The organism is Guptibacillus hwajinpoensis (genome assembly GCF_001039475.1).
Lineage (GTDB): Bacteria > Bacillota > Bacilli > Bacillales > Guptibacillaceae > Guptibacillus > Guptibacillus hwajinpoensis.
The window spans coordinates 1-55969 of the sequence record NZ_LELK01000011.1 but is presented as its reverse complement, the minus strand read 5'-3'; the positions used below and the strand labels follow the sequence as shown (position 1 = coordinate 55969).

Below are 55969 nucleotides of genomic sequence, written 5' to 3'. Positions count from 1 at the left end.
CAGATGCAAGCTTCTCGCCGCCGCCCTGACCGAAGACATATTCCTTTTCACCTGTTACTTTACTTTCAAAATAGGCCATGTTCTCTACAACCCCAAGAACTTCATGCTTGGTTTTCAACGCCATAGCGCCTGCACGTGCTGCTACGAAGGCAGCAGTAGCATGTGGAGTGGTGACAATAATCTCCTTAGAAGCCGGGAGCATTGTATGAACATCAAGTGCTACGTCACCAGTTCCTGGTGGAAGATCAAGTAGCAAGTAATCTAACTCACCCCAATCAACCTCACTGAAGAAGTTGTTAAGCATCTTGCCAAGCATTGGCCCACGCCAGATTACCGGAGCATTATCCTCTACGAAAAATGCCATTGACATCACTTTCACATCAAAACGTTCAACCGGATAGATTTTACCATCTACCACTTTAGGTCTAGTTTCAATTCCCATCATATCCGGAACACTAAATCCGTAAATATCAGCATCGATAATACCTACTTTTTTACCCAATCGAGCAAGCGAAGTTGCCAGGTTGACTGTTACAGTAGATTTCCCTACTCCACCTTTTCCGCTCGCAACCGCAATAAACTGTGTTTTGCTCTCTGGTGATAACAATGGCGGTAAATTCGGATTCGCTGACGTACCTTGAGGAAGTTCTTCATCAGCAAGCTGTTCAAACCGTAGCCCTACTGATTCAGCTCCAGCCTCTTTCAAGATGTTTACTATTTCCTGTTGCACTTTCATCTGCTCAGCAGACTCCGTTTGAGCGAGAGCGGCTTTTACACTAACATAGCCTTCCTTCGTCTTCACATCACGGATGGTGATACTTTTATGTATAATAGGATCTTGCACCTTTTGTAATAATTCAACGACCTGATCTTTCGTTAACATGGAGGCACCACCTTCTCTGAATTCGATTACATTGCTAGTATAACATATCATTCAGAGAACTTTGACTCTTCTGTTTTGATGAAGTTATTGCTCGATCACTAGCCCTTTTGCAAAGGCCTTTTCTAAAACATTGTTGCTTTTAAAACAAAAAAACCACAATTAGCAGATTGGACCGGAAGGATGCTCGCTTTCCGCGGGGTGGGCGGTGAGAGGAAATTAACGCACTCATGTAGCAATACTGTCTACGAATAGAGCCTTTACAAAAAACATACAAAACCAGTGCCTATTCTTCAGGCACTGGCTCGTTAGTGGAATATCGAATAATCCCCTGGTATATGGAAGCTGCAACTTTGTTTTGGTATGCCTCCGTATTCAAGAGCTCCCGCTCCGTAGGATTTGAAAGAAACCCAACTTCTACAAGAGCACCAGGAATTTCAGCTTGCTTGAGTAAATAAACACTATCCAAATTCTTCGCTAACCGATTTGTATTCTCAAGGTTTCGTTTAATCTCTGATTGTATAAATCGCGATAGCGCTTGACTCTGTTCATTTGTCGGATTATAAAACGTTTGGGCACCGCTCCACTTTGATGAAGGAATAGCATTTAAATGAATGCTTATAAACAAATCGTTACTTGAATCATTAATAAGTTTAACGCGTTCTCGTAGATCTTCTGATTTACGGTTGCTAAGCCCCTTTGTATTCTCTGATGCTAAGTCCGTATCGGTCTCCCGAGTCATGATTACAAGTGCCCCAGCTTCTTGAAGATAATCACGCAACTTAAGAGATACCTTTAGAGCGATATCTTTTTCTACTACATTGTTACCTACCGCGCCTCCATCTGGACCACCATGGCCCGGATCAAGTACGATAATTTGTCCTGATAAAGGAAGATGCCAGGCATCCCAGGAAGAATCAATCGCAAATTTGTAATTAATAATAAACAATAATACAAGTACACCAGCTGCTACGCCTAACCGCTTTGACCACTTCTTCATAGCAACACCGCCCTCTATTCTGTCCTATAGTATTTATATGGGACAAGTGAGGGAAATAGTCTTGGAACCTTATCATTTATTGAAGACGAAGACGTCGTCTCATAATCCCTTTTTCACATCCAGCCTTCCACCAGCTTGAAACAAACACATCACAGGTGAGATGAAGGGAATCCTCGAGACCATCAGTAGTCTTCCAGAAAAGCCAATAATCGAACAAAGCATCAATAAGAGCTTTTTCAAGCTTAAAACAGCGCTTGTGCACCACTTCCATTGATTCGCCACGGCACGAGAATTTACTATACTCCGCTCCTAACAAATAGGCTTCAATAGCAATGTCCATACACACATTTTCAACATCACCTTTGTAAAGGATTGCATCAGAGAAAAAAGGAGAGAACATTTCTGTAATGTTATCTGTTAACTCTTTAAGTGATATCTCAATCAGTATTCTCCGCTCGAATTCAAGGCGCTTATGACGCTGGCGTTCTTTAAAAACGGTAATAACGTTGTCCATGTCACCCATCCTCTCGACTTATTATGCTTTAGTCTCTTTCGAGCGTCAGAGAGTATGCGGCAATTGAACTGGTAATTCATTCAGTTCAAACCATGAATAGACAACAAAAAAACCCCCGGCTTTGAAAGCCAGAGGTTTCTGAAAAATAATATTAACGCTTCGAGAACTGAGGTGCACGACGTGCTGCTTTAAGACCGTATTTCTTACGTTCTTTCATACGAGCATCACGAGTTAGGAAGCCAGCGCTCTTAAGAGTAGCGCGTGATTCCGGATCAGCTTGAAGTAGTGCACGAGCGATACCGTGACGGATTGCGCCCGCTTGTCCAGTGAATCCACCACCGTTAACATTTACGAAGATGTCGTAAGTGCCTTCAGTACCAGTTTCAACTAGTGGTTGCTTAGAGATAAGCTTTAGTGTTTCAAGATCGAAATAGTCATCGATTTCACGGTTGTTAATAACCATACGTCCGTTACCAGGAAGTAAACGTACGCGTGCTACAGAGTTTTTACGTCGGCCAGTGCCGTTGTATTGTACTTGTGCCAAGTTGATTCCCTCCTTTTAATTAACCTCTTAGTTCGTATTTTTCAGGCTGTTGAGCCTGGTGATTGTGCTCGCTACCAGCGAATACATGAAGCTTCTTAATCATTTGGCGACCAAGGCTGTTCTTTGGAAGCATACCTTTGATTGCAAGTTCAAGCATTTGCTCAGAACGGTTAGTACGCATTTCTAGAGCATTTCTTGATTTCAAACCACCTGGGTGTCCACTATGACGGTAGTACATCTTGTCATTAAGTTTGTTACCAGTTAGTTCAATTTTCTCAGCGTTAAGGATGATCACATGATCACCAGTGTCCACGTGAGGTGTGAAAGTTACTTTATTTTTACCGCGTAGGATCGCTGCTACTTCACTTGCAAGACGGCCAAGTGTTTGACCTTCAGCGTCAACGATATACCATTTACGTTCTACTTCGTGGCCTTTAGCCATAAATGTTGTACGCATGAGTTTCCCTCCTAAAATCAATCCAATTTATTTTAAAACTAGCACAGAATATTCATTGTCAGTTGTCAGTCAGATTTCTAAATCCGGGGCAAGTGGATGTAGAAATACCAAAGAATATCTTATAATACGTGAGCGGAAATGTCAAGTGTTTGATAACTTTCTATTCCTTCTTAAGAATAAGAGACTTCCCATAAATAGAGTCCGTGGGGAGGCGCAGTCTTACCAGCCTTACTACGATCTTGAGCCTCTAGGATAGAAGGTAATTCATCCGCTTGACGATCTCCTCTACCAACCTCTAGGAACGTCCCCATCAAAATGCGAACCATATTATATAGAAATCCGCTACCTTCAAATGTAAAGATGAGTTCATCATTTTCTTTTTCAATATCAATCCGGTAGATTGTGCGAACTTTATCTTTCACATCTGTTTTGGCAGAACAAAATGATGTGAAATCATGCTCTCCAATAAGATGTGCAGCAGCCATTCTCATATCGTCTATATCCAATTCACGAGCTTCATGCACAGCATAATTTCTACGAAAGACGTCAGAGGCGGCACGATTATTCACACGATAATGATACGTTTTTCGAACAACGTGATACCTAGCATGAAAATCTTCTGGTACTCTCTCGGCTCGAAGCACACGTACATCCGCTGGTAGCTGCGTATTTAACGCTCTAGTCCAATTATCTAAAGGGATAGAAAGCGGCGTGTCAAAATGAATGACCTGTCCTGCAGCGTGCACACGGGCATCTGTTCTGCCTGATCCAGTAACGTGAATCAATTGCCCTTTGTGCATCTGTTTTAAAGCTCGCTGCACCTCTTCTTGGACTGTACGGCCATTGGGCTGTATTTGGTAACCATTAAATGCAGTACCATCATACGATATCGTCATTTTAATCCTTTGCATGATATCCCCCCTTAACTTCTCAACAGAAGTAAACCAATACTTAGTATCAGAAGAATAATAAATAGCGTTGTATCCTTTCCAGACCATTTCAGTAACCGAATGCTCGTTCTACCTTCTCCACCACGGTATCCTCTAGCTTCCATTGCCATCGCAAGATCTTCTGCACGTTTAAACGCACTAACAAAGAGTGGAACCAGGAGAGGAACAATGCTTTTCAAGCGTTCTTTAATTGGTCCTGTGGAGAACTGCGCTCCCCGTGCAGACTGTGCTTTCATGATTTTCTCAGTTTCCTCTAAAAGCGTAGGAATGAACCTAAGTGCAATTGACATCATCAATGCAAATTCATGAACGGGAAGGCCGATTTTCTTCATCGGTCCAAGTAAGGTTTCGATTCCAACCGTAATATCAATTGGTGTTGTCGTTAGAGTTAAGAGAGAAGTAATCATGATTAAGAATAGTAGGCGCAATGAGATAAATACCCCTTGCTTCACTCCGCCTTCATATACTTCAAGGAATCCCAAATTAAACAGTAACGGACCTTCTTTCGTTAAGAATACATGCAGTAGGAATGTGAGTATAATAACGAGAAGAATAGGTTTTAAGCCGTTGTAAATGTATCGTAACGGTAGTCTGGATACAAACACAGCAATTAAAGTAAACGCTCCAAGTAATGCATACGTTAACCAATTGTTAGCTAGAAATACAATAATAACGAATAGAAAGGCAGTTAAAAGCTTTGCTCTTGGGTCAAGCTTATGAATAAAGGACTGCCCGGGAACGTATTGCCCAATAATAATGTTTTGCATCAGGACCTCTCCTCCTTTTGCAAAATGGTTAACGCTGCGTCTACAGCTGCATCCAATGTAAACACACTTTGAGGTAGTGTTCGATTGAAACGCTCTTCGAGACGATGGATAAATTGCACTGTTTCAGGTACGTCCAAGCTTAATGCCTTTAAAGCATCTGAATCTGCAAAAATATGTTCTGCATTTCCCTGCAGAGCAATTCCCCCCTTTTCCATAATCACGATATTATCAGAATAACGCGCTGCATCCTCCATACTGTGCGTGACCAATATTGTAGTCAGCCCCTCTTCTTGATGCAGGCGATGAAATAGCCCCATAATCTCTCGCCTTCCACGTGGATCAAGTCCAGCGGTCGGTTCATCGAGAATCAGGATGGATGGCTTCATAGCAAGTACACCTGCAATAGCCACACGCCTCATCTGACCTCCACTTAAATCAAAAGGCGATCGTTCAAGATAGGACTCATCCAATCCTACCTGCTTTATGAGCTTTGCTGCGCGCTGTTTCGCTTCATCAATAGGAACGCCGAAGTTTAGGGGGCCAAATATGATATCCTTCTCAATCGTTTCCTCAAACAATTGATGTTCAGGATATTGAAACACGATGCCTACGTGCTTTCTTAAAGCCTTTAATCGCTTTTCCTTCTCACCCGCTCGAATAAGAAAATCACCAATCTGAATACTTCCCGCAGTTGGTTTGAGCAAGCCATTCAAGTGTTGAATTAATGTAGACTTTCCAGAACCAGTATGGCCTATTATGCTTTGAAACGTTCCAGATGGTATGGAAAGATTAATGTCCTTAAGTGCATTTCGTTCGAATGGTGTTCCTCGATTATAGGAATGCTCTAACTCTTTAACTGAAATGTCCATAGCTCGTTCACCAGCTCCTCCTGCGATAAAGTAAGCTTTTCAAAATCATACCCTTTTTCACGAAGAGCTCGTTGCACCTGCAATGGAAAAGGCAGGTCTAGGCCAATCTTTTCAAGCATGTCACCTTTTTTAAAAACATCTACAGGAAGACCTTCATCAATGACTTCACCAGCGTTCATAACAATGATACGATCAGCACGAGCCGCCTCCTCAAGATCATGAGTAATCGAGATGACTGTCATACCTTCTTCTTTCTTTAGCTCACGCATCGTTTGTAACACTTCTTTACGCCCTGCAGGGTCAAGCATAGAAGTAGCTTCGTCAAGGATGACGATGGATGGTCTTAACGCAATAATACCTGCTATTGCAACACGCTGCTTCTGTCCACCAGATAAGCGATGTGGTTCTTGATCAAGAAAGTCTTCCATTCTTACTTTTTTAACACTTTCAGAGATACGCTCAAGCATTTTCTCGCGTGGCATGCCACTATTCTCAAGACCGAAGGCTACATCATCCTGAACAGATGTACCAACAAATTGGTTATCAGGATTCTGAAAGACAATCCCTACTCTTCTCCTGATTTCCCAAATACTTTCCTCATCTCTGCTATTAAATCCCTCAACAAGAACATCACCCTTCTCAGGTAGAAGCAGCCCATTAAGAAGTCTCGCAAGCGTTGACTTCCCAGAACCATTATGACCTACAATCGCAAGCCACTCACCTTTTTGAACAGATAGACCAACATCTTTTAAGACGTAAGGATGCTCCTCCTGATAACGAAATGATACATTTTGAACGGAGATCAGTTCTTCCATTCTCTTTCCTCCTGCCTCTGCTAGTTTCATGCTTCTGTCTCTTCAGTACTAGTATGCTGGTGCGAAAAAATGGCGGGGCAATAAGTACAAGCCGCCACTTTTTCCTATCAGCATACGCCTATCGCTACTGTATAGCCGCCTCTTACTTTAATTCGCAAAAAAAGCCTGGCATCTGCCAGGCTTTCAGTAATGGCAAGCAGCATGCGATCACTTGGAACATGCGCTTTAATTTACATAAAATCGCACGAAAAAAGGGCATAGAATCAGTATCCAATATCGAGATCCTGTCCCGCCCTTTTAATCAAGTGCGTCTTATACTAGCTCGATGATAACCATTTCAGCACCGTCACCGCGGCGAGGTCCAAGTTTACGGATACGAGAGTAACCGCCTTGACGCTCAGCATAACGAGGAGCGATGTCGCTGAATAGCTTTTGAACTGCATCTTGACCGCTTTCTGCATCCGCTACTTCGTTACGGATGAAAGAAGCTGCTTGACGACGTGCGTGAAGATCTCCGCGTTTACCAAGCGTAATCATTTTATCGATGAAAGAACGAAGCTCTTTCGCCTTTGATTCTGTCGTTTCAATACGTTCATTGATGATCAAATCTGTAACAAGGTCACGGAATAGCGCTTTACGCGTATCGCTTGTACGACCTAACTTTTGGTATGCCATGAAGTATTCCCTCCTTTGTTGTTTATAAAATCAACAACTACTATATCTATTCTTCGTTACGAAGCCCAAGTCCAAGCTCTTCAAGCTTCTCTTGTACTTCTTCAAGTGACTTACGTCCAAGATTACGAACTTTCATCATGTCTTCCTCAGACTTGTGAGTCAGCTCTTGAACTGTATTAATTCCAGCACGTTTCAGGCAATTATATGAACGAACTGAGAGATCGAGCTCTTCGATTGTCATCTCAAGCACTTTCTCTTTTTGGTCCTCTTCTTTTTCGACCATGATTTCAGCATTTTGAGCCTGATCTGTTAAGCCAACAAAAATGTTTAAATGTTCATTTAAAATCTTTGCACCTAACGATACCGCTTCTTCAGGTCGAATGCTGCCATCTGTCCAAACGTCAAGGGTTAGTTTATCATAGTTTGTTACCTGGCCAACACGTGTGTTTTCAACTTGGTAGTTAACACGGGAAACAGGAGTAAAGATTGAGTCAACCGGAATAACACCGATTGGCTGTTCATCATTCTTGTTTCCTTCCGCTTGTACATAACCTCTTCCACGAATTGCAGTAACTCGCATTTGGAATCGTGCACTTGCAGATAGGGTAGCAATATGAAGGTCAGGGTTTAAGATCTCCACGTCGCTGTCATGAGTAATATCACCAGCTGTTACTGTTCCAGGTCCCTGAACATCTACTACTAGTGTCTTCTCTTCCTCAGAGTAAACTTTCATAGCTAACTTCTTAAGATTGAGAATAATAGTCGTTACATCCTCGTGTACACCTTCAACTGTAGAGAACTCATGGAGAACTCCTTCAATTTGTACAGATGTAACAGCAGCACCAGGTAGTGAAGATAAGAGTATACGACGTAGGGAGTTACCCAAAGTAGTTCCATAACCACGCTCTAGTGGTTCGACAACAAACTTTCCGTATTTAGCATCCTCGTTGATAGCTACCGCTTCAATTTTTGGCTTTTCGATTTCGATCATCCAACAAACCCTCCTTCAAAACGTCGAACTTCGGTTAGACAAGAAGTCTAACCGAATAATCCCTTTAGGTGGTCTAAATACCAACAACCTAATTATGATTCGTCAACCGTCAACAATTTATACATTATCATTATTGACATGTTCATCAATTGTATACCGATAGATTGAATCTTTCCATAAGAGATTGTTCAAAACCAGGCATTCACCCGAAGGGAACATCTACGTTTTTGAACTCTCTACTAAATTAGACTCTACGACGTTTTGGCGGACGGCAGCCGTTATGAGGTACTGGAGTTACGTCACGGATCGCAGTAACCTCTAGACCTACAGCTTGAAGTGCACGAATAGCAGCTTCACGACCAGCTCCAGGGCCTTTAACAGAAACTTCTACAGTTTTCATGCCATGCTCCTGTGCAGTTTTACCTGCAGTTTCGGCAGCCATTTGAGCAGCGAATGGAGTCGACTTACGAGAACCTTTAAAGCCCATGTTTCCGGAAGTTGCCCAAGAAATCGCATTTCCGTGAGTATCAGTAATCGTAATGATTGTATTGTTAAAAGTGGAACGGATGTGAGCTACTCCACTCTCAACATTCTTTTTCACGCGCTTTTTGCGCGTATTTGCTTTACGTTGCTTAGCCATTTGTTAATTACCTCCCTTACTTCTTCTTGTTAGCTACTGTACGGCGAGGGCCTTTACGAGTACGAGAGTTGTTCTTCGTATGTTGACCTCGGACAGGAAGACCACGACGGTGGCGGATACCACGATAAGAACCGATTTCGATTAGACGCTTAATGTTAAGTGAGATTTCACGACGAAGATCACCCTCAACTTTAATTTTGTCTACTACTTCACGGATTTTTCCGAGCTCTTCTTCAGTTAAGTCGCGCACGCGAGTGTCTTCAGAAACACCAGCGTCAACTAGAACTTGTTTCGCAGTTGTTTTACCGATTCCATAAACGTAAGTTAACGCGATTACGATGCGCTTTTCGCGTGGAACATCAATACCAGCAATACGTGCCATTACGTTGCACCTCCTTATATATTAGCCTTGTTTTTGCTTATGCTTTGGATTTTCACAGATAACCATGACTTTACCTTTACGGCGGATAACTTTACATTTTTCACACATTGGTTTTACTGATGGTCTTACTTTCATTGTTTTAACCCTCCTTGTATACGGAGATTAACTGCTTATTTATATCGATACGTGATTCGACCACGTGATAAGTCATATGGAGAAAGCTCAACGGTTACTTTGTCACCTGGTAGAATACGAATGTAATGCATGCGTATCTTTCCGGATACGTGAGCAAGAATCTTATGACCGTTTTCGAGTTCTACTCGAAACATTGCATTCGGCAGAGGTTCGATAACCTTGCCTTCCATTTCAATCACTTCTTCTTTAGCCATCTACTTGCTCTCCCTCCTTTAAATCAATGACATATTCATTCATATATTTTGAGATCGCGAAACGCAGCTTGCCATTTGTGACACGGCCGGTTTCCTCAAGACTTCGCTTTACCTCAGGGGATACATAATCTATCAGCTCAAGGTGCGCGAGGTTCTTCCGCTTTGGTCGATCAAACTTACGCTTGTCACCATCTGCTAAGAAAACATAACGTTTATCAACGATTCCTACAATCACGCTATATTGTTCAGCGTCTCTTCCCCGTCTATTCCGAACGATCTGACCGATCTCGGGAACGGTATCCGACTCTTTCACGAACCATCACCTTCACTTAGGCCTTTGTTAGAATTTCATATCCTTCTTCCGTAACAGCAAAAGTGTGCTCAAAGTGAGCGCAGTTTTTGCCGTCAGTTGTTACTACAGTCCAATTATCCGAAAGTGTTCGAACATAGCGAGAGCCCAGATTCACCATCGGCTCTACTGCAAGGACCATCCCCTGCTTTAGCCTCGGCCCTTTTCCTGGAGGACCATAATGGGGAATTTGAGGATCTTCATGAAGGTCTTGACCTACACCATGACCAACATATTCTCGTACAATCGAAAAACCTTCAGCTTCGGCATATGCTTGAATTGCATGAGAGATATCTGAAAGCCTCTTACCAGCTTTCGCTTCATTCAATCCTTTATATAACGATTCCTCGGTAACTTTTAACAACCGTTCGTCTTCTTCTGAGATAGTGCCAACAGGATAGGTCCAGGCAGAATCGCCATGATAACCTTTATACTTAGCACCAATATCGATGCTAATTATATCTCCCTCCGCCAACACGCGATCCCCTGGAATACCATGTACTAGCTCTTCATTAACTGAAGCGCATATACTTCCAGTAAATCCATTGTAACCCTTAAAGGAAGGAATTGCACCAAGCTGACGAATAAACCGATCGGCAATCGAATCCAGCTCTTTTGTCGTAATTCCAGGCTTGATGTGCTTCTGTAGCTCTTGATGAGTTAATGCGACAATTTTGCCTGCCTCTCGCATAATATCAAGTTCGCGAGGTGTCTTGCAAATAATCATTACGACAACCCTTTGAGGAGTTGATCTACATCTTCAAACACCTCATTGATGTCTTTATTGCCATCAATTGTTTTAAGATAGCCTTTGCCTTCATAAAAGGTCAACAATGGTTGCTGTTGTTGCTTGTTGACTTCGAGGCGAGTGCGTACAGTTTCTTCTTTATCATCATCTCGTTGATAAAGCTCTCCACCGCACTTATCACAAACTCCTTCTTCCTTAGGAGGATTGAAGATTGCATGATAGGTTGCTCCACAGTTACGGCAAACACGGCGTCCAGTCAAACGCTGCATGAGTTGATCTTCCTCAACTGCAATGTTAATTACATAGTCGAGTTTTTTCTCCAAGTCGGATAAGATCTCTTCTAGCGCGTCAGCTTGTGCGACGGTTCTTGGGAAACCATCTAAGAGAAAACCTTTTTCGCAATCATCTTTTCCTAAACGCTCTCGTACTATACCGATTGTTACTTCGTCAGGTACGAGATTTCCGGAATCCATGAACTCTTTTGCTTTAAGACCAAGAGGCGTTCCTTCTTTAATCGCTGCTCGGAACATATCTCCAGTAGAGATATGAGGGATGCCATACTTTTCGACAATCTTTTCTGCCTGGGTTCCTTTTCCGACACCCGGAAGCCCCATTAATACTAGATTCATCTAATCCCTCCGCACGTCACCCAATCGAGGATGAAGGAAGGGAAGAAAGTTCTTCCCGATTTATCCTCAAGATTTAATAAAGCCTTTATAATGACGTTTAATTAATTGACTTTCAATTTGCTTCATCGTATCAAGCGCTACCCCAACAACGATCAGCAAGCTTGTTCCGCCGATTTGCAGCGTTTGCGGCAGTCCTGCTACGGTTGTGAAAAATACCGGAATAATCGATATAACAGCAAGGAAAAGTGCTCCTACAAATGTTAAGCGGTAGAGAATGCGAGTAATGTACGTTTCCGTTGCATTACCCGGACGAATACCAGGAATGTATCCACCCTGCTTTTTAAGATTCTCAGCCATCTTCTCCGGATTAACCTGGACAAACGTATAGAAATACGTAAATCCAATGATGAGTAACGCATACACGACCATACCAATAGGTTGTGTATAATCAAATACCCTTACGATCCACTCCGTTACCGTATTATCTCCGAACAACCTGGCGATTGTTGGTGGAGTAATAATCAGTGATATTGCAAAGATAACTGGAATAACACCTGCTGCATTGACCTTAATTGGTAAGTGTGTGGATTGTCCACCAACTTGTCTGCGGTTTACAGTACGCTTGGCATATTGAATTGGGATTTTTCTAAGACCTTGTTGAACAAAGATAACAGCTACAACAATTGCGAGTGCTGCAAGTGCAAGAATCACAAGTGTAACAATGTTAAGGAACAACTCATCTTGAGAACCCTCAAACATCTGTGCATAGAGCTGATTAAGCCCTGGTGGAATTGCAGCAACAATACCAGCAAAGATGATGATTGAAATTCCATTTCCTACGCCTTTTGCTGTGATCTGTTCGCCTAACCACATCAAAAAAGCCGTTCCGGCTGTTAAAACAAGAGAAATATTAAGATACGTTAGTACGCCTGGATTACTAATCAACTGTCCACCAACAATATTGTTGAACCCGATTGAAAGACCAATACCTTGAATAAGTCCAAGTCCGATCGTTCCATAACGAGTAACCTGCGTTAGCTTCTTGCGTCCGGCTTCCCCTTGTTTAGACCATTCGGTAAACTTAGGAACAACGTCCATTTGCAATAGCTGTACAATAATAGAAGCAGTGATGTAAGGCATAATTCCCATGGCAAAGATGGAGAAGTTTTGCAACGCTCCACCGCCAAAGGTGTTGAGTACTCCGAAGAGACTCATTTGATCTTGAAATTGTAGTACGTCTCTGTTCACACCTGGAACTGGTATGAATGTTCCGATTCGGAACACGACAAGCATGAGTAGGGTGAATATTACTTTATTTCTAATATCACCTACGCGCATAATGTTGGAGATTGCCTGGAACATTAGATCACCTCAGTGTTTCCGCCTGCCGCTTCAATAGCCTCTTTTGCAGAAGCAGAGAACTTGTGGGCTTTGACGGTAAGCTTTTTCTCAAGCTTACCACTACCTAGAATCTTAATTCCAGCTTTTTCTTTGCTTACTACGCCAGTTTCCAAAAGAAGCTCTGGAGAAACTTCAGTTCCATCTTCGAAACGGTTAAGCGAATCAAGATTAACAATCGCGAACTCTTTACGGTTCATGTTTGTAAATCCACGCTTAGGTAGACGTTTGAAGATTGGAAGTTGTCCTCCTTCGAAACCGACGCGTACTCCGCCGCCAGAACGAGCTTTTTGACCTTTTTGACCGCGACCAGATGTCTTACCGTTACCAGTAGCAATACCGCGACCAAGTCTGTTGCGTTCTTTACGAGAACCTTCAGATGGTTTTAGTTCGTGTAGTTTCATTGTGGGCACCTCCTCAATGTATAGATTTTTTACGCATCAATTTCGTTAACAGTTACAAGGTGAGATACCTTGTTGATCATACCGCGAATCGCAGGATTGTCGTTATGAACAACCGTGTGATGCATCTTGTTTAGTCCAAGTGTTTTTACCGTCACGCGTTGGTCTTGAGGGCGACCAATCACACTACGTGTGAGGGTGATTTCTAATTGCTTAGCCATCTATTTTCCCTCCCTTAACCTAGTAGCTCTTCTACAGATTTTCCACGAAGCTTTGCAACGTCTTCCGCACGCTTAAGGTTCTCAAGGCCATTAAGAGTTGCACGCACCATGTTAATCGGATTGTTAGATCCAAGAGACTTAGAAAGAATGTCACCTACACCAGCTAGTTCTAGTACCGCACGAACAGGTCCACCAGCAATAACTCCTGTACCTTCAGAAGCAGGCTTCAATAGTACGTTACCAGCTCCGAAATGACCTGTAATTTGGTGAGGGATTGTTGTTCCTACAACAGGAACAGTAATTAAGTTCTTCTTCGCATCTTCGATAGCTTTACGAATTGCTTCAGGAACTTCCTGCGCTTTACCAGTTCCGAATCCAACGTGACCGTTTTTGTCTCCGACAACTACGATTGCTGCAAAGCGGAAACGACGTCCACCTTTAACAACTTTCGCTACGCGGTTAACGGTAACAACGCGTTCTTCAAGTTCTAGTTTGTTAGCATCAATGCTACGCATGGGTCAACCTCCTTTTTATTAAAATTTCAGTCCTGCTTCACGCGCTGCGTCTGCAAGAGCTTTAATACGTCCGTGATAAAGGTATCCTCCGCGGTCGAAAACCACTGCAGAATATCCAGCTTCAACTGCACGCTTTGCGATTGTTTCTCCGACTTTCACAGCAGCTTCTTTGTTACTTCCGTGCTCAACGTCAATTCCTTGTTCCATGCTTGAAGCTGATACGATTGTAACACCTTTAGTGTCATCGATAAGCTGAGCATAGATGTTCTTGTTAGAACGGAATACGTTTAGACGCGGACGTTCAGTAGTGCCGGTAACTGTGCGGCGAACGCGAGCGTGTCTTTTTTGACGCGCTTTGTTTTTATCGGCTTTAGTGATCATTAAACGTCACTCCTTTCCGCTAGGTTTTTACCTATTTGCCTGTTTTACCTTCTTTACGACGTACATATTCGCCTTCGTAGCGAATTCCTTTACCTTTGTAAGGTTCTGGGGTACGGACAGCGCGGATGTTTGCTGCAACAGCTCCAACGCGTTCTTTGTCAATTCCTTTTACAACCACTTTTGTGTTTGAAGGAACTTCAATATCAATACCTTGTTCAGGGACCATCTCAACTGGGTGAGAGTACCCTACGTTAAGGATAAGTTTTTCACCAGATTTACTTGCACGATAACCAACCCCGATGATTTCAAGACCTTTTTCATAGCCTTTAGTCACACCTTCAACCATGTTAGCGATCAGGCTGCGAGTCGTTCCGTGTAGTGCACGGTGCTCTTTGTGATCTGAAGGACGAGCTACTGTTAGCACGTTCTCTTCAATGTTTACTTTGATATCAGAGCTGAATGTACGAGAAAGTTCCCCTTTAGGTCCTTTAACCGTTACAACGTCTCCTTTGATATCGATTGTTACACCACTTGGGATTTCAACCGGTTTAAGTCCGACACGTGACATAATTACACCTCCATTCTGCTTTAAGAATTACCAAACGTACGCTAGAACTTCTCCGCCTACTTGCTGTTGACGAGCTTCTTTGTCCGTCATAATTCCTTTAGAAGTAGAAACAAGAGCGATTCCTAGACCGCCAAGTACACGTGGTACTTCGTCTGCTTTAGCGTATACGCGAAGACCAGGTTTACTGATTCGCTTTAATCCAGTGATAACGCGTTCGTTATTTGAACCGTACTTTAAGAAGATACGGATGATTCCTTGTTTGCTGTCTTCGATCATTTCAACATCACGTACAAAACCTTCACGTTTGAGGATTTCAGCGATGCTTCTTTTCGAATTAGATGCAGGAAACTCAAGTTTTTCGTGACGAACAGTGTTCGCATTACGAATTCTTGTAAGCATATCTGCGATTGGATCAGTCATGACCATTAGTAATTACCTCCTTCCCTATTTCGGGTTTACCAGCTAGCCTTTTTAACGCCTGGGATTTGACCTTTGTGTGCAAGCTCCCGGAAACAAATACGGCAAAGTTTAAATTTGCGAATAACTGAGTGTGGACGTCCGCAACGCTCACAACGAGTGTACTCTTGTACTTTAAACTTAGCTTGACGCTTTTGTTTCGCGATCATAGATTTTTTCGCCACAATTTTCCCTCCTTACTTACTTTTGAAATGGCATACCTAGGTTAGTCAACATTTCACGGCTCTCTTCGTCCGTATTAGCTGTCGTTACGATAACGATGTCCATTCCGCGTACTTTGTTAACTTTATCGTAATCAATTTCAGGGAAAATCAACTGTTCTTTAACACCAAGTGTATAGTTACCACGGCCATCGAAAGATTTCTTAGAAATACCTCTGAAGTCACGTACACGTGGTAGTGATACAGAAATAAGTTTGTCTAAGAATTCGAACATGCGAGTTCCGCGCAATGTAACTTTTGCACCGATTGGCATATCTTCACGAAGCTTAAAGCCAGCGATTGACTTTTTCGCACGTGTGATTATTGGTTTTTGACCTGAGATTAACTGAAGCTCCTCAACTGCTGTATCTAGAGCTTTAGGGTTCTGAACAGCGTCACCAACACCCATGTTGATTACAATCTTTTCAAGTTTTGGAACTTCCATAACAGAGGAATAATTAAATTTCTCCATTAGTGCAGGTTTAGTTTCATTTTGATACTTTTCTTGGAAACGATTCATCGGATTGACCTCCTTTCGCTACGAACTACTTATCGAGTACTTCACCGGATTTTTTTGAGATACGAACTTTCTTACCGTTGTCTACTTTGTATCCAACGCGAGTAGGTTCACCAGACTTCGGATCTAGCGCCATAACGTTAGAAACGTGGATCGCTGCTTCCTGCTCGATAATTCCACCTTGAGGATTAGCCTGTGATGGTTTCGAGTGTTTCTTAACAAGGTTGACACCTTCAACGATAACTCTATCTTTTTTCGGGTAAGCTTCAAGGATCACACCTTGTTTACCTTTGTCCTTACCAGAAATAACTTTTACTTTATCTCCCTTTTTTACGTGCATAAGGTCGCGCACCTCCTTACAAGGCATCTATTTTCAAATGATTAAAGAACTTCTGGAGCAAGAGAAACGATTTTCATGAATTGGCTGTCGCGTAGTTCACGAGCAACTGGTCCGAAAATACGTGTTCCGCGCGGTCCTTTGTCATCACGGATAACAACCGCTGCGTTTTCGTCAAATTTGATGTATGAACCATCTTGACGACGAACGCCACTTTTACTGCGTACAATAACAGCTCTAACGACTTCACCTTTCTTAACAACGCCGCCAGGTGTTGCTTGTTTCACAGAACAAACAATTACATCACCGATATTAGCAGTTTTACGACCCGAGCCGCCAAGTACTTTGATACAAAGTAATTCACGTGCACCAGAGTTGTCTGCTGTTTTCAAACGAGATTCCTGTTGAATCATCTAGAAAGACCTCCCTTCGGACATTAGTAAATGATCCGAGTTCATTTAGATAATAACTGCTTCTACAACTACTTCTACAAGACGGAAACGTTTGTCTTTAGATACAGGACGAGTTTCCATGATTGTTACAACGTCGTTGATTTTTGCAGTGTTGTTTTCATCATGCGCTTTGAACTTCTTAGAGTACTTAACGCGTTTACCGTATAACGGGTGCATCTTATAAGTCTCAACCATAACAGTAATTGTCTTATCCATTTTGTCAGAGACTACACGCCCAGTGTATTCTTTGCGATTATTGCGTTCGCTCATTTTCGCAAACCTCCCCTCATATTAACCGTTTGTGATTCCTAACTCTCTTTCACGCAAAACAGTGTTTGCGCGAGCGATTGATTTACGGACTTCACGAATGCGGGCTGGGTTTTCCAGTTGACCTGTAGCAAGTTGAAAGCGAAGATTGAAAAGTTCTTCTTTAAAAGATTTCGCTTTCTGCTCGATTTCGGCAGTGGTCAAGTTACGAATTTCCTCAGCTTTCATTTGTGTCACCACCCACTTCTTCGCGTTTTACGAACTTAGTTTTGATAGGTAATTTGTGAGAAGCAAGGCGAAGAGCTTCGCGCGCGACTTCCTCAGAAACACCTGCAATTTCGAAACAGATTTTCCCTGGCTTTACTACAGCTACCCAACCTTCAGGAGCACCTTTACCGGAACCCATTCGTACTTCAAGTGGTTTAGCAGTGTAAGGCTTTGATGGGAAAATTTTAATCCAGACTTTACCGCCACGTTTCATGTAACGAGTCATAGCAATACGAGCTGCCTCGATTTGACGGTTTGTGATCCAACTAGCTTCAAGAGCTTGTAGACCGTATTCACCGAATGCTACTTCAGTGCCACCTTTAGCACGTCCGCGCATTTTTCCGCGATGTTCTCTACGGTATTTAACACGTTTAGGTAACAACATGATTTATTTTCCCCCTTCCTCTTTTTGCGTTCCTTTCGTTGGAAGGACTTCACCACGATAGATCCAAATCTTCACACCAAGCTTACCGTAAGTAGTATCTGCTTCTGCAGTACCATAATCGATGTCAGCACGAAGTGTATGAAGAGGTACAGTACCTTCACTGTATGATTCAGAACGAGCAATATCAGCACCGTTTAGACGGCCAGATACTTGCGTTTTAATTCCTTTTGCGCCTGATCTCATCGCACGTTGAATAGTTTGCTTCATAGCGCGACGGAAAGAAACGCGGTTTTCAAGTTGACGAGCGATGTTGTCTGCAACAAGTGTTGCGTCAACGTCAGCTTGCTTGATTTCAAAGATGTTAACATGAACTTTCTTGCCTGTTAGTTCCGCGAGAGACTTACGAAGAGACTCAACTTCAGAACCACCTTTACCGATCACCATACCAGGCTTAGCAGTTTTCACTGTTACATTCACTCGGTTTGCTGCACGTTCGATTTCAACAGCTGAAACAGATGCATCTTTCAAACGTTTTTCAATATATTCACGAATTTTAATATCTTCGTGTAAAAGGTTAGCGTAATCTTTGTCTGCGTACCATTTAGACTCCCAATCACGAATGACACCAATTCGAAGTCCTACCGGATTAATTTTCTGACCCACTCGTTATCCCTCCTTCTTTTCTGATACCACGACTGTGATGTGGCTAGTGCGCTTGTTGATGCGGCTAGCTCTACCCATAGCACGTGGGCGGAAACGTTTCATTGTTACTCCTTCGTCCACAAACACTTGAGAAACCGTAAGATTGTTCGGTTCTAACTCAAGATTGTGCTCTGCATTAGCGATCGCAGAGTTAAGCACTTTCTCAACTACTGGAGAAGCAGCTTTGTTTGTGTTGCGCAAAATCGCAATAGCTTCACCGACTTGCTTTCCTCGAATGAGATCTACGACTAAGCGTGCTTTACGAGGAGCAATACGCACGTGTTTTGCAACAGCTTTAGCTTGCATTCGTTGTACCTCCCCTCAAATTAACGTCTAGTTTTTTTGTCATCTGCAGCATGCCCGCGATATGTGCGAGTTGGAGCAAATTCGCCAAGCTTGTGTCCGACCATGTCTTCTGTAACATAAACCGGTACGTGCTTGCGTCCATCATATACTGCAAAAGTGTGTCCAATAAACTCTGGGAATACTGTTGAACGACGAGACCAAGTTTTGATAACTTTTTTGTCGCTCTTTTCATTTAAGTCTTCGACCTTTTTCATTAAATGATCGTCGACAAAAGGTCCTTTTTTCAAACTACGACCCATTTGTGAACCTCCCTTTTGTGATTAAGCTACGGTCCCTTGGAACCGTAGGTTAATCCCATTATTTTTTGCGACGACGTACGATGTACTTGTCGGAGTCTTTATTCTTCTTACGAGTCTTAAATCCAAGGGTTGGTTTGCCCCAAGGTGACATTGGTGATTTACGTCCGATCGGCGCACGACCTTCACCACCACCGTGTGGGTGATCGACAGGGTTCATTACTGAACCACGAACTGTAGGGCGGATACCCAACCAACGAGAACGTCCAGCTTTACCAATATTGATAAGCTCGTGCTCAAGGTTACCAACCTGACCAACTGTTGCGCGGCAAGTAGAAAGAATCATACGAGTTTCTCCAGAACGAAGACGTACTAGTACGTATCTACCTTCTTTACCTAGAAGCTGAGCTTCTGCACCAGCAGAACGAACTAATTGTCCGCCGCGGCCTGGCTTAAGTTCAATGTTGTGAATTGTTGTACCAACTGGAATGTTGATCAAAGGAAGAGTGTTTCCTACTTTAATGTCAGCGTCAACGCCAGACATAATTTCAGTTCCTACTTTAAGTCCTTTTGGAGCAAGAATGTAACGCTTCTCTCCATCAGCATAGTTGATAAGAGCGATGTTTGCAGAGCGGTTTGGATCGTATTCGATCGTAGCAACGCGTCCTGGTATTCCATCTTTGTCTCGTTTAAAGTCAATAATACGATATTTACGCTTGTGACCGCCACCTTGGTGACGAACAGTTAAGCGACCTTGGTTGTTACGTCCACCTTTTCTATGAATAGGTGCAAGCAACGACTTTTCCGGCTGGTCTGTAGTGATTTCAGCAAAGTCAGATACTGACATACCACGACGACCGTTTGTGGTCGGTTTATACTTTTTAATCGCCATTCTAATTTCCCTCCTTATCTATTATTTTTTAGACGCCTTCAAAGAAATCTAGATCTTTGCTTTCTGGTGTAAGCGTCACGATAGCTTTTTTACGACGTGGTGTATATCCGCTATGACGGCCAACACGTTTCTTTTTACCCATATAGTTTTGAGTGTTTACTCCAGCAACTTTAACTCCGAAGATTTCTTCTAGAGCACTCTTGATTTGAGTTTTGTTAGCACGAGTATCAACTTCGAACGTATACTTTTTGTCTGCCATTACGTCAGTAGTAGCTTCAGTAATAACGGGGCGCTTGATAATATCACGAGCGTTCATTACGCTAGCACCTCCTCTACTTTTTCCACAGCGTCTTTTGTCATAACCAATTTATCAGCTTTAAGGACATCAAGAATATTAAGTCCAGCTGAAGTTACAACAGTAACACCAGGAATATTGCGTGCAGATAATGCAACAGCTTCGTTATAGTCGCCTGTAACGATAAGCGCCTTGCTTTCTGCGGAAAGGCTTGATAGTACTGATTTCATTTCCTTTGTTTTTGGTGCATCAAAAGAAATGCTGTCGACGATGACCATATCTTCTGTTTGTACTTTAGAAGACAAAGCAGATCTGATAGCCAAACGGCGAACTTTTTTAGGTAGCTTGTAAGAATAGCTTCTTGGTGTCGGACCAAATACTACTCCACCGCCAACCCATTGTGGTGAACGGATTGAGCCCTGACGAGCACGACCTGTTCCTTTTTGGCGCCATGGTTTAGCTCCACCACCGCGTACTTCTGAACGATTTTTCACGTCATGGTTACCTTGACGTAAAGATGCTTGCTGCATGATAACCGCATCATACATAACACTTTCGTTTGGTTCGATCCCGAAGATTGCTTCAGCGAGTTCGATGTCGCCAACTTGTGCTCCGGTTTGGTTGAACATTGTTACTTTAGGCACTTGGATATCCTCCCTTCTTACTTAGCTTCTTTTGCTTTAACCGCGCTTTGTATAGTTACGTAGCTTTTCTTAGCTCCAGGTACGTTACCTTTTACTAGAAGAACATTACGTTCTACATCAACTTTAACGATTTCTAGGTTTTGTACAGTTGTACGTTCGCCACCCATGCGACCAGGTAGAAGTTTACCTTTCATTACGCGCATTGGATCGATAGGTCCCATTGAACCTGGACGACGGTGGTAACGAGAACCGTGAGTCATTGGTCCGCGAGATTGGTTATGGCGCTTTATTGCACCTTGGAAACCTTTCCCTTTAGACGTACCAGTTACATCAACTACGTCACCTTCGTTAAAGATATCAACCTTGACTTCCTGACCAATTTCGTAACTACCTTCTGCGTTACGAATTTCTTTCACGAAGCGCTTAGGTGTTGTGCTCGCTTTTGTAGCATGGCCTTCTTCAGGCTTGTTGAAACGAGATTTCTTCTTGTCAGCAAATCCAACTTGAATTGCTTCGTATCCATCTGTATCAACAACTTTCTTTTGAAGGACAACGTTAGGTTCTGCTTCAATAACAGTTACCGGGATAATATCTCCGTTGTCAGCAAAGACTTGTGTCATGCCTACTTTTCTTCCTAAGATTCCTTTGGTCATTCGTCACACCTCCTAATTGTTTTTAAAATAATTTATTTAGCGTTCTATTAAAGTTTAATTTCAATGTCAACGCCAGACGGTAGGTCTAAACGCATTAACGAGTCAACCGTTTGTGGTGTAGGCTCGATGATGTCAATTAGACGCTTATGCGTACGCATTTCAAACTGCTCACGAGCATCTTTGTACTTGTGTACCGCACGTAGAATTGTGTAAACAGATTTTTCCGTCGGCAACGGGATTGGTCCGGATACTTGCGCACCTGAACGTTTTGCTGTTTCTACAATTTTCTCAGCAGACTGATCTAGAATACGGTGATCATATGCTTTTAAACGAATACGAATCTTTTGCTTTGCCATTATTTCCCCTCCTTTATCGCCCATATTGTTATAGACAGTTCTCCGTGAAAATAAACCCAACACACTCGCCATGGCAAAGGGGCCGGGTGTGTCAGCAACCTTCCACATCATCGCTGTTTATGACCAACATTCTTATTATACTAAACCCAGAGCCTAAATGCAACATCTGGTCCGAGTAAAAAGTATGTCGATCGCACACTTTTAATAGTATAACGGCCTGAGCCATAAAATGCAAGGCCTAAAAGCAATTTCAGACTATTCACTAATCCGTTGGTGGTTACGATCGAACTGATTCGAACTCATTTACCCAATGTAACATAAATTCCAAATAAAAAACACCCGGAAAAATCCGGGTGTTTTGGATAATCATAGAGATTACTCAGTGATTGTTGCTACAACGCCTGCGCCTACAGTACGTCCACCTTCACGGATAGAGAACTTCGTTCCATCTTCGATAGCGATTGGAGCGATTAGTTCAACTGTCATTTCGATGTTGTCTCCAGGCATAACCATTTCAACGCCTTCTGGAAGTGCAATTGTACCAGTTACGTCAGTTGTACGGAAGTAGAACTGAGGACGGTAGTTAGCGAAGAATGGAGTGTGACGTCCACCCTCTTCTTTAGAAAGAACGTAAACTTCAGCTTGGAATTTAGTGTGAGCTTTTACAGTTCCTGGCTTAACAAGAACTTGTCCACGCTGAATGTCGTCGCGGGAAACACCGCGAAGAAGTGCACCAATGTTGTCGCCAGCTTCAGCATAGTCAAGAAGCTTACGGAACATTTCAACACCAGTAACAGTTGTTTTCTTGTTCTCTTCAGCAAGACCAAGGATTTCAACTTCGTCACCGACTTTGATTTGTCCACGCTCAACACGACCAGTTGCTACTGTACCACGACCAGTGATTGAGAATACGTCCTCAACTGGCATCATGAATGGCTTGTCTGTGTCACGTGTTGGAGTTGGGATGAACTCATCAACAGCGTCCATAAGTTCAAAGATTTTAGCTTCGTACTCTTCGTCGCCTTCAAGAGCTTTAAGAGCAGAACCTTTAATTACAGGAACATCGTCGCCATCGAAGTCGTATTCAGAAAGAAGATCACGAACTTCCATTTCAACTAGTTCAAGTAGTTCTTCGTCGTCAACCATGTCACACTTGTTCAAGAATACAACAAGAGTAGGTACACCAACTTGACGAGAAAGAAGGATGTGCTCACGAGTTTGTGGCATTGGACCGTCAGCAGCAGAAACTACTAGGATTCCTCCGTCCATTTGTGCAGCACCAGTGATCATGTTTTTAACATAGTCAGCGTGACCTGGGCAGTCAACGTGTGCATAGTGACGGTTTTCAGTTTCGTACTCAACGTGTGCAGTTGAGATTGTGATTCCACGTTCGCGCTCTTCAGGAGCACCATCGATTTGGTCGTAAGCCATAGCAGTACCGCTACCTGAACGCTTGTGAAGCACTGAAGTGATCGCAGCTGTTAGTGTAGTTTTACCATGGTCAACGTGTCCAACTGTACCAATGTTAACGTGGGGCTTGGAGCGGTCGAATTTTTCTTTAGACATTAGTGTTTCCTCCTTTAATTACGTTGAAATTATCTATGCCAAGATAGGCGTATGAATTTATCAATCTCGCCTATCTTAGATTACAACAAATGTTTCTACGCTACAATTATTCGCCTGTAGCTTTTTTAATGATTTCTTCAGAGATTGATTTAGGAACTTGCTCGTAGTGATCAAATGTCATGGTATAAGTACCACGACCTTGAGTACGTGAGCGAAGTGTAGTCGCATAACCAAACATTTCTGAAAGTGGAACGAATGCATTAACAACTTGAGCGTTACCGCGAGCTGTCATACCTTCAACGCGTCCACGACGACTCGTTACATCACCCATGATGTCGCCCATGTATTCTTCTGGCACTACAACTTCAACTTTCATCATAGGCTCAAGAAGAGCAGGGTCACAAACTGTCTTAGCTTTTTTCAAAGCCATAGATGCAGCGATCTTAAATGCCATTTCGTTTGAGTCAACGTCATGGTAAGATCCATCAACAAGGCGAGCTTTTACGTCGATTAGTGGATAGCCTGCAAGCAGACCATTAGCCATTGAATCGCGTAGTCCAGCTTCAACTGCAGGGATGTATTCACGTGGAACTACACCACCAACAATTTTGTTTTCAAATTCGAATCCAGCGCCTTCTTCGTTCGGCTCGAATTCAACCCATACGTGTCCGAATTGTCCACGACCACCAGACTGACGTACGAATTTACCTTCAACCTTACCAGCTTTACGGATAGATTCACGGTATGCAACCTGAGGTGCACCAACAGTTGCTTCAACTTTAAACTCACGACGCAGGCGGTCTACGATGATATCAAGGTGAAGTTCACCCATTCCTGAGATAATCGTTTGACCAGTCTCTTCGTTTGTTTCAGTTTTGAATGTTGGATCCTCTTCAGCAAGCTTAGCTAGAGCTACAGACATCTTGTCCTGGTCACTCTTAGTTTTAGGCTCGATTGCTACTGAGATAACCGGATCTGGGAAGTCCATAGACTCAAGGATAACAGTATCCTTTTCATCACATAGAGTGTCACCAGTCGATGTATCTTTCAAACCAACTGCCGCTGCGATATCCCCTGCATATACAGTAGAGATTTCTTCACGAGAGTTAGCGTGCATCTGAAGGATACGTCCTACACGTTCACGCTTATCTTTCGTTGAGTTCTTAACATAAGAACCAGCAGAAAGCGTTCCTGAGTAAACACGGAAGAATGTAAGCTTACCAACGTAAGGGTCTGTCATTACTTTAAATGCAAGTGCAGAGAAAGGACCATTATCGTCAGCAGTACGAATTACTTCTTCTTCAGAATCTTTAAGATGACCTTTGATTGCAGGTACATCTAGTGGAGAAGGTAGGTAGTCTAGTACAGCATCAAGAACTAGCTGAACGCCTTTGTTCTTAAATGCAGAACCACATAATACAGGATAGAATTCAACGTTACAAGTACCTTTACGGATTGCAGCTTTGATTTCATCTTCTGTAAGTTCTTCACCTTCAAGGTATTTCATCATAAGATCTTCTTCAAGCTCTGCTACTGCTTCAACTAACTTAGTACGGTACTCTTCAGCTTGTTCCTTGTATTCAGCAGGAATTTCGCGTGATTCAGTACGAGAACCAAGATCATCAAGGTAATAGAAAGCTTCCATTGTGATTAGATCAATGATTCCTTCAAAGTCATCTTCAGCACCGATTGGAAGCTGAATAGGGTGCGCATTAGCTTGTAAACGATCAGTTAGTGTACCTGTGGAGTAAATGAAGTCTGCTCCGAGCTTATCCATTTTGTTAATGAATACGATACGAGGCACTCCGTAGTTTGTAGCCTGACGCCAAACAGTTTCTGTTTGCGGCTCAACACCAGATTGTGCATCAAGTACCGCAACTGCTCCATCCAATACACGCAATGAACGTTCAACTTCTACTGTGAAGTCTACGTGACCAGGCGTGTCAATGATGTTAACACGGTGGTCTTTCCACTGGGCTGTGGTAGCAGCAGAAGTAATCGTGATTCCACGCTCCTGCTCCTGCTCCATCCAGTCCATCTGTGAACCACCTTCGTGAGTTTCACCGATCTTGTGGATACGCCCTGAATAGAAAAGAATACGCTCAGTAGTTGTTGTTTTACCAGCATCGATGTGAGCCATGATACCGATATTACGTGTATCTCTTAAGGAGAATTCTCTTGCCATTAGTATTTCTCCTTCCTTTTATAAAGGGATTTGGGTTGTTTGTTGATTACCAGCGATAGTGAGCAAATGCTTTGTTTGCTTCAGCCATTTTGTGCTGTTCTTCACGCTTCTTAACAGAAGCACCTGTGTTGTTAGCTGCATCCATAATTTCGTTAGCAAGTCTTTCTACCATAGTCTTTTCACCGCGAAGACGGGAATAGTTTACAAGGTAGCGAAGACCTAGAGTTGTACGACGTTCTGGACGAACTTCAACCGGCACCTGGTAGTTAGCACCACCAACACGACGAGCGCGTACTTCAAGTACTGGCATAACGTTCTTCAACGCTTGGTCAAATACTTCCATAGCCTCTGTGTTTGTGCGTTCTTGTACAAGATCAAATGCTTTGTATAGCACTTGTTGAGCTTTACCTTTCTGACCATCTACCATAAGGCGGTTGATCAGGCGAGTAACTAGCTTGGATTTGTAAATTGGATCTGGTAATACGTCACGACGTTCTACTGGACCTTTACGTGGCATGGGTTAACCCCCTTTCATTTTTTAGTTAAATTGTAAGCTATTATTTCTTAGCTTCTTTCGGTCTCTTAGTACCGTATTTAGAGCGGCCTTGTCTGCGGTCGTTAACACCTGCAGTATCAAGCGCACCACGAACGATGTGGTAGCGTACACCTGGTAAATCCTTAACACGTCCTCCACGGATAAGAACAACACTGTGCTCTTGAAGGTTGTGCCCGATACCAGGAATATAAGCAGTTACTTCAATTCCGTTAGTAAGACGAACACGTGCGTATTTACGCAATGCGGAGTTCGGCTTCTTAGGAGTCATCGTACCTACACGAGTACACACACCACGTTTTTGTGGAGATGAAAGGTCTGTATGAGACTTTTTGAAGCTATTATATCCTTTGTTCAATGCTGGAGAATCGGATTTCTTTGTTTTAGAAACACGTCCCTTGCGAACAAGTTGGTTAATAGTTGGCATTTTGTTTTCCTCCCCTCTTTCGTTAATAAGCAAGCCCACACATCCAGGTGGTTCATGTATAGATAAAAGGAAAGTTTTTGCCTGGCAGGGCATGCCTCGCCCGGCAAAAACGGTTATGCTTTTATCGTAACTGTTGCTGCGCCTACTTCGATGCCGCAAGCCTTACCCAGTTTCTTCATAGAATCAACTCGGTGTACAGGAATGCTTTTTTCTTCGGCGAGTGCAACAACTTTAGAAGTTACCCTGCGATCAGCATCGTCAGCGATGAAAACTTCCTTCGCTTCCCCAATCTGGAGGGCCTTTAGAGTTTGTTTCGTCCCGATAATTAATTCTTCTGCCTGTGATACTTTTTCATAAGACAAGAACATATCCTCCAAAGTAACAGGATTATCGGGAGCACCTTGGATATAATATCACCCTGCACTCCCGATGTCAACACTTCCCTGTTTATTCTTGACTAACCAAAGCACTTTCTTCTTCTTCTAAAAGCTGTTCTGCCTCTTGTGCTTCACCTGCTACATTGATCCTGCGGTAACGCTGCATACCAGTACCTGCCGGAACAAGTTTACCAATAATTACGTTTTCCTTAAGACCAAGTAGTTCATCACGCTTACCTTTAATTGCTGCATCAGTTAGGACACGAGTTGTTTCCTGGAAGGATGCTGCAGAAAGGAAGGATTCAGTTTCAAGAGATGCTTTTGTAATACCAAGAAGTACTGGACGTCCTGTAGCAGGAAGACCGCCCTGTCTAAGAACTTTACGGTTAACTCCTTTAAACTGATGAATGTCGATAAGGGATCCTGGCAACACTTCTGTATCGCCCGCATCAATAACGCGGATTTTACGCATCATTTGACGAACCATAACTTCAACGTGCTTATCACCAATTTCAACACCCTGCATCCGGTATACTTTTTGTACTTCAGCTAGGAGATACTCTTGTACACCGTCAATGCCACTAATTGTGAGCAGTTGTTTAGGGTCGATCGAACCTTCTGTAAGGGCTTGACCAGCCTTAACTTCTTCACCCACAACAATTTTAAGACGAGCGCCGTAAGGGACAGGATAATTCCTTGTTTCGGTTTCACCCTGAACAACGATCTCTTTCTTTTCTTTCACTTCAGCTAAATCGATCACTTTACCGTCAAGTTCAGAAATAACAGCCTGACCTTTAGGGTTACGTGCTTCAAATAGCTCCTGGATACGAGGAAGACCTTGAGTAATATCATCTCCGGCAACCCCACCAGTGTGGAATGTACGCATTGTTAACTGAGTACCCGGTTCACCGATTGATTGAGCAGCGATGATTCCAACTGCTTCACCAACTTCTACGCGAGTACCTGTAGCCAGGTTACGTCCGTAACATTTCTTACATACACCGTGACTCGTGCTACATGTAAATGCAGAACGGATATAAACATCCTCAATACCAGCTTCTACAATATCAGTAGCGATGTCTTCAGTGATTAGGTTGTTTTTATCAACGAGTACTTCGTTTGTTTCAGGGTGTCTAACCTTCTTGAATGCGACACGGCCTACAAGACGGTCATACAATCCTTCAATTAACTCATTACCGTTTTTAATTGCACTAACTTCAAGGCCTCTATCTGTTCCACAATCGTCTTCACGAACGATGACATCTTGTGCCACGTCAACAAGACGACGAGTAAGATAACCTGAGTCAGCTGTTTTAAGTGCCGTATCAGCAAGACCTTTACGAGCACCGTGAGTAGAAATAAAGTACTCAAGAACCGTTAGACCTTCACGGAAGCTGGACTTGATCGGAAGTTCGATAATCTGTCCAGATGGGTTAGCCATCAATCCACGCATACCAGCAAGTTGAGTAAAGTTAGATGCGTTACCTCGAGCACCTGAATCACTCATCATAAAGATTGGGTTATCTTTTTCTAGACGAGTCATTAGTTTTTCTTGGATGCGATCTTTTGCACTACTCCAAATTGCGATAACACGGTCGTAACGTTCGTCATCCGTAATGAGACCACGACGGAATTGTTTAAGAACTTTTTCAACTTTTTCTTCAGCTTCTTGTACAATCTCTTGTTTCTCAGCAAGTACCACAACGTCAGCAACACCAACAGTAATACCAGCTTTAGTAGAGTACTTAAAGCCTAGATCCTTCATGCGGTCAAGCATTCTGGATGTTTCTGTAACTTTGAAACGTTTGAACACCTCTGCGATGATCTTACCAAGAATACCCTTCTTAAATGGTGAGATTAATTCGCGCTGAGCAATTTCCTCTTTCACATTCACGCCGTGAGGAAGGAAATAATTCTCTGGTGTCGCAATTTCAAGGTTCGTAGTTGTCGGTTCATTGATATAAGGGAACGACTCCGGAAGGATTTCGTTGAAAATCAACTTACCAACAGTTGTTACAAGCAATTGCTTGTTCTGCTCTTCAGTGAAAGCAGATTTATTTAATGAAGCTGCAGGAATCGCTACACGAGAATGTAAATGTGCATATCCATTCTGATACGCGATTAATGCTTCGTTAGTATCTTTAAATACAGAACCCTCACCGATTGCTCCTTCACGTTCCATAGTTAGGTAGTAGTTACCTAAAACCATATCCTGTGATGGTGTAACAACTGGCTTACCATCTTTCGGGTTAAGGATGTTCTGTGCTGCAAGCATTAAGATACGTGCTTCTGCTTGTGCTTCTGCAGAAAGCGGTACGTGAACGGCCATTTGGTCACCATCAAAGTCAGCGTTATATGCTGTACATACGAGTGGGTGAAGACGAATTGCGCGTCCTTCAACTAGAATCGGTTCAAATGCCTGAATACCAAGTCTGTGAAGTGTTGGTGCACGGTTTAATAGAACTGGATGTTCTTTAATCACGTTTTCCAATACGTCCCAAACTTCAGGATGAACTTTTTCTACTTTACGTTTTGCACTCTTAATGTTGTGTGCAAGACCTTTTGATACAAGCTCTTTCATAACAAAAGGTTTGAACAATTCAAGCGCCATTTCTTTCGGCAGTCCACACTGATACATCTTCAAGTGAGGTCCAACGACGATAACGGAACGACCTGAATAGTCAACACGCTTACCTAGTAGGTTCTGGCGGAAACGTCCTTGCTTACCTTTCAACATATGAGAAAGGGACTTCAATGGACGGTTACCCGGACCTGTTACAGGACGACCACGACGACCATTATCAATAAGGGCATCGACAGCTTCCTGAAGCATGCGTTTTTCGTTTTGTACGATAATGCTTGGTGCACCAAGGTCTAAAAGACGCTTCAGACGATTGTTACGGTTGATTACACGGCGATACAGATCGTTTAAATCTGATGTCGCAAATCGACCACCATCAAGCTGTACCATTGGACGAAGCTCTGGAGGAATAACAGGAAGAACATCAAGAATCATCCATGACGGATTATTGCCTGACCCACGGAATGCCTCTAGTACTTCAAGTCGCTTAATCGCACGAGTTCTTCGTTGACCTTGTGCTGTTTTAAGCTCTTCCTTCAGGATATCAACTTCTTTATCAAGGTCGATATCAAACAATAGTTTGCGGATTGCTTCCGCGCCCATTTCTGCTGAGAAAGTTTTGCCATACTTTTCACGGTACGCGCGGTACTCTTTCTCAGAAAGAAGTTGTTTCTTCTCAAGCGGTGTATCACCAGCTTCAGTTACAACGTAAGAAGCAAAATAAATCACTTCTTCAAGTGCACGTGGAGACATGTCAAGAACAAGTCCCATACGGCTTGGAATGCCTTTAAAGTACCAGATGTGAGAGACAGGAGCAGCAAGCTCTATGTGCCCCATTCTCTCACGACGTACTTTCGCACGCGTTACTTCAACTCCGCAGCGATCACAAACGACACCTTTATAACGGATACGTTTGTATTTCCCACAATGACATTCCCAGTCTTTTGTAGGTCCGAAGATACGCTCACAGAAAAGACCATCTTTCTCTGGCTTTAAGGTACGGTAGTTAATGGTTTCTGGCTTTTTAACTTCTCCTCTTGACCAAGAGCGGATTTTATCCGGTGACGCCAGACCGATTTTCATATACTCAAATTTATTGACATCTATCAAGGGGCCTACCTCCCTTTAGAATTCAGCTTTAACCCTTACTCACTCGCCTGATTTGACCCAACATTCAAGTTCAATTTCTCACTGGATTGTTCTTCTTCATCGTCTAACTCTTTCATTTCAATCTCTTGCTCATCACTTGCTAGCATTTTCACGTCCATACCAAGTGATTGCAACTCTTTGATTAGAACTTTAAACGATTCTGGAATACCAGGCTCAGGTACATTTTCACCTTTTACGATTGCTTCGTAAGTCTTAACACGTCCAACAACATCATCCGACTTAACAGTCAGAATCTCTTGAAGGGTGTATGCTGCACCATATGCTTCAAGTGCCCAAACTTCCATCTCACCGAAACGCTGTCCACCGAATTGTGCTTTACCACCAAGCGGTTGCTGGGTAACAAGTGAATATGGCCCAGTAGAACGCGCGTGAAGTTTGTCATCAACCATGTGAGCAAGTTTAATCATATACATAACACCGACAGAAATACGGTTGTCGAATGGTTCACCCGAACGACCATCGTATAGAACAGTTTTACCATCACGTGGCATACCTGCTTCTTCAAGTGTTTCCCACACATCTTCTTCACGTGCTCCATCAAATACTGGTGTTGCTACGTGAATACCAAGTGCGCGTGCAGCCATACCGATATGCAGCTCTAGTACCTGTCCAATGTTCATACGAGAAGGAACACCTAGTGGGTTCAACATGATATCGATTGGCGTACCATCAGGTAAATATGGCATATCTTCTTCAGGAAGAATCCTTGAGATAACACCTTTGTTACCGTGACGACCTGCCATCTTATCTCCTTCATGTATCTTACGCTTCTGTACAATGTAAACACGTACAAGTTGATTTACTCCCGGAGGAAGCTCATCGCCGTCTTCACGGTTGAAGATCTTCACATCTAGTACAATTCCATCGCCGCCGTGAGGTACACGGAGAGATGTATCGCGAACTTCACGAGCTTTTTCTCCAAAGATTGCATGAAGTAGACGTTCTTCAGCCGTTAGTTCTGTTACACCCTTAGGAGTAACTTTACCAACAAGAATATCTCCATCTTTTACTTCAGCACCCATGCGAATGATTCCGCGTTCATCGAGATTACGCAGTGCGTCTTCCCCAACGTTTGGAATATCACGCGTGATCTCTTCAGGTCCAAGCTTAGTGTCGCGTGCTTCTGATTCGTACTCTTCAATATGAATTGAGGTATAAACGTCATCTTTTACGAGACGTTCGCTCATAATAATAGCATCCTCGTAGTTGTAACCTTCCCATGTCATAAATCCGACAAGAACGTTACGACCGAGTGCCATTTCACCTTTTTCCATTGATGGACCGTCTCCAAGGATCTCTCCTTTTACAACGCGGTCACCTTCAGAAACAATAGGCTTTTGGTTATAACACGTTCCTTGGTTGGAACGAATAAATTTAAGCAGTTTGTAGCGGTCAAGGTCGCCTTTAACTTCCTCACCATCTATGACAGATACACGGCGCACACGGATTTCTGCAGCAGATGCAAATTCAACAATTCCTTCGTGCTTACAAATAACAGCAGCTCCGGAATCTTTTCCGTTAACGTGTTCCATACCAGTACCGACAATTGGTGCTTCAGGAACCATCAAAGGTACAGCTTGACGCTGCATGTTCGCTCCCATTAGCGCACGGTTGGAGTCATCATTCTCAAGGAACGGGATACAAGCCGTTGCAGCAGAAACAACCTGTTTCGGGGATACGTCCATGTAATCAATCTTTTCACGAGCAATGATAATGTTCTCATCACGGAAACGAGCAACAATATCTTCGTCCTGGAATGAACCATCGTCATTTAGCTTCGCGTTTGCCTGTGCCACAACATAGTTGTCCTGTTCATCGGCAGTTAGGTAGTCAATAAACTCCGTCACTTTACCTGTTTCAGGGTCTACTCTGCGGTAAGGTGTTTCAATAAAGCCAAAGATATTAACCCGTGCATAAGAAGAAAGCGAGTTAATTAGCCCAATGTTCGGACCCTCTGGTGTTTCGATCGGGCACATTCTTCCATAGTGGGAGTAATGTACGTCACGAACTTCAAATCCAGCACGTTCACGTGTTAAACCACCAGGTCCTAGTGCAGATAGACGACGCTTATGCGTTAATTCAGCAAGCGGGTTCGTCTGATCCATGAACTGAGACAATTGAGAGCTACCGAAGAACTCTTTGATGGATGCAATAACAGGACGGATGTTAATTAGCGCCTGTGGCGTAATTACGTTCGTATCCTGAATAGACATACGTTCACGAACCACACGTTCCATACGGGAAAGACCAATACGGAATTGATTCTGAAGTAGCTCACCAACCGAACGAAGTCGACGGTTACCAAGGTGATCAATATCATCTGTGTTACCAACCTGATGTAGTAAGTTAAAGAAGTAGTTAATAGAAGAAATAATGTCGCCAGGTGTGATGTTCTTCACTCCTGTTTCAACTCCACCATTTCCAATCACATTAATAACTCTTTCTCCTTCTGGATCATCAGGAGCGTAAACTTTAATTGATTGCAAGCCTATTGATTCATCTTCAATCACTCCACCGTGAGGTTCAACGTCTTTAAAACCAACGTTTGTCTCAAGTGCAGGAAGAATACGATCAAGTAGACGGCGGTCAAGAATCGCGCCCTCTTCTGCAATCACTTCGCCTGTTTCAGGATCAACGAGCGTTTCAGCAAGACGTTGATTGAATAGACGGTTTTTAATATGAAGCTTCTTGTTAATCTTGTAACGACCCACGTTAGCAAGATCATAGCGCTTCGGATCAAAAAAGCGGGAATCAAGTAAGCTTTTAGCGTTGTCGACAGTCGGAGGCTCGCCAGGACGTAAGCGTTCATAGATTTCTAGAAGCGCTTTTTCTGTGCCGTCCGTGTTGTCTTTTTCCAGGGTATTGCGAAGATATTCATCTTCACCTAGGAGATCTATGATTTCTTGATCAGACCCAAACCCTAACGCTCTGAGCAGCACCGTAATTGGTAGCTTTCTAGTACGATCAATTCGTACGTAGACAATATCTTTGGCATCAGTTTCAAATTCCAGCCATGCTCCTCGGTTTGGAATGACAGTAGCTGTATATCCCTTTTTGCCGTTCTTGTCGATCTTTTTACTATAATAGACACTCGGAGAACGCACGAGCTGAGATACGATGACACGTTCTGCCCCATTAATAATAAAAGTACCTGTTTCAGTCATCAATGGGAAGTCACCCATGAACACTTCTTGTTCCTTTACTTCACCTGTCTCTTTGTTGATCAGGCGTACTTTCACACGTAAAGGTGCAGAATATGTTACATCTCGCTCTTTGGTCTCTTCAACGGGATACTTAGGTTCACCAAGGCTGTAATCAATAAATTCCAGCACAAGATTACCTGTGAAATCTTCGATTGGAGAAATATCCTGGAACATTTCTCGTAAACCCTCATCAAGAAACCATTGATAAGAAGCCGTTTGAATCTCAATTAGATTTGGCAAATCCAACACTTCTTTGATTCGCGCGTAGCTTCTTCTTTGGCGGTGGCGTCCATACTGAACTAGTTGGCCTGTCAAATGATTCACCCCTCAAATCCAGCGTATTTATTTTCTTTATCCAAACAGTTCTGGTATACAGAATCTATCGTTGGACAAAAAAAGAAAAAGGGCATAAATAAAAATTTCCCCTTAACTATAAGCGATTATATTAGTTTTTCCAGACGACGGTATTTTATACCTCTCTCCATAATAATAGGAAAAAGGCCTGGAAAATCCATCATTGGCATTATATTATATTAGCATAGCCCGTCTATGAAGTCAAAGGATAATTTAATAAATTACTTGACTGCTTTTAGAATATAGTATCCTTTCTTTTTCACGACGGTTTCAACATGCTGAAACATTTCTTCTAGCTTATTGATAGCGGATGGCGCTCCCTGTTTCTTTTGAATTACAACCCAGAGTGTACCACCTTTTTCTAGAACGTGGTGGGCTTCTTCTAGAATCCCATGAACAACTTGCTTACCCGCGCGTATAGGAGGATTTGTAACGACTGAAGCAAAGGTTTTGTCCTTCACTGCACTCAATTGATCACTCGCCATAACACTAAGATTGTTTACACCATTCTTAATCGCGTTGTTCATGGCAAGCTCAGTCGCACGCTCATTAACATCCAGCAAATAAAAACGACGATTTGAAAATTCAGAAGCAAGCGATATGCCGATTGGGCCATAGCCACATCCAACATCTACAATATCCCCTTCAATCTCAGGCTCTTCAAATGTTTCGATAAGGAGCTTACTCCCAAAATCGACTTCTTTCTTTGAAAAAACACCAGAATCAGTCGTGAATTGAAAACGGCTGCCGCGCAACTCTTCAGCGATACGATTCCGATCACTTTTCACACTTGGATTCTTCGTATAATAATGTTCTCCCATTGCTTTCCCTCTTTTCATCGCCATTTCTAAAAGCCTATCCATTCCTACTATTTTATCATAACCAAAAATAGTAGCGCCCAATAACAAAAAGCTCGCTTTTAAAAGCGAGCTTTTGTTTCAGACAATCAATTACTTAACTTCTACTACTGCGCCAACTTCTTCAAGCTTGCCTTTAAGCTCTTCAGCTTCTTCTTTAGCAATACCTTCTTTGATAGAGCTTGGAGCGCCGTCAACTAGTTCTTTAGCTTCTTTCAAGCCAAGACCAGTGATTTCGCGAACTACTTTGATAACCTTGATCTTGCTGCTTCCAGCACTTTCAAGAACTACATCAAATTCAGTCTGCTCTTCAGCAGCACCTTCTGCTGCGCCACCTGCTGCTGCTACTGGAGCTGCTGCAGTTACACCAAATTCTTCTTCGATTGCTTTAACTAGGTCGTTAAGCTCAAGAACTGTCATTTCTTTGATTGCTTCAATGATTTGCTCGTTACCCATGAGTAAATCCTCCTTAATTTTTGTTTTATTTATACCAATTGATAGACGGTAATGTTACGCGCCTTGTTCTTCCTTTTGATCAGCCACAGCTTTTGTAGCAAGTGCCATATTGCGCATCGGTGCTTGTAGCACAGATAGCAACATAGAAAGTAGTCCTTCGCGGTTTGGTAGATCCGCAAGTTCTTTGATCTTTTCTACTGATACAACGCCGCCTTCAATTACACCAGTCTTGATTTCAAGAGCTTCGTGATTTTTAGCGAAGTTGTTCAAGATTTTAGCAGGAGCAACAACATCTTCATTGCTGAACGCGATTGCCGTAGGTCCGACAAGGTGTTCATTCAAATCAGTAAGTTCAAGCTCTTCTGCTGCGCGGCGAGTCATTGTGTTCTTGTAAACACGGAACTCAACGTTTGCATCACGCAATTGCTTACGAAGCTCAGTTACTTCAGAAACATCAAGTCCACGGTAATCAACAAAGATTGTTGATTGGCTATCACGTAGTTTGTCTGCGATTTCTGTAACTAGTTGCTTCTTCTGTTCAACTATACTGCTCATAGTTCCACCTCCTAAAGAAATGTATCTATACCGCCCTGGAATATGAGGTCATATAAAAAGCCTTCACATCCGAAGACATGAAGGCTTAACGATTACATACGTATCGAATCACTTCACACCTCGGCAGGATATTAAGTGCAAGAGCACTCCTGCTGTCTACGGTACAGAAAGTATTAATTTATCAAACAACATTCACAAGTATATTCAATAGCTACGCAAATGTCAACAGCTAATTTAATTAGCGGTAAGTTGATGCGTTAACTTTAACACCAGGTCCCATTGTAGATGTAACCGAGATGTTTTTAAGGTACGTGCCTTTTGCGGCTGCAGGCTTAACTTTCACAAGTGTCTCCACAAGTGTGTTCAAGTTTTCTACAAGCTTGTCAGCTTCGAAAGATACCTTACCGATCGGTGCGTGGACGTTACCAGCACGATCAACACGGTACTCTACTTTACCAGCTTTGATTTCGTTAACAGCTTTTTCAACATCGAAAGTAACTGTTCCAGTTTTCGGGTTTGGCATTAAGCCTTTTGGTCCTAGTACACGACCAAGCTTACCAACTTCACCCATCATATCTGGAGTTGCAACGATTACGTCAAAGTCAAACCAACCTTCGTTGATTTTAGCGATGTAATCAGCTTCTCCAACATAGTCAGCGCCTGCTGCTTCAGCTTCTTTCGCTTTTTCGCCTTTTGCGAAAACAAGAACGCGTTGAGTTTTACCAGTTCCGTTTGGAAGTACAACCGCGCCACGAACTTGCTGGTCGTTTTTCTTAGGGTCTACTCCAAGACGAATTGCTGCTTCAACTGTTCCATCAAAGTTTCCTACAGAAGTCTTTTTCACAAGTTCAACTGCTTCTTGAGGCTCATAGAAAGTTGTACGTTCAACTAACTTGGCAGCCTCCTGGTATCTTTTACCTCTTTTTGCCATTTTGTGTTCCTCCTTGAATGTGGTTTAGCGGATTAACCTCCCACTATTTATGACGCCAAATGATCGACATCATAATAAAAGTTGCGAACCTGTAAACAACAGGCAGGAATCCCTTTTAATCGCAACGGCTTGTGTAACATTAGTCTTCGATCGTAATTCCCATGCTACGTGCAGTACCTTCAACCATACGCATTGCAGAATCTACATTCGCTGCGTTAAGGTCTGGCATTTTTGTTTCAGCGATTTCACGCACTTTATCACGCTTCACAGTCGCAACTTTGTTGCGGTTTGGTTCACCAGAACCTGACTCGATACCTGCTGCTTTCTTAAGAAGAACTGCAGCTGGTGGAGTTTTAGTGATAAATGTAAATGAACGGTCTTCAAAAACCGTAATTTCTACTGGGATGATCATACCAGCTTGGTCAGAAGTACGAGCATTAAACTCTTTACAGAATCCCATAATGTTAACTCCAGCTTGACCTAGTGCAGGTCCTACTGGTGGTGCAGGATTTGCCTTCCCAGCCGGGATTTGCAATTTAACAACCTTGATTACCTTTTTAGCCACGCGACACACCTCCTTAAGTCCGTGATGTGGTATTTGGGTGTTTACACCCTCCCACCTTCTATATCAATTGAATGTCTCGATTAGTATGAGACTCATGAAACATTAAAATTCTATCATTAATCGAAAAGTTAAGCAAGGACTTTTCTATTAGAACTTCTCAACCTGCCCGAAATTAAGCTCAACAGGCGTCTCTCTGCCGAACATATTAACGTGCACTTTCACTTTACCTTTGTCAGTATCAATACCTTCAACAGAACCTACAAAGTCTGCAAATGGTCCTTCTTTAACTTTAACTTTCTCTTTCAGTTCGAAGTCCACGTCTGCTTTTGGTTGCTCCATTCCCATTTGCTTAAGAAGTGATTCTACTTCTTCAGGAAGCAAAGCAGTAGGTTTAGATCCAGCACCACTAGATCCTACGAATCCAGTTACGCCAGGCGTGTTGCGCACAACATACCAAGAATCGTCCGTCATGACCATCTCGGTAATAACATAGCCAGGAAAGACTTTCTTCATAACTGTCTTTTTCTTACCATTCTTGATTTCTGTTTCTTCTTCTACCGGGACGAGTACACGAAAGATCTTGTCTGTCATGCCCATTGTTTCAACCCTTTTTTCAAGGTTGGTTTTTACTTTGTTTTCATACCCCGAGTACGTATGAACAACATACCATCTTTTTTCCATATATGCAGGACTGTTGTCCTTCCCTCCCCAGCTCATTTACTCTCTCATTCTAACCTTGAGAATGATTTTTTATAACGAATTATCCTAAAATGAGGCGGATTAACGAGGAAATACCCTGGTCAATTAGCGCAAAGAACACCGCTATTAAAATAACTGTCGTAACAGTTACGATCGTATAGCGAGTTAATTCTTTACGTGTAGGCCAGCTCACCCGCTTCATTTCACTTGCGACATTACGAAAGAACTTACCAGAACGTTGAACAATACTTGCCATTACTTGCTACCCCCAATTAATCTGGCGGAAAACTCCCCCGAGAATCTATTTTGATGCTGTTTGCCCCGCGGCAAACGAACCCTTTGAGGCATTACTTTGTTTCGCGATGCGTCGTATGGGCATCGCAGTATTTGCAATACTTTTTAACTTCGATGCGGGCCGGGCTTGTCTGTGAGTTTTTCATAGTTGTATAGTTTCGGCTGTTGCATTGAACACATGCTAGTACTGCTTTTTTACGCATAATGACACCTTCCTAAGCCGCGCAGTTGTGAAGTTTGTATTTAAAGCTCTTCTAAACTAAAAAAGACCAAAATAAAAAAACGCTCAGCGACACTGTGACGTTCCTACAAACCTGACAAAAAGTTTGACATTCTTACTTTTATCACTTTATCACAGCGTGTTTCAGCGTGTCAATAAAGCCTCCAAAGGCACCACAAAGAAAAAACAGGGGAGATCCCCTGCCTTTTTTAAAAACCTATTATAAGCTTGTCCCTATCAAAGGCTGACTTCTCGTAGCTCAAGATATCTCTCAAGCTTTCGTTTCACACGCTGTAAAGCATTGTCAATCGACTTTACGTGACGATTTAAATCAACCGAAATTTCCTGATAAGAACGTCCATCAAGATAAAGCATAAGAACTTTTCTTTCTAAATCGCTTAAAATTTCAGACATTTTAAGTTCGATATCATCAAATTCTTCCTGATTAATGATTAATTCCTCAGGATCAGTAACTTTTGTGCCGCAAATGACGTCTAGTAATGTCCGGTCAGATTCTTCATCGTAAATAGGCTTATCAAGCGATACGTAAGAATTGAGCGGGATATGCTTTTGTCTCGTAGCGGTTTTAATAGCTGTAATCATCTGCCGGGTGATACACAGTTCGGCAAACGCTTTAAAAGATGAGAACTTGTCTCCTCTAAAATCACGTATAGCTTTGTAGAGACCAATCATCCCTTCTTGAATGATGTCTTCTCGGTCTGCTCCAATAAGAAAATACGACCTAGCCTTAGCGCGCACGAAATTTTTATACTTCGTAATTAAATGTTCCAACGCTCTGCTGTGACCTTCATGTACCATGATGACGAGCAATTCATCATCAAGTTGATCAAATGCTACGTGTTCCAGGTGTCTTTGGTCTACTGTCAGTTGTTCTTGATCTACCGTGGTTTCTTTGAGGTCTACTGTGCTCAATATGCGTTCCCCCCGACCAGTACGCTATATAGAAATATTATACAGTACGTGTCGAAAAATCGTCAACCTACTATTTTCCACCTCTTCGCCATTTTTCAAATATTTCGCTAACTTCCTCTGATAAATACAGGCCTGATGAGCGATTCTTACGATTCTCGGTATCTACTCTTTTTTCGATTCCCTTTTCAATCCGCTGCATTTCATTATACAGCTCCCGTGCAGATTTCCTTAACGCTCCCTGTCCAAAGATCGCCCATTGCTCAGTATAATCAGAAGTAGCAACGTGAATTTGAGTCCGAATCCCTTTAAGCTCTCGAGCCATTTTTTCAATTCGTTCATCCGCTGTTTCGTTTTCCCTTGTGTAAATAACTTCCACTCGGTACTGGCTATGACGCTTCTCTATCCCATGTGAGAGGTGAGCGTCAAAAACGACGATCACCTGATAACCTGTATATGCCTGGTATTCAGCCATCTTCTCAATAAGGAGTTCTCGGGCTTTACTGAAATCTTTCTCTTTTAGTGACCTTAACTCAGTCCAGGCCCCTATGATGTTATACCCATCAACTAACAGCACGTCCATAATTTACTCCCCCAGAGGATGACGTTGACGATAAACCTCATACATCATTAACCCGGCAGCTACAGATGCATTCAGTGATGTAACCTTACCTGCCATTGGAAGACTAACAAGAAAGTCGCATTTGTCTTTAATAAGTCGACCCATTCCTTTTCCCTCGCTACCAATAACAAGTCCTATTCCCATATCATAATCAGCTTCTCTATAATCCTGACCGCCTTGTGCATCCGTACCTACAAACCAGATTCCTCGCTCTTTCAGTTCATCCATTGTTCGTGCAAGATTTGTTACACGCGCAACAGGAATGTATTCAATTGCACCTGTAGAGGATTTTGCTACAGTAGATGTTAATCCTACCGCTCTTCGCTTTGGAATAATAACACCGTGTGCACCAGCTGAGTCGGCCGTTCTTAGAATAGACCCTAAATTATGTGGATCTTCGATTTCATCAAGAATGAGAAATAAAGGAGGTTGTCCCGAGTCTTCTGCCTTTTTAAACAGATCCTCTAGATCGGCATATTCATAGGCAGCGATAGACGCAACGACTCCCTGGTGGTTACTTTCACCTGACAATTGTTCAAGTTTACGTTTTGGAACGAATTGTACAAGAACATTTTGTTCTTTTGCTTTTTGAATAAGGTTTTGCAGTGGTCCTTTCTGTGAACCTTCGTTAATCCAAATTTTATTAATTTCATGACCTGAGCGTAAGGCTTCAAGTACAGCATTACGCCCAACAATAAATTCTTTATCCATCAGACTTCACTTCTTTCTTTGGTTCTTCTACGAATTTGTATAGGTCTTCTAATAATTCATCTACTCTCTCTTCATTTCCCTGTAAGTAGTGATAGCCAAACAAGGCTTCAAGAGCCGTTGAGTATTTATACGTACTAACACTTGTATTCTTCGGCACTGTACCTGATTTGGCGTTACGCCCTCTCCGTACTACACCCGCTTCTTCTTCAGAAAGTACTCCTTGGTTAAGGACCTGGTGTAGAAACGCTGCCTGAGCTTTTGCAGAAACGTACTTCGTTGCTGTGCGATGTAGCTGGTTCGGTCGAATATGGCCCAGCAAAAGAAGTCGTTTCCTAACATTGATTTCAATTACTGAATCCCCCATATACGCAAGCGCCAGAGAATTTAGTTGTTTCACATCCAATTCCTTCATCGCTTACATCCTCTTCCAGCGAACGCCCTGAGGTGTATCCTCAAGAAGAATGCCCTGGTCTTTTAATTCATCACGAATTTCATCTGCTCTAGCAAAATTACGCTCTTTTCTTGCGTTATTCCGCTCTTCAATCAATTGGTCAATATCTTCATCTAGAAGGGCCTTTTCTGCTCTGAAAGAAACGCCAAGTACTGAACCAAAATCATTAAATCGCTCAATTAACAGTTCAAGCACTTCTTTTGAAGAATTAGAACCTTGAAGATAGAGATTCGCTTCTTTTGATAATTCAAACAGTATAGATATAGCATTAGCGGTATTAAAATCATCATCCATCTCTTCTACAAACCGTTGGCGAAACTCTTCGATCTTTTCTTTCCAAGCCGCCACATCTTCAGCAAGGTCTGCGCTATTTTCTAACCGATGTTCAAGATTTTCTACAGTGTCTTTAATCCGATCCAACCCTGTTTTTGCACTTTGAAGCAACTCATGATTAAAGTTAATCGGGTTACGGTAGTGAACGGACAGCATAAAGAAGCGAATGGCTTCTGGATCATGCTGTTTAATTAAGTCATGCACTAGAACGAAGTTACCTAGTGATTTTGACATTTTCTCATTGTTAATGTTGATATACCCGTTATGAAGCCAGTAATTCGCAAAAGTGTGCCCAGTTAACGCTTCCGTTTGAGCAACCTCGTTCTCATGGTGTGGAAATGCAAGGTCTTTTCCTCCCGCATGAATATCAATTGTATCTCCAAGATACTTCTGAGCCATCGCGGAGCATTCGATATGCCAGCCAGGTCGCCCTTCTCCCCATGCACTTGACCAGGAGATCTCACCTTCTTTAGCTGCCTTCCACAGTGTGAAATCAAGAGGGTCTTCCTTCTTCTCACCCACACCAATACGTGAACCGAGCTTCAGTTCATCGATTGATTGATGAGAAAGTTTACCATATCCTTCGAATTGTTTTGTTCTGAAATACACATCACCTTCAGATTCATACGCAAAATCCTTCTCGATAAGTGCTTCGATAAATGCAATGATTTCATCCATATTCTCTGTTACTCTTGGATGTTCATTAGCTCGTTTAACGCCAAGTGCACCTGTATCTTCATGATAAGCCTCAATAAAGCGCTCAGCGACATCCGGAACCTCTTCACCAAGCTCATTAGCAGCTCGAATTAATTTATCATCCACATCAGTAAAGTTAGATATATATCGCACATCGTATCCACGATACTCAAGATAACGACGAACAACATCAAAAACGATGGCTGGACGAGCATTTCCAATGTGAATGTAATTGTAAACGGTTGGCCCACATACATACATCTTCACTTTTCCCTCTTCAATCGGTTGAAAAGACTCCTTCTTCTGCGTCAAAGTATTGTATAACTTAATCGCCATAACTTTCACTCCTCTTTCTTAGGCTTTGGACTTCCTCTTTTAGTGCGAGCATTTCTTGCTCCATTAATTTAAATTTATCTGCAACCGGATCCGGCATTTTATGATGATCAAGATTATGAGGCACTTTAACACCGTTTTGAATAACGACACGTCCTGGTATACCTACGACAGTAGAATCCTCTGGCACATCTTGCAGAACAACTGACCCTGCCCCTACTTTTGAATTCTGTCCTATTGTAATGGAGCCAAGCACTTTAGCACCTGTGGCTACGAGTGTATTGTCTTCAAGTGTAGGGTGTCGCTTTCCTTTTTCTTTACCTGTTCCACCAAGGGTTACACCTTGAAAGAGTGTAACGTTATTACCGATCTCACAAGTTTCACCTATGACAACACCCATCCCGTGGTCAATGAAACAGCGTTCTCCAATTGTTGCTCCAGGGTGTATTTCGATCCCTGTAAAGAAACGACTAAGTTGGGAAACCGCTCTTGCAAGAAAAAAGAATTTTTTCTTCCAGAACCAATGAGCAACTCGATGTGACCAAATGGCATGAAGACCTGCATAGGTCAAAATCACTTCAAAGTAACTTCTTGCAGCAGGGTCCTGATCAAAGACAACATCAATATCTTGTTTCAACGTCTTCCACAAATCCTCCACTCCTCTCTTCTCATGACTCCACGAGATACGCTTGACATGAATACCTAATAAAAAAAGCGCCTCTGTGTGATCATTCCATCACACAGAGACGCCTATTGCGTGGTTCCACTCTGCTTCGAATTCTCTTATAGAAAGAAAATTCCTTTCACCGATAACGGCGGCGCCGCTCCTGCATAATGGCCACTATGGCTTTCTGTAGGAGACTCAGAGGTGCATTTCAATGTGTGAATTCTTAAGTCACTTTCAGCCAGGGGTGACTCTCTCTACAAAGAATTCAACTCATTTACTTCTCCTCATCAACGATTGTATTTCTATAGTATAGCTTTATTTACTCATTGATATAACTTGATTTAAGCGAGCATTAACAGCCTCTCTACCAAGGAGAGAAATAGCCTGCGGAAGCTCAGGTCCATGTGTTTCACCAGTAGTTGCAACACGGATTGGCATAAATAATTTCTTACCTTTGTGACCTGTTGCCTTCTGTGTTGCTTTAATAGCAGACTTGATTGCAGCAGGCTCAAACTCCTCTACACTTTCAAGCTGATCAATAAATCCTTGCATTACTTCTGGTACCTGTTCTTCATTTAAAACGGTCATTGCTTCTTCATTATACTGAATTTCTTGTTTAAAGAACAACTCAGTAAGCTCGACAATTTCCCGTCCATAGTGAAGTTGCTCCTGATAAAGCGAAATAAGCTCTTTTGCCCATTCCATTTGTTCAGGCGTCATCTCAAGCGGGAACCTACCAGCCTCAACTAAATGTGGAAGAGCAAGCTCAACTACGCGCTCGATACTCGCTTCTTTAATATATTGGTTATTCATCCAGTATAACTTTTGTGAATCAAATACAGCTGGAGATGTCGATAAACGCTCTGGATCAAAGATCTCAATAAGTTGATCTTTAGTGAATAGTTCTTCTTCCCCTTTAGGTGACCATCCAAGTAGCGTCACAAAGTTAAACAACGCTTCAGGAAGAAAACCTAAATCATGGTATTGCTCAATATATTGAACGATCGATTTATCACGCTTACTAAGCTTCTTCTTCTGATCATTAACAATAAGAGTCATGTGACCAAACTTAGGCGGCTCAAAACCAAATGCTTCATAGATCATAAGCTGCTTTGGTGTATTTGAAATGTGATCATCTCCACGTAGAACGTGAGAAATCTTCATATGATGATCGTCTAGCGCAACAGCATAGTTGTAAGTTGGAATTCCGTTTTTCTTCACAATAACAAAGTCGCCGATTCCATTAGATTCAAAGGATACACGGTCTTTTACAACATCATCAAAAGCATATTCCTTGTCACGTGGAACAGCGAAGCGAATACTTGGCTCTCTTCCTTCACTTTCCATTTTCTCACGCTGATCCTCTGTAAGGTGACGACACTTTCCAGAATAACGCGGCATCTCGCCACGCGCGCGCTGAGCTTCGCGTTCTGCTTCCAGCTCGTCCTCTGTACAATAACACTTATAAGCTAACTCTTTTTCTAGAAGCTCTTTTGTATGTTCTGTGTAAATGTCGAGACGTTCCATCTGACTATAAGGGCCATACTCTCCCTCTTTATCAACACTTTCGTCCCAATCCATTCCAAGCCATTTTAAGTAATCAAGCTGATTCTCTACTCCGCCTTCAACATTACGCGACTGATCTGTATCTTCAATACGAATGATGAACTTGCCATTCTGACTTCTCGCAAATAAATAATTAAATAAAGCTGTTCGTGCATTCCCAATATGTAAATATCCTGTTGGACTTGGGGCATAGCGCACCCTTACTTCGTTTCCCATTCTATCCACCACCATTAATTTTTATCTTTAACTGTCTTATTATTTTACCATTAGAGTCAAATTATCGGTCAAGTCTTTTGAAGCAGGACTACAACCTCAGCAGCAATTCCTTCGCCCCTACCAGTAAACCCTAGCTTTTCAGAAGTCGTTGCTTTCACATTCACTTGACTAAGGTCAGCTTCTAGAAGGCTTGCGATCACTTCACGCATTGCCGTTATATGAGGAGCCATTTTGGGAAGCTGAGCGATAATTGTGCAGTCTATATTCCCAAGAATGTATCCTTTTTCCTTCACAATTTGGAAGACGTGGCGAAGAAGTTCCTTCGAATCTGCATCTTTAAAAGCTTCATCTGTGTCGGGAAAATGTTTTCCAATGTCCCCTTCACCGACAGCCCCAAGACATGCATCCGCAACAGAGTGAAGTAGCACATCCGCATCCGAATGGCCTAAAAGTCCTTTTTCGAACGGAATCGTTACTCCTCCAATAATACACGGGCGGTTCCCTACTAACTTGTGTACATCAAATCCATGACCAACTCGCATTACATTCCACTCTCCTTCTTCTCTCGCAAAATCGCTCTAGCAAAGATTAAATCCTCAGGGGTTGTTAATTTAACATTCCAATAGTCTCCAAGGATCACATGTACCGAACGACCGTTCATTTCTACAAGACTAGCATCATCTGTACCGACAATTTGATGCTCTTCAGCCCAGCGATGAATTTCTTTAATAACAGACAGACGAAAAGCCTGCGGAGTCTGCACTGCCCACAAGCTTGATCGATCAATGGTTTGCTTGACCTCCAGTTCGTCCACCTGTTTAATAGTATCTTTAACTGGCACAGCTACTATTGCACCATCATAATATTCTGCTGCTTTAGCGGCTTCCCTTACAACTTCATGCGTAAAAAATGGACGGGCACCATCGTGTATTAAAACGATTTTATCTCCATCAAGTGCTTTAAGTCCTTCGTATACACTTTGCTGTCTTTCCTTACCGCCTGTTACAATTTGCGTTACTTTAGTTAGTTCATGAGTCTGTATAAGAGAACGAAATTCGTCATGTTCCCGCTCATTTACAGCAAGCACAATCTCTTCACAATACTCATCACTTTGAAAAACCGATATCGTGTGAACGATAATCGGTTTTTCTTCTAGCATAATAAATTGCTTGTTTCTCCCTGCGTTCATCCGTTTTCCCTGACCAGCCGCAGGAATAACCACTGAATACTTCAAACCTAGAACCCCCGTCGCCTATCGCCTAAAGTGCTTTTTCAAGAAGTTTGGGCTTCGCAAAAATCATCCGCCCAGCTGATGTTTGCAACACACTCGTCACAAGCACATCAATTGTTTTACCTATATAGTTTCTTCCTTCTTCTACTACAATCATTGTACCATCATCTAAATAAGCAACGCCCTGGTTATATTCTTTCCCATCCTTAATGACCTGAACGTTAAGCTCTTCGCCTGGAAGAACAACCGGCTTCACAGCATTTGCTAAGTCATTAATGTTCAATACTTGAACTTTTTGTAGTTCACAGACTTTGTTCAAATTAAAATCATTTGTAACAACCATACCATTAACAAGTTTCGCGAGTTTAACAAGCTTGCTGTCTACTTCTTGTATTTCTTCAAAGTCACCTTCATATATTTCAACGTTCACTTCAAGTTCTTTCTGGATCTTGTTCAAAATATCAAGTCCACGTCGACCACGATTACGCTTTAAAACATCAGACGAATCAGCTATATGCTGTAATTCTTCAAGAACAAACTGAGGAATAACAAGCGTTCCTTCTAGAAAACCAGTTTGGCAAATATCTGCGATTCTACCATCGATGATGACACTTGTATCAAGAATTTTAAGCTTAGAAGAACCAGCATCGATCTCGTCTTCATCAGCATCTTTCTTTTTATCCTTGCCTTTGTTATTAATGAACAGATTAATCAGTTCATCACGTTTCTTAAAGCCTACCTGGAAGCCAAAGTAACCACAAAGGACAGATATAAAGATTGGCAGAACATTACTAACAACCGGGAGATTAATTTCAGCCAGAGATACGTTTATTAAAAATGCAACTATAAGTCCAATAATCAGTCCAATTGACCCAAATAGTACGTCTCCAACCGGTGCTTTCACAACCTTTTCTTCAATAAGTCTTATAAAGTCTACAATATAATCTGTCACCCAAAAAGTTGCTAGAAAGAAGAGCACAGCTCCTATTACAGCTCCTGCATAAGAGTTGCTAAATACCGAAGGAAGATCCCCTATATTGAGTAATTGTATTAAATCTGGTAAATATACTAAGCCCAGCGCTCCGCCTAAAATGATAAAAAACAACTGCACGATCCACTTTATCATTGACGTTTTCACCTCCTTTTAACATTATAAACAAATTATCAAAATTGAAACGTATATCCTTGAATTATGCAAAATTTATAGTATGATTATATGTTAACTTTCATTACTCTAAATTAATTATAGATTAGCACAGCCCCAATTGAATGTCTATTTGATCGCACTAGATATGGCGATCTACAAACAATTGTTCTTGAATTCGCTTTAAACCCTCTTTAATCTTCTTTGCGCGTATAGCGCCAATTCCATCTACTTGATCTAGTTCCTCTATGGACGCTTTGGATATTGCATTCAGGGTATCGAAACGTTCCACTAGATTCTCAATGATATTTGAAGGCAAGCGCGGAATCTTATGTAGAATACGATAGCCCCTTGGCGTTACATTCACATTCTGGTCAGCATAGCCTAGAATTCGCATAATCGAATTTTCCTCAAGAAGATCGTCGCTGGTCAGTTTCTTCAGTCTCTTCATAACGTCTGCTGGCGTCTCGTCTACTTCTTTCACATAATCGCCAATTAACCACTTGGCTTCATCTTCAAGATTGGAAACAAGTTCCTCCATTTGCATGCTAATAAGTCGACCTTCTGTTCCTAGTTCGTTAATATAATTTAAAATCTCTTTTTTAATTCGAAGAACCATCTCAATACGATGAATCACTTGAGCTACCTCTTGGAGAGTAACAAGCTCCTCAAATTCTAGAGCTCCTAGATCTGTTATTCCCTGATCTAGTACCGACTTATATTTCTCAAGTGTCTGCATAGCTTGATTTGCTTTCGTAAGAATTACGCCAATCTCTTTAAGAGAATATCGGATACTTCCTTGATAGAGAGTAATAACGTTGCGCCGTTGAGAAATAGATATCACTAGATTACCTGTTTGCTTGGCAACTCGTTCTGCTGTTCGATGCCGGATTCCGGTTTCCGTTGAAGAAATTGAGGTTTCTGGGATGAGCTGAGTATTCGCATATAAAATCCTAGATGCTTCTTTATTTAAGATAATAGCCCCATCCATCTTAGCAAGTTCATATAAGTATGCTGGTGTGAACCGACATTCAATTGAAAAACCACCGTCGACAAGATCTTGAACTTTTCCATCATACCCAACAACAATTAATCCTCCAGTCTTAGCTCGGAGAATATTATCAATGCCGTGTCTCAACTGAGTTCCTGGCGCTACTATTTTTAGGATTTCATTTATAACTTCTTGCTGCTTATCTATCTCCATTTACTGCCCTCCTAACGCCTCATTTAATGCTTCGTCTACAGTTTGGACACCAATTACTTGAATCCCTTCTGGGAAAGTCCAACCACCTATATTTTTCTTAGGAATGATTGCGCGTTCAAATCCAAGCTTAGCTGCTTCAATCACACGCTGTTCAATACGTGAAACACGTCTAATCTCACCAGTAAGACCAATTTCTCCAACGACAATATCTGATGGTCTTGTTGGCTTATCCCTAAAGCTTGATGCAATTGATACAGCAATAGCAAGATCGATAGCCGGTTCATCAAGCCTGACGCCACCTGCAACATTTAGATAGGCATCCTGGTTCTGAAGTAGAAGACCAACTCGTTTCTCTAGGACTGCCATTAGTAGTGATACACGATTATGATCTATTCCTGTAGCGGTCCTACGCGGGTTACCAAAGCTAGTCGGTGAAATAAGTGCCTGAATCTCTACGAGAACTGTTCGAGTTCCTTCCATCGAAGCGACAACAGTTGAGCCAGCTGCACCCGAAGATCGTTCTTCTAGAAAGATTTCTGAAGGGTTAAGCACTTCTTCAAGTCCCTCTTCTTTCATTTCAAACACACCTATTTCATTTGTTGAACCGAAACGATTCTTAACCCCACGGAGAATCCTAAACGTGTGATGTCGTTCACCTTCAAAATACAGAACAGCATCAACCATATGTTCAAGAAGTCGCGGTCCTGCTATCGACCCTTCTTTCGTAACGTGACCAACAATGAAAATAGCAATGCCTCTTGTCTTAGCAATTCTCATAAGCTGTGATGTACACTCTCTTACTTGTGAAACGCTCCCCGGAGCTGAAGTGACTTCTGACCTGAATATCGTCTGAATTGAGTCAATAATGACAAGTTGGGGGTTTATTTCTTCAATCGCTTTACTAATATACTCAAGATCTGTCTCCGCTAATACAAATAATTTTTCTGCATCGACTCCTAAACGATCTGCACGTATCTTCGTTTGCTTAACAGACTCCTCACCTGATATATACAAAACGGGATGATCTTGATCAGCAAGTTTTGATGATGTTTGCAGTAAAAGCGTTGATTTACCAATACCCGGGTCTCCTCCAACAAGTACGAGTGAACCTGGAACAACTCCTCCTCCTAATACACGATCAAGCTCCGTAATTTGCGTAAAAATTCTCGGCTCCATTTCTTTTTGTATACTTCGAATTGACGTTGCTTTACTCATCGTCCCTTCATCAGAAGTTACAAATCTTCTACGATCATTATCTGAAGGTAGAAATTCTTCAACCATCGTATTCCACTGGTGACAGCCCGGACACTTCCCCATCCATTTTGGAGATTCATACCCACAATCCTGACACATGAATTTCGTTTTTTTCTTTGCCATCCTTCTTCCTCACTTTCGATAGTACAGCACATGTTGTTTAGACTAAGCTTATCATAAATTACAAGTTCATATGACCTTGTACAATTCTCATTATTGTAGTACTTTTATACCCATTCCCTTAAATAGAGACAACCACTCTAAAAAAATTAGAAAACCGGAAGACAATTGCCTTCCGGTTGGTTCTTCTAGGATGATGTAGCTTCAGAAAGTGTTTCTACTGAGAAGTTTTCATTTTGATAATCGATTTTTACTCTTTGACCTTTTTCAATGTTGCCTTTTAATAACTCTTCAGAAAGACGATCTTCAATATGACGCTGTAGTGATCTTCGAAGTGGTCGAGCTCCGTAGTCTGGATCGTAACCTTCTTCAGAGATTTTATCTAAAGCAGAGTCAGTTAGTTCAAAATCAATACCATGGTCTGATAAACGTGCTTTAAGACTATTGACCATTAAGACAATGATTTCTTTAAGGTGTTTCTTCTCAAGAGAGTGGAAGACAATGGTTTCGTCAATACGGTTCAAGAATTCTGGACGGAAGGTTTTCTTTAAATCGTCCATTACTTTACCCTTCATATCACTGTATTCCTGACCTTCAGAGCCCGTTGTAAAGCCAACGTATTTATTGCGCTTCAGCGTGCTTGCCCCTACGTTTGAGGTCATGATAACGACGGTGTTACGGAAATCAACAACTCGACCTTTGGAATCTGTTAAACGGCCATCTTCCAGAACTTGGAGCAAGATGTTAAACACATCTGGATGTGCTTTTTCAATTTCATCTAGAAGGATAACTGAATAAGGTTTGCGGCGTACTTTTTCAGTTAATTGTCCGCCTTCTTCATAGCCAACATATCCTGGAGGTGAACCTACTAGTCGTGATGTTGAGTGTTTCTCCATATACTCAGACATATCAATTCGGATAACTGAATCTTCTTCACCGAATAACGTTTCTGCAACGGCGCGAGCTAGTTCAGTTTTACCAACACCAGTTGGTCCTAAGAAGATAAACGAGCCAATTGGACGTTTCGGATCTTTTAGTCCAGCACGTGCTCGACGTACCGCTTTCGAGATCGACTTAACTGCTTCTTCCTGACCAATTAAGCGATTATGAAGGATTTCCTCCATTCTTAGAAGACGCTCTGTTTCCTGTTCTTCTAATTTAGAAACCGGGATACCGGTCCAGTTTGCAACGACGATCGCAATATCTTCAGGAGAAACTTCTTGGTTCTCTTTCCCTTGTTTTTCTTTCCATTCCTTCTTCGTTTGTTCAAGCTGTTCGCGTAAACGTTGCTCTGAATCACGTAGGGAAGCTGCTTTCTCAAACTCCTGACTTTGAACAGAAGCATCTTTTTCTTTACGCACTTCTTCTAACTTTTTATCAAGCTCTTTCAAATTTGGTGGTGCTGTATATGAACGTAGACGAACTTTCGAAGCTGCTTCGTCTATTAAATCAATAGCTTTATCTGGCAAGAAGCGATCTGAAATATATCGGTCTGACAGCTTAACTGCTGCTTCAATTGCCTCATCAGTAATAGTTACACGGTGATGGGCTTCATAACGATCGCGAAGACCTTTTAGAATTAATGCTGATTCATCACTTGTAGGTTCATTAACCTGAATCGGCTGGAAACGACGCTCAAGAGCGGCGTCTTTCTCAATATACTTACGGTACTCATCAAGGGTAGTTGCTCCGATACATTGTAGCTCACCACGTGCTAGAGCAGGTTTAAGAATATTCGATGCATCAATCGCACCTTCCGCGCCACCAGCACCAATTAGCGTGTGAAGTTCATCAATGAATAGAATGATGTTACCTGCTTGACGAATTTCGTCCATCACTTTCTTCAAGCGATCTTCGAATTCCCCGCGATATTTCGTTCCTGCTACAACGGTTCCCATATCCAGAGTCATAACGCGCTTATCACGAAGCGTTTCTGGTACTTCGTTATTAATAATTTGCTGAGCTAAACCTTCAGCAATGGCTGTCTTACCGACACCTGGTTCACCAATTAGAACTGGGTTGTTTTTGGTACGGCGACTAAGCACCTCGATAACACGTTCAATCTCTTTGCTTCGGCCAATTACAGGATCAAGGCCATTGTCACGTGCAATAACTGTTAGATCTCTAGCTAAACTATCTAGTGTTGGTGTATTTGCACTGGCACCTCCAGCTTGATGGCTAGATGAAGAACTTTCATTGCTTCCTAACAGTTGCAATACTTGTTGACGCGCTTTGTTTAAGCTTACTCCAAGATTGTTAAGCACTCTTGCAGCTACGCCTTCACCTTCACGGATAAGCCCTAGTAGGATATGCTCAGTACCAACGTATGAATGACTTAATTTACGAGCTTCATCCATTGATAATTCAATTACCTTCTTAGCCCTTGGAGTATAGTGGATTGACTGGACAGAATCCTGTCCACGGCCAATTAACTTCTCAACTTCTTTTTGAATCTTTTCTGAACCAAGTCCTAGCGCCGTCAGCGCTTTTGCAGCAATTCCTTCACCTTCGCGAATTAAGCCTAGAAGAATATGTTCTGTTCCTACATTGTTATGACCAAGTCGAATCGCTTCTTCCTGTGCTAAAGCAAGTACTTTCTGGGCACGTTCTGTAAATCGTCCAAACATCATTGTTCATCACCCTCCGATTTCTTCGATAGTTGATATTCTAGTTCAAGTCGTTCTCTTATTAAAGTAGCTCGTTTGATATCCCGTTCTGTCGGGGTTAAGCTTGCGCCAGCAAATTGCTGTAGAAAGCCTGGCTGAGTTAAGATGAGCAACTCAGTCAGAATCGATTTGGATAGGCCTTTTACAAGTCCTAAATCAATTCCTAATCGAACGTCTGAAAGACATTTAGCTGCTTCTTTTGATTGAATAATTCTGCTATTCTCAAGGATACCAAGTGATCGATAAACACGATCCTCAAGCTCAATTCTAGAATTATCAAGTAACGCGCGTCTCGCAGCTCTTTCCTTCTCAATGACCTGCATAACAACACCCTGGAGATCTTCGATAATATCAGTCTCTGTTTTACCAAGTGTAATTTGATTTGAGATTTGAAAGATATTACCCAGCGCTTCACTTCCTTCTCCATAGCTTCCTCTTACAACGAGGCCAAGTTGGTTTATAGCAGGAATAATGTGATTTAACTGTTGCGTTAGAACTAATGCAGGAAGGTGCAACATTACTGAAGCCCTCATACCAGTTCCAACATTAGTAGGGCAACTTGTTAAGTATCCTCTTCTTTCATCAAAAGCGTAATCAACCTTACTCTCTATCCAGTCATCAAGAGAATTAGCTAAATTAAATGCCTTTTTAAGTTCAAAACCAGCTACTAGACATTGAATACGAAAATGGTCTTCCTCATTGACCATAATGCTAACTGTTTCATTTTCACTGAGAAGAACAGCACCATTTTTGGATTGCTCTATTAGATTACGACTAATAAGGTGCTTCTCAACAAGTACTCTTTTTTCAATGGGTTTGAGATCTTCCATCTCAAGTAGTTCAAGTTCCCCAATATGGTCATCAGGCACATCATTAAATTCACTTCGGACCTCTTTGATAACCTCTAAATTCTGTTCACGATCGGAAAGAATCGGGAAGACATAATTTTTTAAGTTTCGAGCGAATCTAACTCTACTACTCATGACAATGTCTGAATCCGGACCTTCATCTTTCATCCAAGGGCTTACAGCTTCACTGATAAATCGCTGAAGTGACATTATTCTCCTCCTTCCCAAGAAGTTCGTTGTTCTAGGGAACGAATGATATCTCTTGTTTCAGCAGCTTTTTCGAATTCTTCAAGTTCGATGTATTCTTTCATCTTACTTCGAAGGTTCTGTACTTTACGCTCAATTTGTATGGCAGCACCTGCTCGTGTAGGCACTTTACCAGTATGAGCAGTATTGCCACCATGTACTTTCTTAAGTATCGGATCAAGTTTGTCTGCGAACGTTTTGTAACACACTGAGCAACCAAAACGACCAATTTTCGTGAATTGCTGATAAGATATACCGCATTTCGGGCAATTAGTCTGCTGCTGTTTGTAAAAAGATTGTGCGGGACTATCCCCAATAGGTGTTTCGAAATTAAGTAATCCCGATAATAAGTTATGGATAGAAAAATGGTTAGTGCCTGGCTCAGCCTCACCTTTTTCTTTAGCGCATTTTTCACAAATATGAATTTCTGTTTTTTCACCGTTTATTATTTTGGTGAAATGAAGCGTAGCTGGGCGCTCACCACATTCTTGGCATGTCATCCGGCAACCCTCCCCTTTTATCCTTAAAGGTAGTTATTATTTATATTTTAATGCTATAAGCATTGCACGCAACATATTTGCTCGCAAATGATCTCGTAACGGTAGTTCTATTGTAATCACAGTACGATCAAGTACGCTTAACATTAACTTCGCTTCTCGTTCCGAAATTACCTCTTCTTCTAGCAAACGAAGGATAATATTTTCAGAAACTACCTGTGGAACTTGATTTTTAACAAGGTGTAACATCTCATCAATTAAATCAGCGTGGGTTTCGGGTTTGACCTTAACAATTCTTATATAGCCCCCTCCACCTCTCTTACTTTCCACAATGTACCCTTTTTCAATCGTAAAGCGAGTATTAATAACATAATTAATTTGAGAGGGAACACATTGAAATTTATCCGCAATTTCACTTCGCTTAATTTCAACGGCATCCTTGCCATCCACCATTAGTATTTTCTTTAAGTAAGCTTCGATAATATCGGAAACATTCCTCACTTATTTCCCTCCTCTCCGTCTCCATACTGACTTTGACTATATTTGACGTTGAGTATATTATAACGCGTTTATGTAGGATTGCAAAGAGACAGGCTTCTGCGTCTGTCCTATTCAAGCATTACCATTTTAGATAGAATAAAAACACTTAAACCGTCTCTTTTTTTCTTGGTTTTTCAAGAGGTGTTTTATACGTCTCAATTAATCAGAGGAGAAGATAATATATATATTGTTGTTTTTTCTTAGTGATCTAACCTAGTCTATTACCACTCTATCTTTTAACAATACCCTTTTGATATAGTTGACTAACTTCTATTTTATTCTTGACTCTGCATGAACCACTTAAGTACTGTCCAATTAATAGGAATGATAGAGGGGTATAGAGAGCTAATAGGAATGACATATATTCTAAAGATTATTAAACATAAAAAAAGTCAGAGATCAAATGATCTCTGACTTCTCATCGTTGCCCAGCGACGTCCTACTCTTGCAGGGGGAGATCCCCCAACTACCATCGGCGCGAGAGCTTAACTTCCATGTTCTCACACGGGGCGCGATAAGCGGCGAACTTCTTCGTCAGCTGCGCGATGCCAGATCCTCATGGATCTCCCGAA

General features: G+C 42.1%; 71 protein-coding genes and 2 other annotated features (1 of these 73 cut by a window edge). All 71 genes read right to left on the bottom strand.

Translation table 11 applies throughout. From position 1 onward, the window contains the following. A protein-coding gene (locus tag AB986_RS19675) for a P-loop NTPase (RefSeq protein WP_048313359.1) crosses the window boundary here: on the bottom strand, nt 1-883 show its 5' portion. Its footprint begins 149 nt before the window's first position; only the first 883 of its 1032 coding nucleotides appear in the window; the start codon lies at nt 881-883; the stop codon falls past the left edge of the window. A 283-nt stretch (nt 884-1166) separates the two neighbouring features. Beyond that, entirely contained in the window at nt 1167-1880 is a 714-nt protein-coding gene (cwlD, locus tag AB986_RS19670; protein ID WP_048313358.1) for an N-acetylmuramoyl-L-alanine amidase CwlD, read from the bottom strand. Between the two features lie 76 nt (nt 1881-1956). Beyond that, complete coding sequence (locus tag AB986_RS19665) at nt 1957-2394, bottom strand: DUF2521 family protein (protein ID WP_048313357.1); 438 nt, start codon at nt 2392-2394, stop codon at nt 1957-1959. A 151-nt stretch (nt 2395-2545) separates the two neighbouring features. Beyond that, nucleotides 2546-2938 carry a 30S ribosomal protein S9 gene (gene rpsI, locus AB986_RS19660; RefSeq protein WP_048313356.1) on the bottom strand — a complete coding sequence of 131 codons (393 nt, stop codon included), beginning with the start codon at nt 2936-2938 and terminating at the stop codon, nt 2546-2548. A 19-nt stretch (nt 2939-2957) separates the two neighbouring features. Next, entirely contained in the window at nt 2958-3395 is a 438-nt protein-coding gene (gene rplM, locus AB986_RS19655) for a 50S ribosomal protein L13 (RefSeq protein ID WP_048313355.1), read from the bottom strand. Between the two features lie 170 nt (nt 3396-3565). Continuing rightward, on the bottom strand, nt 3566-4306 hold the full coding sequence (truA, locus tag AB986_RS19650) for a tRNA pseudouridine(38-40) synthase TruA (RefSeq protein WP_048313354.1): 741 nt from the start codon (nt 4304-4306) through the stop codon (nt 3566-3568). An 11-nt stretch (nt 4307-4317) separates the two neighbouring features. Continuing rightward, a complete protein-coding gene (locus AB986_RS19645; protein WP_048313353.1) occupies nt 4318-5115 on the bottom strand; it encodes an energy-coupling factor transporter transmembrane component T family protein in 798 nt (265 codons plus the stop codon). After that, nucleotides 5112-5981: an energy-coupling factor ABC transporter ATP-binding protein gene (locus AB986_RS19640; RefSeq protein WP_048313352.1), complete on the bottom strand. Its 870-nt coding sequence runs from the start codon at nt 5979-5981 to the stop codon at nt 5112-5114. The genes AB986_RS19645 and AB986_RS19640 overlap by 4 nt, the downstream gene beginning before the upstream one ends. Then, nucleotides 5957-6796, bottom strand: a complete 840-nt coding sequence (locus AB986_RS19635; RefSeq protein ID WP_048313351.1) for an energy-coupling factor ABC transporter ATP-binding protein — start codon at nt 6794-6796, stop codon at nt 5957-5959. The genes AB986_RS19640 and AB986_RS19635 overlap by 25 nt, the downstream gene beginning before the upstream one ends. Before the next feature lie 312 nt (nt 6797-7108). After that, a complete protein-coding gene (gene rplQ / locus AB986_RS19630; protein ID WP_048313350.1) occupies nt 7109-7471 on the bottom strand; it encodes a 50S ribosomal protein L17 in 363 nt (120 codons plus the stop codon). A 46-nt stretch (nt 7472-7517) separates the two neighbouring features. After that, nucleotides 7518-8462, bottom strand: coding sequence for a DNA-directed RNA polymerase subunit alpha (locus AB986_RS19625; RefSeq protein WP_048313349.1), 945 nt, complete (start codon nt 8460-8462; stop codon nt 7518-7520). 244 nt (nt 8463-8706) lie between these two features. Next, nucleotides 8707-9102: a 30S ribosomal protein S11 gene (rpsK, locus tag AB986_RS19620; RefSeq protein ID WP_048313348.1), complete on the bottom strand. Its 396-nt coding sequence runs from the start codon at nt 9100-9102 to the stop codon at nt 8707-8709. A 16-nt stretch (nt 9103-9118) separates the two neighbouring features. Then, nucleotides 9119-9484 (bottom strand): 30S ribosomal protein S13, encoded by a 366-nt coding sequence (gene rpsM, locus AB986_RS19615; RefSeq protein ID WP_048313347.1) that lies wholly within the window; start codon nt 9482-9484, stop codon nt 9119-9121. A gap of 21 nt (nt 9485-9505) precedes the next feature. Then, complete coding sequence (gene rpmJ, locus AB986_RS19610; protein ID WP_003720928.1) at nt 9506-9619, bottom strand: 50S ribosomal protein L36; 114 nt, start codon at nt 9617-9619, stop codon at nt 9506-9508. A gap of 35 nt (nt 9620-9654) precedes the next feature. Continuing rightward, entirely contained in the window at nt 9655-9873 is a 219-nt protein-coding gene (gene infA, locus AB986_RS19605) for a translation initiation factor IF-1 (protein ID WP_048313346.1), read from the bottom strand. After that, entirely contained in the window at nt 9866-10186 is a 321-nt protein-coding gene (locus AB986_RS19600) for a KOW domain-containing RNA-binding protein (RefSeq protein ID WP_048313345.1), read from the bottom strand. Before AB986_RS19600 ends, infA begins: the two co-directional genes overlap by 8 nt. A gap of 16 nt (nt 10187-10202) precedes the next feature. Beyond that, entirely contained in the window at nt 10203-10949 is a 747-nt protein-coding gene (gene map / locus AB986_RS19595) for a type I methionyl aminopeptidase (RefSeq protein ID WP_048313344.1), read from the bottom strand. After that, nucleotides 10949-11599 (bottom strand): adenylate kinase, encoded by a 651-nt coding sequence (locus tag AB986_RS19590; RefSeq protein WP_048313343.1) that lies wholly within the window; start codon nt 11597-11599, stop codon nt 10949-10951. The genes map and AB986_RS19590 overlap by 1 nt, the downstream gene beginning before the upstream one ends. A gap of 66 nt (nt 11600-11665) precedes the next feature. Continuing rightward, the gene (secY, locus tag AB986_RS19585) at nt 11666-12961 is read right to left on the bottom strand and encodes a preprotein translocase subunit SecY (RefSeq protein WP_048313342.1); all 1296 of its coding nucleotides are present in this window, start codon (nt 12959-12961) and stop codon (nt 11666-11668) included. Further along, nucleotides 12961-13401: a 50S ribosomal protein L15 gene (gene rplO / locus AB986_RS19580; protein WP_048313341.1), complete on the bottom strand. Its 441-nt coding sequence runs from the start codon at nt 13399-13401 to the stop codon at nt 12961-12963. The genes secY and rplO overlap by 1 nt, the downstream gene beginning before the upstream one ends. 29 nt (nt 13402-13430) lie before the next feature. After that, nucleotides 13431-13619 carry a 50S ribosomal protein L30 gene (gene rpmD, locus AB986_RS19575; RefSeq protein WP_048313340.1) on the bottom strand — a complete coding sequence of 63 codons (189 nt, stop codon included), beginning with the start codon at nt 13617-13619 and terminating at the stop codon, nt 13431-13433. A 14-nt stretch (nt 13620-13633) separates the two neighbouring features. Next, nucleotides 13634-14134 (bottom strand): 30S ribosomal protein S5, encoded by a 501-nt coding sequence (rpsE, locus tag AB986_RS19570; protein WP_048313339.1) that lies wholly within the window; start codon nt 14132-14134, stop codon nt 13634-13636. An 18-nt stretch (nt 14135-14152) separates the two neighbouring features. Next, on the bottom strand, nt 14153-14515 hold the full coding sequence (gene rplR, locus AB986_RS19565) for a 50S ribosomal protein L18 (protein ID WP_048313338.1): 363 nt from the start codon (nt 14513-14515) through the stop codon (nt 14153-14155). 31 nt (nt 14516-14546) lie between these two features. Continuing rightward, nucleotides 14547-15083, bottom strand: coding sequence for a 50S ribosomal protein L6 (rplF, locus tag AB986_RS19560; protein ID WP_048313337.1), 537 nt, complete (start codon nt 15081-15083; stop codon nt 14547-14549). A gap of 27 nt (nt 15084-15110) precedes the next feature. Beyond that, nucleotides 15111-15509, bottom strand: coding sequence for a 30S ribosomal protein S8 (rpsH, locus tag AB986_RS19555; RefSeq protein ID WP_048313336.1), 399 nt, complete (start codon nt 15507-15509; stop codon nt 15111-15113). Nucleotides 15510-15538: 29 nt separating this feature from the next. Continuing rightward, complete coding sequence (locus tag AB986_RS19550; RefSeq protein ID WP_048313335.1) at nt 15539-15724, bottom strand: type Z 30S ribosomal protein S14; 186 nt, start codon at nt 15722-15724, stop codon at nt 15539-15541. A 16-nt stretch (nt 15725-15740) separates the two neighbouring features. Continuing rightward, a complete protein-coding gene (rplE, locus tag AB986_RS19545) occupies nt 15741-16280 on the bottom strand; it encodes a 50S ribosomal protein L5 (RefSeq protein WP_048313334.1) in 540 nt (179 codons plus the stop codon). Between the two features lie 25 nt (nt 16281-16305). After that, nucleotides 16306-16617 (bottom strand): 50S ribosomal protein L24, encoded by a 312-nt coding sequence (gene rplX / locus AB986_RS19540; RefSeq protein ID WP_048313333.1) that lies wholly within the window; start codon nt 16615-16617, stop codon nt 16306-16308. A 41-nt stretch (nt 16618-16658) separates the two neighbouring features. After that, on the bottom strand, nt 16659-17027 hold the full coding sequence (gene rplN / locus AB986_RS19535) for a 50S ribosomal protein L14 (protein ID WP_048313332.1): 369 nt from the start codon (nt 17025-17027) through the stop codon (nt 16659-16661). A 45-nt stretch (nt 17028-17072) separates the two neighbouring features. Continuing rightward, complete coding sequence (gene rpsQ, locus AB986_RS19530) at nt 17073-17336, bottom strand: 30S ribosomal protein S17 (protein WP_048313331.1); 264 nt, start codon at nt 17334-17336, stop codon at nt 17073-17075. Nucleotides 17337-17357: 21 nt separating this feature from the next. Beyond that, the gene (gene rpmC / locus AB986_RS19525; protein ID WP_048313330.1) at nt 17358-17561 is read right to left on the bottom strand and encodes a 50S ribosomal protein L29; all 204 of its coding nucleotides are present in this window, start codon (nt 17559-17561) and stop codon (nt 17358-17360) included. Then, nucleotides 17551-17985 (bottom strand): 50S ribosomal protein L16, encoded by a 435-nt coding sequence (gene rplP / locus AB986_RS19520; RefSeq protein ID WP_048313329.1) that lies wholly within the window; start codon nt 17983-17985, stop codon nt 17551-17553. Before rplP ends, rpmC begins: the two co-directional genes overlap by 11 nt. Before the next feature lie 3 nt (nt 17986-17988). Next, entirely contained in the window at nt 17989-18648 is a 660-nt protein-coding gene (gene rpsC / locus AB986_RS19515; protein WP_048313328.1) for a 30S ribosomal protein S3, read from the bottom strand. A gap of 3 nt (nt 18649-18651) precedes the next feature. After that, complete coding sequence (gene rplV / locus AB986_RS19510) at nt 18652-18993, bottom strand: 50S ribosomal protein L22 (RefSeq protein ID WP_048313327.1); 342 nt, start codon at nt 18991-18993, stop codon at nt 18652-18654. A gap of 20 nt (nt 18994-19013) precedes the next feature. Continuing rightward, complete coding sequence (gene rpsS, locus AB986_RS19505; protein ID WP_048313326.1) at nt 19014-19292, bottom strand: 30S ribosomal protein S19; 279 nt, start codon at nt 19290-19292, stop codon at nt 19014-19016. 58 nt (nt 19293-19350) lie between these two features. Continuing rightward, nucleotides 19351-20181 carry a 50S ribosomal protein L2 gene (rplB, locus tag AB986_RS19500; protein WP_048313325.1) on the bottom strand — a complete coding sequence of 277 codons (831 nt, stop codon included), beginning with the start codon at nt 20179-20181 and terminating at the stop codon, nt 19351-19353. Nucleotides 20182-20209: 28 nt separating this feature from the next. Next, nucleotides 20210-20497, bottom strand: a complete 288-nt coding sequence (gene rplW, locus AB986_RS19495) for a 50S ribosomal protein L23 (RefSeq protein WP_048313324.1) — start codon at nt 20495-20497, stop codon at nt 20210-20212. Further along, on the bottom strand, nt 20497-21120 hold the full coding sequence (gene rplD / locus AB986_RS19490) for a 50S ribosomal protein L4 (protein ID WP_048313323.1): 624 nt from the start codon (nt 21118-21120) through the stop codon (nt 20497-20499). The genes rplW and rplD overlap by 1 nt, the downstream gene beginning before the upstream one ends. A gap of 17 nt (nt 21121-21137) precedes the next feature. Next, on the bottom strand, nt 21138-21773 hold the full coding sequence (rplC, locus tag AB986_RS19485; RefSeq protein ID WP_048313322.1) for a 50S ribosomal protein L3: 636 nt from the start codon (nt 21771-21773) through the stop codon (nt 21138-21140). Between the two features lie 47 nt (nt 21774-21820). Then, entirely contained in the window at nt 21821-22129 is a 309-nt protein-coding gene (gene rpsJ, locus AB986_RS19480; RefSeq protein ID WP_048313321.1) for a 30S ribosomal protein S10, read from the bottom strand. 375 nt (nt 22130-22504) lie between these two features. Beyond that, complete coding sequence (tuf, locus tag AB986_RS19475) at nt 22505-23695, bottom strand: elongation factor Tu (protein WP_048313320.1); 1191 nt, start codon at nt 23693-23695, stop codon at nt 22505-22507. A 106-nt stretch (nt 23696-23801) separates the two neighbouring features. After that, on the bottom strand, nt 23802-25880 hold the full coding sequence (fusA, locus tag AB986_RS19470) for an elongation factor G (protein ID WP_048313319.1): 2079 nt from the start codon (nt 25878-25880) through the stop codon (nt 23802-23804). 46 nt (nt 25881-25926) lie between these two features. Beyond that, nucleotides 25927-26397, bottom strand: coding sequence for a 30S ribosomal protein S7 (gene rpsG / locus AB986_RS19465; RefSeq protein ID WP_048313318.1), 471 nt, complete (start codon nt 26395-26397; stop codon nt 25927-25929). A gap of 40 nt (nt 26398-26437) precedes the next feature. Beyond that, complete coding sequence (gene rpsL / locus AB986_RS19460; protein WP_048313317.1) at nt 26438-26860, bottom strand: 30S ribosomal protein S12; 423 nt, start codon at nt 26858-26860, stop codon at nt 26438-26440. Between the two features lie 113 nt (nt 26861-26973). Beyond that, on the bottom strand, nt 26974-27222 hold the full coding sequence (locus AB986_RS19455; protein ID WP_048313316.1) for a 50S ribosomal protein L7ae-like protein: 249 nt from the start codon (nt 27220-27222) through the stop codon (nt 26974-26976). 85 nt (nt 27223-27307) lie between these two features. Beyond that, entirely contained in the window at nt 27308-30928 is a 3621-nt protein-coding gene (rpoC, locus tag AB986_RS19450) for a DNA-directed RNA polymerase subunit beta' (RefSeq protein WP_048313315.1), read from the bottom strand. A gap of 35 nt (nt 30929-30963) precedes the next feature. Next, entirely contained in the window at nt 30964-34506 is a 3543-nt protein-coding gene (gene rpoB / locus AB986_RS19445) for a DNA-directed RNA polymerase subunit beta (RefSeq protein WP_048313314.1), read from the bottom strand. 260 nt (nt 34507-34766) lie between these two features. Further along, nucleotides 34767-35366, bottom strand: a complete 600-nt coding sequence (locus tag AB986_RS19440) for a class I SAM-dependent methyltransferase (protein ID WP_048313313.1) — start codon at nt 35364-35366, stop codon at nt 34767-34769. Between the two features lie 129 nt (nt 35367-35495). After that, nucleotides 35496-35858 carry a 50S ribosomal protein L7/L12 gene (gene rplL, locus AB986_RS19435; protein ID WP_048313312.1) on the bottom strand — a complete coding sequence of 121 codons (363 nt, stop codon included), beginning with the start codon at nt 35856-35858 and terminating at the stop codon, nt 35496-35498. A 54-nt stretch (nt 35859-35912) separates the two neighbouring features. Continuing rightward, nucleotides 35913-36413 (bottom strand): 50S ribosomal protein L10, encoded by a 501-nt coding sequence (gene rplJ / locus AB986_RS19430; protein WP_048313311.1) that lies wholly within the window; start codon nt 36411-36413, stop codon nt 35913-35915. A gap of 44 nt (nt 36414-36457) precedes the next feature. Next, nucleotides 36458-36593 (bottom strand) — a sequence feature (ribosomal protein L10 leader region). Nucleotides 36594-36651: 58 nt separating this feature from the next. Then, a complete protein-coding gene (rplA, locus tag AB986_RS19425) occupies nt 36652-37344 on the bottom strand; it encodes a 50S ribosomal protein L1 (protein ID WP_048313310.1) in 693 nt (230 codons plus the stop codon). A gap of 139 nt (nt 37345-37483) precedes the next feature. Further along, nucleotides 37484-37909 carry a 50S ribosomal protein L11 gene (rplK, locus tag AB986_RS19420; RefSeq protein ID WP_048313309.1) on the bottom strand — a complete coding sequence of 142 codons (426 nt, stop codon included), beginning with the start codon at nt 37907-37909 and terminating at the stop codon, nt 37484-37486. Between the two features lie 147 nt (nt 37910-38056). Continuing rightward, complete coding sequence (gene nusG / locus AB986_RS19415; RefSeq protein ID WP_048313308.1) at nt 38057-38590, bottom strand: transcription termination/antitermination protein NusG; 534 nt, start codon at nt 38588-38590, stop codon at nt 38057-38059. A gap of 79 nt (nt 38591-38669) precedes the next feature. Then, entirely contained in the window at nt 38670-38864 is a 195-nt protein-coding gene (secE, locus tag AB986_RS19410; protein ID WP_048313306.1) for a preprotein translocase subunit SecE, read from the bottom strand. A gap of 91 nt (nt 38865-38955) precedes the next feature. After that, nucleotides 38956-39105 (bottom strand): 50S ribosomal protein L33, encoded by a 150-nt coding sequence (gene rpmG, locus AB986_RS21930; protein ID WP_084006666.1) that lies wholly within the window; start codon nt 39103-39105, stop codon nt 38956-38958. 254 nt (nt 39106-39359) lie between these two features. Further along, complete coding sequence (gene sigH, locus AB986_RS19405; protein ID WP_048313364.1) at nt 39360-40010, bottom strand: RNA polymerase sporulation sigma factor SigH; 651 nt, start codon at nt 40008-40010, stop codon at nt 39360-39362. Between the two features lie 115 nt (nt 40011-40125). Beyond that, entirely contained in the window at nt 40126-40635 is a 510-nt protein-coding gene (locus AB986_RS19400) for an NYN domain-containing protein (RefSeq protein ID WP_048313304.1), read from the bottom strand. A gap of 3 nt (nt 40636-40638) precedes the next feature. Further along, entirely contained in the window at nt 40639-41385 is a 747-nt protein-coding gene (gene rlmB, locus AB986_RS19395; RefSeq protein WP_048313303.1) for a 23S rRNA (guanosine(2251)-2'-O)-methyltransferase RlmB, read from the bottom strand. Beyond that, nucleotides 41378-41797 carry a Mini-ribonuclease 3 gene (locus AB986_RS19390; protein ID WP_048313302.1) on the bottom strand — a complete coding sequence of 140 codons (420 nt, stop codon included), beginning with the start codon at nt 41795-41797 and terminating at the stop codon, nt 41378-41380. Before AB986_RS19390 ends, rlmB begins: the two co-directional genes overlap by 8 nt. A 3-nt stretch (nt 41798-41800) precedes the next feature. Then, nucleotides 41801-43201 (bottom strand): cysteine--tRNA ligase, encoded by a 1401-nt coding sequence (gene cysS, locus AB986_RS19385; RefSeq protein WP_048313301.1) that lies wholly within the window; start codon nt 43199-43201, stop codon nt 41801-41803. Continuing rightward, nucleotides 43191-43847 carry a serine O-acetyltransferase gene (gene cysE / locus AB986_RS19380; RefSeq protein ID WP_048313300.1) on the bottom strand — a complete coding sequence of 219 codons (657 nt, stop codon included), beginning with the start codon at nt 43845-43847 and terminating at the stop codon, nt 43191-43193. The genes cysS and cysE overlap by 11 nt, the downstream gene beginning before the upstream one ends. Before the next feature lie 90 nt (nt 43848-43937). Next, nucleotides 43938-44165 (bottom strand) — a binding site (T-box leader). 15 nt (nt 44166-44180) lie between these two features. Next, complete coding sequence (gene gltX / locus AB986_RS19375) at nt 44181-45647, bottom strand: glutamate--tRNA ligase (protein ID WP_048313299.1); 1467 nt, start codon at nt 45645-45647, stop codon at nt 44181-44183. A gap of 68 nt (nt 45648-45715) precedes the next feature. Next, nucleotides 45716-46189 (bottom strand): 2-C-methyl-D-erythritol 2,4-cyclodiphosphate synthase, encoded by a 474-nt coding sequence (gene ispF, locus AB986_RS19370; protein WP_048313298.1) that lies wholly within the window; start codon nt 46187-46189, stop codon nt 45716-45718. Next, the gene (gene ispD, locus AB986_RS19365) at nt 46189-46881 is read right to left on the bottom strand and encodes a 2-C-methyl-D-erythritol 4-phosphate cytidylyltransferase (protein ID WP_048313296.1); all 693 of its coding nucleotides are present in this window, start codon (nt 46879-46881) and stop codon (nt 46189-46191) included. Before ispD ends, ispF begins: the two co-directional genes overlap by 1 nt. 25 nt (nt 46882-46906) lie before the next feature. Beyond that, complete coding sequence (locus AB986_RS19360; protein WP_048313295.1) at nt 46907-48004, bottom strand: PIN/TRAM domain-containing protein; 1098 nt, start codon at nt 48002-48004, stop codon at nt 46907-46909. A 160-nt stretch (nt 48005-48164) separates the two neighbouring features. Further along, nucleotides 48165-49226, bottom strand: coding sequence for a DNA integrity scanning diadenylate cyclase DisA (disA, locus tag AB986_RS19355; protein WP_048313294.1), 1062 nt, complete (start codon nt 49224-49226; stop codon nt 48165-48167). Beyond that, the gene (gene radA, locus AB986_RS19350; RefSeq protein ID WP_048313292.1) at nt 49227-50603 is read right to left on the bottom strand and encodes a DNA repair protein RadA; all 1377 of its coding nucleotides are present in this window, start codon (nt 50601-50603) and stop codon (nt 49227-49229) included. Nucleotides 50604-50788: 185 nt separating this feature from the next. Beyond that, nucleotides 50789-53230 (bottom strand): ATP-dependent protease ATP-binding subunit ClpC, encoded by a 2442-nt coding sequence (gene clpC / locus AB986_RS19345; RefSeq protein WP_048313290.1) that lies wholly within the window; start codon nt 53228-53230, stop codon nt 50789-50791. Next, nucleotides 53227-54324, bottom strand: coding sequence for a protein-arginine kinase McsB (gene mcsB, locus AB986_RS19340; RefSeq protein WP_048313289.1), 1098 nt, complete (start codon nt 54322-54324; stop codon nt 53227-53229). Before mcsB ends, clpC begins: the two co-directional genes overlap by 4 nt. Continuing rightward, nucleotides 54324-54860: a protein-arginine kinase activator protein McsA gene (mcsA, locus tag AB986_RS19335; RefSeq protein WP_048313288.1), complete on the bottom strand. Its 537-nt coding sequence runs from the start codon at nt 54858-54860 to the stop codon at nt 54324-54326. The genes mcsB and mcsA overlap by 1 nt, the downstream gene beginning before the upstream one ends. 36 nt (nt 54861-54896) lie before the next feature. Continuing rightward, complete coding sequence (locus AB986_RS19330) at nt 54897-55358, bottom strand: CtsR family transcriptional regulator (RefSeq protein ID WP_048313287.1); 462 nt, start codon at nt 55356-55358, stop codon at nt 54897-54899. Between the last annotated feature and the right edge of the window lie 611 nt (nt 55359-55969).

Excerpts from the sequence above, each read along its gene's own strand:
- cwlD (WP_048313358.1), bottom strand. The coding sequence starts at position 1,880 with ATGAAGAAGTGGTCAAAGCGGTTAGGCGTAGCAGCTGGTGTACTTGTA.
- AB986_RS19665 (WP_048313357.1), bottom strand. The coding sequence starts at position 2,394 with ATGGACAACGTTATTACCGTTTTTAAAGAACGCCAGCGTCATAAGCGC.
- rplM (WP_048313355.1), bottom strand. The coding sequence starts at position 3,395 with ATGCGTACAACATTTATGGCTAAAGGCCACGAAGTAGAACGTAAATGG.
- truA (WP_048313354.1), bottom strand. The coding sequence starts at position 4,306 with ATGCAAAGGATTAAAATGACGATATCGTATGATGGTACTGCATTTAAT.
- AB986_RS19640 (WP_048313352.1), bottom strand. The coding sequence starts at position 5,981 with ATGGACATTTCAGTTAAAGAGTTAGAGCATTCCTATAATCGAGGAACA.
- AB986_RS19635 (WP_048313351.1), bottom strand. The coding sequence starts at position 6,796 with ATGGAAGAACTGATCTCCGTTCAAAATGTATCATTTCGTTATCAGGAG.
- rplQ (WP_048313350.1), bottom strand. The coding sequence starts at position 7,471 with ATGGCATACCAAAAGTTAGGTCGTACAAGCGATACGCGTAAAGCGCTA.
- AB986_RS19625 (WP_048313349.1), bottom strand. The coding sequence starts at position 8,462 with ATGATCGAAATCGAAAAGCCAAAAATTGAAGCGGTAGCTATCAACGAG.
- rpsK (WP_048313348.1), bottom strand. The coding sequence starts at position 9,102 with ATGGCTAAGCAACGTAAAGCAAATACGCGCAAAAAGCGCGTGAAAAAG.
- rpsM (WP_048313347.1), bottom strand. The coding sequence starts at position 9,484 with ATGGCACGTATTGCTGGTATTGATGTTCCACGCGAAAAGCGCATCGTA.
- rpmJ (WP_003720928.1), bottom strand. The coding sequence starts at position 9,619 with ATGAAAGTAAGACCATCAGTAAAACCAATGTGTGAAAAATGTAAAGTT.
- infA (WP_048313346.1), bottom strand. The coding sequence starts at position 9,873 with ATGGCTAAAGAAGAAGTGATTGAAATGGAAGGCAAGGTTATCGAACCT.
- map (WP_048313344.1), bottom strand. The coding sequence starts at position 10,949 with ATGATTATTTGCAAGACACCTCGCGAACTTGATATTATGCGAGAGGCA.
- AB986_RS19590 (WP_048313343.1), bottom strand. The coding sequence starts at position 11,599 with ATGAATCTAGTATTAATGGGGCTTCCGGGTGTCGGAAAAGGAACCCAG.
- secY (WP_048313342.1), bottom strand. The coding sequence starts at position 12,961 with ATGTTCCAGGCAATCTCCAACATTATGCGCGTAGGTGATATTAGAAAT.
- rplO (WP_048313341.1), bottom strand. The coding sequence starts at position 13,401 with ATGAAACTACACGAACTAAAACCATCTGAAGGTTCTCGTAAAGAACGC.
- rpmD (WP_048313340.1), bottom strand. The coding sequence starts at position 13,619 with ATGGCTAAGCAATTAGAAATCACCCTCACACGTAGTGTGATTGGTCGC.
- rpsE (WP_048313339.1), bottom strand. The coding sequence starts at position 14,134 with ATGCGTAGCATTGATGCTAACAAACTAGAACTTGAAGAACGCGTTGTT.
- rplR (WP_048313338.1), bottom strand. The coding sequence starts at position 14,515 with ATGATCACTAAAGCCGATAAAAACAAAGCGCGTCAAAAAAGACACGCT.
- rplF (WP_048313337.1), bottom strand. The coding sequence starts at position 15,083 with ATGTCACGTGTCGGACTTAAACCGGTTGAAATCCCAAGTGGTGTAACA.
- rpsH (WP_048313336.1), bottom strand. The coding sequence starts at position 15,509 with ATGGTCATGACTGATCCAATCGCAGATATGCTTACAAGAATTCGTAAT.
- rplE (WP_048313334.1), bottom strand. The coding sequence starts at position 16,280 with ATGAATCGTTTCCAAGAAAAGTATCAAAATGAAACTAAACCTGCACTA.
- rplX (WP_048313333.1), bottom strand. The coding sequence starts at position 16,617 with ATGCACGTAAAAAAGGGAGATAAAGTAAAAGTTATTTCTGGTAAGGAC.
- rplN (WP_048313332.1), bottom strand. The coding sequence starts at position 17,027 with ATGATTCAACAGGAATCTCGTTTGAAAACAGCAGACAACTCTGGTGCA.
- rpsQ (WP_048313331.1), bottom strand. The coding sequence starts at position 17,336 with ATGAGCGAACGCAATAATCGCAAAGAATACACTGGGCGTGTAGTCTCT.
- rpmC (WP_048313330.1), bottom strand. The coding sequence starts at position 17,561 with ATGAAAGCTGAGGAAATTCGTAACTTGACCACTGCCGAAATCGAGCAG.
- rplP (WP_048313329.1), bottom strand. The coding sequence starts at position 17,985 with ATGTTGTTACCTAAACGTGTTAAATACCGTAGAGAACATCGCGGAAAA.
- rplV (WP_048313327.1), bottom strand. The coding sequence starts at position 18,993 with ATGCAAGCTAAAGCTGTTGCAAAACACGTGCGTATTGCTCCTCGTAAA.
- rpsS (WP_048313326.1), bottom strand. The coding sequence starts at position 19,292 with ATGGGTCGTAGTTTGAAAAAAGGACCTTTTGTCGACGATCATTTAATG.
- rplB (WP_048313325.1), bottom strand. The coding sequence starts at position 20,181 with ATGGCGATTAAAAAGTATAAACCGACCACAAACGGTCGTCGTGGTATG.
- rplW (WP_048313324.1), bottom strand. The coding sequence starts at position 20,497 with ATGAACGCTCGTGATATTATCAAGCGCCCCGTTATTACTGAAGCTACT.
- rplC (WP_048313322.1), bottom strand. The coding sequence starts at position 21,773 with ATGACCAAAGGAATCTTAGGAAGAAAAGTAGGCATGACACAAGTCTTT.
- rpsJ (WP_048313321.1), bottom strand. The coding sequence starts at position 22,129 with ATGGCAAAGCAAAAGATTCGTATTCGTTTAAAAGCATATGATCACCGT.
- tuf (WP_048313320.1), bottom strand. The coding sequence starts at position 23,695 with ATGTCTAAAGAAAAATTCGACCGCTCCAAGCCCCACGTTAACATTGGT.
- fusA (WP_048313319.1), bottom strand. The coding sequence starts at position 25,880 with ATGGCAAGAGAATTCTCCTTAAGAGATACACGTAATATCGGTATCATG.
- rpsG (WP_048313318.1), bottom strand. The coding sequence starts at position 26,397 with ATGCCACGTAAAGGTCCAGTAGAACGTCGTGACGTATTACCAGATCCA.
- rpsL (WP_048313317.1), bottom strand. The coding sequence starts at position 26,860 with ATGCCAACTATTAACCAACTTGTTCGCAAGGGACGTGTTTCTAAAACA.
- AB986_RS19440 (WP_048313313.1), bottom strand. The coding sequence starts at position 35,366 with ATGGGAGAACATTATTATACGAAGAATCCAAGTGTGAAAAGTGATCGG.
- rplL (WP_048313312.1), bottom strand. The coding sequence starts at position 35,858 with ATGGGTAACGAGCAAATCATTGAAGCAATCAAAGAAATGACAGTTCTT.
- rplJ (WP_048313311.1), bottom strand. The coding sequence starts at position 36,413 with ATGAGCAGTATAGTTGAACAGAAGAAGCAACTAGTTACAGAAATCGCA.
- rplA (WP_048313310.1), bottom strand. The coding sequence starts at position 37,344 with ATGGCAAAAAGAGGTAAAAGATACCAGGAGGCTGCCAAGTTAGTTGAA.
- nusG (WP_048313308.1), bottom strand. The coding sequence starts at position 38,590 with ATGGAAAAAAGATGGTATGTTGTTCATACGTACTCGGGGTATGAAAAC.
- secE (WP_048313306.1), bottom strand. The coding sequence starts at position 38,864 with ATGGCAAGTATTGTTCAACGTTCTGGTAAGTTCTTTCGTAATGTCGCA.
- rpmG (WP_084006666.1), bottom strand. The coding sequence starts at position 39,105 with ATGCGTAAAAAAGCAGTACTAGCATGTGTTCAATGCAACAGCCGAAAC.
- AB986_RS19400 (WP_048313304.1), bottom strand. The coding sequence starts at position 40,635 with ATGGACGTGCTGTTAGTTGATGGGTATAACATCATAGGGGCCTGGACT.
- rlmB (WP_048313303.1), bottom strand. The coding sequence starts at position 41,385 with ATGGATAAAGAATTTATTGTTGGGCGTAATGCTGTACTTGAAGCCTTA.
- AB986_RS19390 (WP_048313302.1), bottom strand. The coding sequence starts at position 41,797 with ATGAAGGAATTGGATGTGAAACAACTAAATTCTCTGGCGCTTGCGTAT.
- cysS (WP_048313301.1), bottom strand. The coding sequence starts at position 43,201 with ATGGCGATTAAGTTATACAATACTTTGACGCAGAAGAAGGAGTCTTTT.
- gltX (WP_048313299.1), bottom strand. The coding sequence starts at position 45,647 with ATGGGAAACGAAGTAAGGGTGCGCTATGCCCCAAGTCCAACAGGATAT.
- ispF (WP_048313298.1), bottom strand. The coding sequence starts at position 46,189 with ATGCGAGTTGGTCATGGATTTGATGTACACAAGTTAGTAGGGAACCGC.
- AB986_RS19360 (WP_048313295.1), bottom strand. The coding sequence starts at position 48,004 with ATGATAAAGTGGATCGTGCAGTTGTTTTTTATCATTTTAGGCGGAGCG.
- disA (WP_048313294.1), bottom strand. The coding sequence starts at position 49,226 with ATGGAGATAGATAAGCAGCAAGAAGTTATAAATGAAATCCTAAAAATA.
- radA (WP_048313292.1), bottom strand. The coding sequence starts at position 50,603 with ATGGCAAAGAAAAAAACGAAATTCATGTGTCAGGATTGTGGGTATGAA.
- clpC (WP_048313290.1), bottom strand. The coding sequence starts at position 53,230 with ATGATGTTTGGACGATTTACAGAACGTGCCCAGAAAGTACTTGCTTTA.
- mcsB (WP_048313289.1), bottom strand. The coding sequence starts at position 54,324 with ATGTCACTTCAGCGATTTATCAGTGAAGCTGTAAGCCCTTGGATGAAA.
- mcsA (WP_048313288.1), bottom strand. The coding sequence starts at position 54,860 with ATGACATGCCAAGAATGTGGTGAGCGCCCAGCTACGCTTCATTTCACC.